Source organism: Streptosporangium sp. NPDC049078 (assembly GCF_040648855.1).
In the GTDB taxonomy this organism is placed as follows: domain Bacteria; phylum Actinomycetota; class Actinomycetes; order Streptosporangiales; family Streptosporangiaceae; genus Streptosporangium.
The window spans coordinates 226,325-283,995 of the sequence record NZ_JBEZEL010000007.1 but is presented as its reverse complement, the minus strand read 5'-3'; the positions used below and the strand labels follow the sequence as shown (position 1 = coordinate 283,995).

49 protein-coding genes (2 of these 49 running past the window's edge) are annotated in these 57,671 nt (G+C 71.0%); 34 read left to right on the top strand and 15 right to left on the bottom strand.

Going from position 1 to position 57,671, the window contains the following annotated elements; translation table 11 throughout:
* The 8 genes from sufB to AB0B90_RS14180 all read left to right on the top strand — a co-directional run.
* Positions 1-1,240: the 3' portion of a Fe-S cluster assembly protein SufB gene (sufB, locus tag AB0B90_RS14215; protein ID WP_344920891.1), read on the top strand. The gene continues 173 nt to the left of window position 1, outside the view; the window shows 1,240 of its 1,413 coding nt (coding positions 174-1,413); its start codon lies beyond the left edge, outside the window; the stop codon is at positions 1,238-1,240.
* Positions 1,240-2,361 (top strand): Fe-S cluster assembly protein SufD, encoded by a 1,122-nt coding sequence (sufD, locus tag AB0B90_RS14210; protein ID WP_350947743.1) that lies wholly within the window; start codon positions 1,240-1,242, stop codon positions 2,359-2,361. The genes sufB and sufD overlap by 1 nt, the downstream gene beginning before the upstream one ends.
* Positions 2,358-2,675, top strand: coding sequence for a non-heme iron oxygenase ferredoxin subunit (locus AB0B90_RS14205; RefSeq protein ID WP_350947742.1), 318 nt, complete (start codon positions 2,358-2,360; stop codon positions 2,673-2,675). The genes sufD and AB0B90_RS14205 overlap by 4 nt, the downstream gene beginning before the upstream one ends.
* Positions 2,676-2,712: 37 nt before the next feature.
* Entirely contained in the window at positions 2,713-3,447 is a 735-nt protein-coding gene (sufC, locus tag AB0B90_RS14200; protein ID WP_350947817.1) for a Fe-S cluster assembly ATPase SufC, read from the top strand.
* Entirely contained in the window at positions 3,447-4,706 is a 1,260-nt protein-coding gene (locus AB0B90_RS14195) for a cysteine desulfurase (RefSeq protein WP_350947741.1), read from the top strand. The genes sufC and AB0B90_RS14195 overlap by 1 nt, the downstream gene beginning before the upstream one ends.
* A 118-nt stretch (positions 4,707-4,824) precedes the next feature.
* A complete protein-coding gene (sufU, locus tag AB0B90_RS14190; protein ID WP_350947740.1) occupies positions 4,825-5,262 on the top strand; it encodes a Fe-S cluster assembly sulfur transfer protein SufU in 438 nt (145 codons plus the stop codon).
* A complete protein-coding gene (locus AB0B90_RS14185; RefSeq protein ID WP_350947739.1) occupies positions 5,259-5,654 on the top strand; it encodes a metal-sulfur cluster assembly factor in 396 nt (131 codons plus the stop codon). Before sufU ends, AB0B90_RS14185 begins: the two co-directional genes overlap by 4 nt.
* A 368-nt stretch (positions 5,655-6,022) precedes the next feature.
* A complete protein-coding gene (locus AB0B90_RS14180; protein ID WP_350947738.1) occupies positions 6,023-7,714 on the top strand; it encodes a DEAD/DEAH box helicase in 1,692 nt (563 codons plus the stop codon).
* A 261-nt stretch (positions 7,715-7,975) separates the two neighbouring features.
* Here the strand turns inward: AB0B90_RS14180 and AB0B90_RS14175 are convergent, their stop codons facing one another.
* Positions 7,976-9,004, bottom strand: coding sequence for a LacI family DNA-binding transcriptional regulator (locus AB0B90_RS14175; protein ID WP_350947737.1), 1,029 nt, complete (start codon positions 9,002-9,004; stop codon positions 7,976-7,978).
* A gap of 163 nt (positions 9,005-9,167) precedes the next feature.
* On the opposite strand from AB0B90_RS14175, the gene AB0B90_RS14170 reads away from it, so the two are divergent.
* The 13 genes from AB0B90_RS14170 to AB0B90_RS14110 all read left to right on the top strand — a co-directional run bounded on the left by AB0B90_RS14170 (position 9,168) and on the right by AB0B90_RS14110 (position 23,673).
* Entirely contained in the window at positions 9,168-10,949 is a 1,782-nt protein-coding gene (locus AB0B90_RS14170; RefSeq protein WP_350947736.1) for an ABC transporter substrate-binding protein, read from the top strand.
* Positions 10,950-11,079: 130 nt separating this feature from the next.
* On the top strand, positions 11,080-12,075 hold the full coding sequence (locus tag AB0B90_RS14165) for an ABC transporter permease (protein WP_350947735.1): 996 nt from the start codon (positions 11,080-11,082) through the stop codon (positions 12,073-12,075).
* An 86-nt stretch (positions 12,076-12,161) separates the two neighbouring features.
* Complete coding sequence (locus AB0B90_RS14160) at positions 12,162-12,977, top strand: ABC transporter permease (protein ID WP_350947816.1); 816 nt, start codon at positions 12,162-12,164, stop codon at positions 12,975-12,977.
* Positions 12,978-13,919: an ABC transporter ATP-binding protein gene (locus tag AB0B90_RS14155; protein ID WP_362922730.1), complete on the top strand. Its 942-nt coding sequence runs from the start codon at positions 12,978-12,980 to the stop codon at positions 13,917-13,919. It abuts the gene before it with no gap.
* 17 nt (positions 13,920-13,936) lie between these two features.
* Positions 13,937-14,824, top strand: a complete 888-nt coding sequence (locus tag AB0B90_RS14150; RefSeq protein ID WP_350947733.1) for an ATP-binding cassette domain-containing protein — start codon at positions 13,937-13,939, stop codon at positions 14,822-14,824.
* A 1-nt stretch (position 14,825) separates the two neighbouring features.
* Positions 14,826-17,198 carry a glycoside hydrolase family 2 protein gene (locus AB0B90_RS14145; RefSeq protein WP_362922727.1) on the top strand — a complete coding sequence of 791 codons (2,373 nt, stop codon included), beginning with the start codon at positions 14,826-14,828 and terminating at the stop codon, positions 17,196-17,198.
* 438 nt (positions 17,199-17,636) lie between these two features.
* On the top strand, positions 17,637-18,992 hold the full coding sequence (iscB, locus tag AB0B90_RS14140) for an RNA-guided endonuclease IscB (RefSeq protein WP_362922725.1): 1,356 nt from the start codon (positions 17,637-17,639) through the stop codon (positions 18,990-18,992).
* A complete protein-coding gene (locus tag AB0B90_RS14135) occupies positions 18,992-19,255 on the top strand; it encodes a phosphoribosyl-ATP diphosphatase (protein WP_350947730.1) in 264 nt (87 codons plus the stop codon). The genes iscB and AB0B90_RS14135 overlap by 1 nt, the downstream gene beginning before the upstream one ends.
* A 61-nt stretch (positions 19,256-19,316) precedes the next feature.
* Complete coding sequence (gene hisG / locus AB0B90_RS14130; RefSeq protein ID WP_350947729.1) at positions 19,317-20,162, top strand: ATP phosphoribosyltransferase; 846 nt, start codon at positions 19,317-19,319, stop codon at positions 20,160-20,162.
* A gap of 133 nt (positions 20,163-20,295) precedes the next feature.
* Positions 20,296-21,180, top strand: coding sequence for an ABC transporter ATP-binding protein (locus AB0B90_RS14125; RefSeq protein WP_350947728.1), 885 nt, complete (start codon positions 20,296-20,298; stop codon positions 21,178-21,180).
* Complete coding sequence (locus tag AB0B90_RS14120) at positions 21,180-21,914, top strand: ABC transporter permease (RefSeq protein WP_350947727.1); 735 nt, start codon at positions 21,180-21,182, stop codon at positions 21,912-21,914. The genes AB0B90_RS14125 and AB0B90_RS14120 overlap by 1 nt, the downstream gene beginning before the upstream one ends.
* A complete protein-coding gene (locus AB0B90_RS14115) occupies positions 21,911-23,071 on the top strand; it encodes a sensor histidine kinase (RefSeq protein WP_362922722.1) in 1,161 nt (386 codons plus the stop codon). The genes AB0B90_RS14120 and AB0B90_RS14115 overlap by 4 nt, the downstream gene beginning before the upstream one ends.
* A complete protein-coding gene (locus AB0B90_RS14110) occupies positions 23,068-23,673 on the top strand; it encodes a response regulator transcription factor (RefSeq protein WP_350947725.1) in 606 nt (201 codons plus the stop codon). The genes AB0B90_RS14115 and AB0B90_RS14110 overlap by 4 nt, the downstream gene beginning before the upstream one ends.
* Positions 23,674-23,680: 7 nt before the next feature.
* Here the strand turns inward: AB0B90_RS14110 and AB0B90_RS14105 are convergent, their stop codons facing one another.
* The 3 genes from AB0B90_RS14105 to AB0B90_RS14095 form a co-directional block, all read right to left on the bottom strand.
* The gene (locus tag AB0B90_RS14105; RefSeq protein WP_350947724.1) at positions 23,681-24,529 is read right to left on the bottom strand and encodes a siderophore-interacting protein; all 849 of its coding nucleotides are present in this window, start codon (positions 24,527-24,529) and stop codon (positions 23,681-23,683) included.
* Between the two features lie 50 nt (positions 24,530-24,579).
* Positions 24,580-25,908: an aminotransferase class V-fold PLP-dependent enzyme gene (locus AB0B90_RS14100; RefSeq protein WP_350947723.1), complete on the bottom strand. Its 1,329-nt coding sequence runs from the start codon at positions 25,906-25,908 to the stop codon at positions 24,580-24,582.
* A 149-nt stretch (positions 25,909-26,057) separates the two neighbouring features.
* Entirely contained in the window at positions 26,058-27,155 is a 1,098-nt protein-coding gene (locus tag AB0B90_RS14095) for an EAL domain-containing protein (protein ID WP_350947722.1), read from the bottom strand.
* A 131-nt stretch (positions 27,156-27,286) separates the two neighbouring features.
* Between AB0B90_RS14095 and AB0B90_RS14090 the strand changes: the two genes are divergently transcribed.
* From AB0B90_RS14090 to AB0B90_RS14065, 6 genes are all read left to right on the top strand, one after another.
* Complete coding sequence (locus AB0B90_RS14090; RefSeq protein ID WP_350947721.1) at positions 27,287-27,943, top strand: acVLRF1 family peptidyl-tRNA hydrolase; 657 nt, start codon at positions 27,287-27,289, stop codon at positions 27,941-27,943.
* Positions 27,944-28,302: 359 nt separating this feature from the next.
* Positions 28,303-29,901, top strand: a complete 1,599-nt coding sequence (locus AB0B90_RS14085) for an ABC-F family ATP-binding cassette domain-containing protein (RefSeq protein ID WP_350947720.1) — start codon at positions 28,303-28,305, stop codon at positions 29,899-29,901.
* 114 nt (positions 29,902-30,015) lie between these two features.
* The gene (locus tag AB0B90_RS14080) at positions 30,016-30,231 is read left to right on the top strand and encodes a helix-turn-helix domain-containing protein (protein ID WP_030904785.1); all 216 of its coding nucleotides are present in this window, start codon (positions 30,016-30,018) and stop codon (positions 30,229-30,231) included.
* A 144-nt stretch (positions 30,232-30,375) separates the two neighbouring features.
* Entirely contained in the window at positions 30,376-31,167 is a 792-nt protein-coding gene (locus AB0B90_RS14075; protein ID WP_362922717.1) for an enoyl-CoA hydratase/isomerase family protein, read from the top strand.
* Positions 31,168-31,477: 310 nt separating this feature from the next.
* Entirely contained in the window at positions 31,478-33,352 is a 1,875-nt protein-coding gene (locus AB0B90_RS14070; RefSeq protein ID WP_362922715.1) for an ABC transporter ATP-binding protein, read from the top strand.
* A gap of 60 nt (positions 33,353-33,412) precedes the next feature.
* Positions 33,413-33,781 carry a transposase gene (locus AB0B90_RS14065; RefSeq protein WP_350947717.1) on the top strand — a complete coding sequence of 123 codons (369 nt, stop codon included), beginning with the start codon at positions 33,413-33,415 and terminating at the stop codon, positions 33,779-33,781.
* 152 nt (positions 33,782-33,933) lie between these two features.
* Here the strand turns inward: AB0B90_RS14065 and AB0B90_RS14060 are convergent, their stop codons facing one another.
* Positions 33,934-34,821, bottom strand: a complete 888-nt coding sequence (locus AB0B90_RS14060) for a sulfotransferase (protein WP_350947716.1) — start codon at positions 34,819-34,821, stop codon at positions 33,934-33,936.
* Positions 34,822-34,851: 30 nt separating this feature from the next.
* Here AB0B90_RS14060 and AB0B90_RS14055 point away from each other — a divergent pair, with 30 nt between their 5' ends.
* From AB0B90_RS14055 to AB0B90_RS14045, 3 genes are all read left to right on the top strand, one after another.
* Positions 34,852-35,778: an LD-carboxypeptidase gene (locus tag AB0B90_RS14055; protein ID WP_350947715.1), complete on the top strand. Its 927-nt coding sequence runs from the start codon at positions 34,852-34,854 to the stop codon at positions 35,776-35,778.
* Between the two features lie 39 nt (positions 35,779-35,817).
* On the top strand, positions 35,818-36,747 hold the full coding sequence (locus AB0B90_RS14050; protein ID WP_350947714.1) for a hypothetical protein: 930 nt from the start codon (positions 35,818-35,820) through the stop codon (positions 36,745-36,747).
* Between the two features lie 374 nt (positions 36,748-37,121).
* Complete coding sequence (locus tag AB0B90_RS14045; RefSeq protein ID WP_362922712.1) at positions 37,122-39,794, top strand: Hsp70 family protein; 2,673 nt, start codon at positions 37,122-37,124, stop codon at positions 39,792-39,794.
* 133 nt (positions 39,795-39,927) lie between these two features.
* On the opposite strand, the gene AB0B90_RS14040 is transcribed toward AB0B90_RS14045, so the two are convergent.
* The 5 genes from AB0B90_RS14040 to AB0B90_RS14020 all read right to left on the bottom strand — a co-directional run bounded on the left by AB0B90_RS14040 (position 39,928) and on the right by AB0B90_RS14020 (position 46,819).
* Positions 39,928-41,853 (bottom strand): dynamin family protein, encoded by a 1,926-nt coding sequence (locus AB0B90_RS14040; RefSeq protein WP_362922710.1) that lies wholly within the window; start codon positions 41,851-41,853, stop codon positions 39,928-39,930.
* Between the two features lie 58 nt (positions 41,854-41,911).
* Positions 41,912-43,798 (bottom strand): dynamin family protein, encoded by a 1,887-nt coding sequence (locus AB0B90_RS14035; protein ID WP_350947711.1) that lies wholly within the window; start codon positions 43,796-43,798, stop codon positions 41,912-41,914.
* A gap of 181 nt (positions 43,799-43,979) precedes the next feature.
* Positions 43,980-44,234 carry a hypothetical protein gene (locus tag AB0B90_RS14030; protein ID WP_350947710.1) on the bottom strand — a complete coding sequence of 85 codons (255 nt, stop codon included), beginning with the start codon at positions 44,232-44,234 and terminating at the stop codon, positions 43,980-43,982.
* Between the two features lie 170 nt (positions 44,235-44,404).
* Positions 44,405-46,165 carry a glycoside hydrolase family 15 protein gene (locus AB0B90_RS14025; protein WP_350947709.1) on the bottom strand — a complete coding sequence of 587 codons (1,761 nt, stop codon included), beginning with the start codon at positions 46,163-46,165 and terminating at the stop codon, positions 44,405-44,407.
* A gap of 9 nt (positions 46,166-46,174) precedes the next feature.
* Positions 46,175-46,819: a hypothetical protein gene (locus AB0B90_RS14020; RefSeq protein ID WP_350947815.1), complete on the bottom strand. Its 645-nt coding sequence runs from the start codon at positions 46,817-46,819 to the stop codon at positions 46,175-46,177.
* A 75-nt stretch (positions 46,820-46,894) separates the two neighbouring features.
* On the opposite strand from AB0B90_RS14020, the gene AB0B90_RS14015 reads away from it, so the two are divergent.
* The gene (locus AB0B90_RS14015) at positions 46,895-48,331 is read left to right on the top strand and encodes a PLP-dependent aminotransferase family protein (protein WP_350947708.1); all 1,437 of its coding nucleotides are present in this window, start codon (positions 46,895-46,897) and stop codon (positions 48,329-48,331) included.
* Between the two features lie 85 nt (positions 48,332-48,416).
* On the opposite strand, the gene AB0B90_RS14010 is transcribed toward AB0B90_RS14015, so the two are convergent.
* Both AB0B90_RS14010 and AB0B90_RS14005 read right to left on the bottom strand, forming a co-directional pair.
* The gene (locus tag AB0B90_RS14010; protein ID WP_350947707.1) at positions 48,417-49,022 is read right to left on the bottom strand and encodes a trimeric intracellular cation channel family protein; all 606 of its coding nucleotides are present in this window, start codon (positions 49,020-49,022) and stop codon (positions 48,417-48,419) included.
* A 61-nt stretch (positions 49,023-49,083) separates the two neighbouring features.
* Positions 49,084-50,583: a peptide MFS transporter gene (locus AB0B90_RS14005; protein ID WP_350947706.1), complete on the bottom strand. Its 1,500-nt coding sequence runs from the start codon at positions 50,581-50,583 to the stop codon at positions 49,084-49,086.
* Positions 50,584-50,762: 179 nt separating this feature from the next.
* Between AB0B90_RS14005 and AB0B90_RS14000 the strand changes: the two genes are divergently transcribed.
* Both AB0B90_RS14000 and AB0B90_RS13995 read left to right on the top strand, forming a co-directional pair.
* Positions 50,763-52,598, top strand: a complete 1,836-nt coding sequence (locus AB0B90_RS14000; RefSeq protein ID WP_362922707.1) for an AMP-dependent synthetase/ligase — start codon at positions 50,763-50,765, stop codon at positions 52,596-52,598.
* A gap of 172 nt (positions 52,599-52,770) precedes the next feature.
* Positions 52,771-53,622 (top strand): hypothetical protein, encoded by an 852-nt coding sequence (locus AB0B90_RS13995; protein ID WP_350947704.1) that lies wholly within the window; start codon positions 52,771-52,773, stop codon positions 53,620-53,622.
* A gap of 33 nt (positions 53,623-53,655) precedes the next feature.
* Here AB0B90_RS13995 and AB0B90_RS13990 read toward each other — a convergent pair whose 3' ends face one another.
* From AB0B90_RS13990 to AB0B90_RS13980, 3 genes are read right to left on the bottom strand one after another with little or no spacing between them, the layout of a single operon-like run.
* On the bottom strand, positions 53,656-54,669 hold the full coding sequence (locus AB0B90_RS13990) for an NAD(P)/FAD-dependent oxidoreductase (protein WP_350947703.1): 1,014 nt from the start codon (positions 54,667-54,669) through the stop codon (positions 53,656-53,658).
* A complete protein-coding gene (locus tag AB0B90_RS13985; RefSeq protein ID WP_350947702.1) occupies positions 54,666-55,334 on the bottom strand; it encodes an isoprenylcysteine carboxyl methyltransferase family protein in 669 nt (222 codons plus the stop codon). Before AB0B90_RS13985 ends, AB0B90_RS13990 begins: the two co-directional genes overlap by 4 nt.
* A 7-nt stretch (positions 55,335-55,341) precedes the next feature.
* Entirely contained in the window at positions 55,342-56,655 is a 1,314-nt protein-coding gene (locus AB0B90_RS13980) for a 3-oxoacyl-[acyl-carrier-protein] synthase III C-terminal domain-containing protein (protein WP_362922704.1), read from the bottom strand.
* Positions 56,656-56,812: 157 nt separating this feature from the next.
* Between AB0B90_RS13980 and AB0B90_RS13975 the strand changes: the two genes are divergently transcribed.
* Positions 56,813-57,671, top strand: partial view of a UbiA family prenyltransferase gene (locus AB0B90_RS13975; protein ID WP_362922702.1) — the 5' portion only. Its footprint extends 11 nt past the window's final position; the window shows 859 of its 870 coding nt (coding positions 1-859); its start codon is at positions 56,813-56,815; its stop codon lies off the right edge, out of view.

Here is a 57,671-nt window from a genome sequence, read left to right as displayed (position 1 = left end):
GCTGCGCCTTTTCGGCAAGAAGCCCATGCCCAACTGGGGTTCCGACCTCAGCGGCATCGACTTCGACAACATCAAGTACTTCGTGCGCTCGACGGAGAAGCAGGCCGCCTCCTGGGAGGACCTGCCGGAGGACATCAAGAGCACCTACGACAAGCTCGGCATCCCCGAGGCGGAGAAGCAGCGCCTGGTCGCCGGCGTCGCCGCCCAGTACGAGTCCGAGGTGGTCTACCACAAGATCCGTGAGGACCTTGAGGAGAAGGGTGTCATCTTCGTCGACACCGACACCGCCCTCAAGGAGCACGAGGAGATCTTCAAGGAGTACTTCGGGACCGTGATCCCCGTCGGCGACAACAAGTTCGCCGCGCTGAACACGGCCACCTGGAGCGGCGGCAGCTTCATCTACGTGCCGCCGAACGTCAACGTGGAGATCCCGCTCCAGGCCTACTTCCGGATCAACACCGAGAACATGGGCCAGTTCGAGCGGACCCTGATCATCGTGGACGAGAACTCCTACGTCCACTACGTCGAGGGCTGCACCGCGCCGATCTACTCCTCCGACTCGCTCCACAGCGCCGTCGTGGAGATCATCGTGAAGAAGGGCGCGCGCTGCCGTTACACGACCATCCAGAACTGGTCGAACAACGTCTACAACCTCGTCACCAAGCGCGCCGTGGCGTACGAGGGCGCGACCATGGAGTGGGTCGACGGCAACATCGGCTCCAAGGTCACCATGAAGTACCCGGCCGTCTACCTCATGGGTGAGCACGCCAAGGGCGAGACCCTCAGCGTCGCCTTCGCCGGTGAGGGCCAGCACCAGGACGCCGGGGCCAAGATGGTGCACCTCGCGCCGAACACCAGCTCCTCGGTGATCTCCAAGTCCGTCGCCCGCGGCGGCGGCCGCACCTCCTACCGCGGCCTGGTCCAGATCGAGGAGGGCGCTCACGGCAGCGCCAGCACCGTCAAGTGCGACGCGCTCCTCGTCGACCAGATCAGCCGCTCCGACACCTACCCCTACGTGGACGTGCGCGAGGACGACGTCTCCATGGGGCACGAGGCCACCGTCTCCAAGGTCTCCGACGACCAGCTCTTCTACCTGATGAGCCGCGGTCTGGGCGAGGACGAGGCGATGGCGATGATCGTCCGGGGCTTCGTGGAGCCGATCGCCCGCGAGCTCCCGATGGAGTACGCCCTGGAGCTGAACCGCCTGATCGAGCTGCAGATGGAAGGGGCCGTCGGCTGATGGGTCTCGACACAGGAAAGCCCCTGTCGACCCTCCACGAGAAGGCCTCGTACGACGTGGCCGACTTCGAGGTACCGACCGGCAGGGAGGAGGAGTGGCGCTTCACCCCGCTCTCCCGGCTCAAGGGTCTGCACGAGGGCGCCGCGGCCTCGGCGAACGTGGTCGTGCACGTCGACGCCGCCCCCGAGGTCACCGTGGAGACCGTCGGCCGCGACGACGAGCGGGTCGGTAAGGCCTACGTGCCCGCCGACCGGGTGAGTGCCCAGGCCTACTCCTCCTTCGAGAAGGCCACCGTGCTCACGGTCTCGCGCGAGGCGGTCGCCTCCAAGCCGACCGTGATCACCTTCCTCGGCTCCGGCGAGGGCACCGCGTACGGCCACACGGTCGTGCGGCTGGAGCCGATGGCCGAGGCCGTGGTCGTGCTCGACCACCAGGGCAGTGCCGTCTACGCCGACAACGTCGAGTTCGTCGTGGGCGAGGGCGCCACGCTCAAGGTCGTCAGCCTGCAGGACTGGGCCGACGACGCCGTGCACGTCTCCCACCACCACGCCCTGCTGGCCAAGGACGCGACCTTCCGCGGCTTCGTGGTCACCCTCGGCGGCGACCTGGTCAGGCTGTCACCGTCGGTCGCCTACTCCGGCCCCGGCGGCGACGCCGAGCTGAACGGCCTCTACTTCGTCGACGCCGGCCAGCACCTGGAGCACCGCCTGCTCGTCGACCACTCCAAGCCCGGCTGCCGCAGCAACGTCGACTACCGCGGCGCGCTGCAGGGCACCGACGCCCACGCGGTCTGGATCGGCGACGTCATCATCCGGGTCGAGGCCGAGGGCACCGACACCTACGAGCTCAACCGCAACCTGCTGCTCACCGACGGCGCCCGCGCCGACTCGGTGCCCAACCTGGAGATCCTCACCGGAGAGGTCGCCGGGGCCGGCCACGCCAGCGCCTCGGGCCGCCTCGACGACGAGCACATCTTCTACCTCCAGGCCCGCGGCATCCCCTACGAGGACGCGCGCCGGCTCGTCATCAGGGGATTCTTCGCGCAGCTGCTGGAGAAGATCGAGGTCCCCGAGCTTCGCGAGCGGGTGCTCGCCCGGGTCGAGGCGGAGCTTGAGAAGTGACGTTCGAAAAGGTCTGCAAGCTCGCGGACATCCCCGACGAGGGTGTCATCGGCCTTGAGGTCGACGGCACCCCCGTCGCCCTGGTCCGCCAGGGCGAGGAGGTCCACGCGCTGCACGACGTGTGCTCCCACGCCGAGGTGAAACTCAGCGAGGGGGAGGTCTACGACGGCACCCTGGAGTGCTGGCTGCACGGCTCGTGCTTCGACCTGCGCTCGGGCAAGCCCACCGGCCCGCCCGCCAACAAGCCCGTTCCCGTATACCGAGTGAAGATCGACGGCGATGACGTCCTCGTCTCGCTCTCGAAGGAGTCATAAAGTGTCTGACACGAGCCGAGTCCCCTCGGGGTCCACCCTGGAGATCCGCGACCTGCACGTCACCGTCGCCGACAAGGAGATCCTGCGCGGCGTGAACCTGACCGTGCGGGCCGGCGAGACCCACGCCATCATGGGTCCCAACGGCTCGGGCAAGTCCACGCTCGCGTACGCGATCGCGGGCCATCCCAAGTACACCATCACGAGCGGCCAGGTCCTGCTCGACGGGGTCGACCTGCTGGAGCTCACGGTCGACGAGCGCGCCCGCGCCGGCCTGTTCCTCGCGATGCAGTATCCGGTCGAGGTCCCCGGCGTCAGCGTTTCCAACTTCCTGCGCACCGCCGTCACGTCCGTCCGCGGCGAGGCTCCCAAGCTCCGCGAGTTCGCCAAGGACCTCAAGTCCGGCATGGACGCCCTGTCCATCGACGCGGCCTTCGCCCAGCGCAACGTGAACGAGGGCTTCTCCGGCGGTGAGAAGAAGCGCCACGAGATCCTTCAGCTGGAGCTGCTCAAGCCGAAGATCGCCGTCCTGGACGAGACCGACTCGGGCCTCGACGTCGACGCGCTGCGCGTGGTCTCCGAAGGCATCAACCGCTTCCGCTCCGGCGAGACCGGTGTGCTGCTCATCACCCACTACACCCGCATCCTGCGCTATGTGAAGCCGGACTTCGTCCACGTCTTCTCCGCCGGGCGGATCGTGGAGCAGGGCGGCCCCGAGCTCGCGGAGAAGCTCGAGGCGGAGGGCTACGAGGCCTACACGAAGGCGTCCGCCTGATGGACACCGGCCTTGACGTGGAGAGGATCAGGAAGGATTTCCCCGTCCTCTCCCGTGAGCTTCCCGGCGGCAGGCCGCTGATCTACCTCGACTCGGGAAACTCCGCGCAGAAGCCGACCCAGGTGGTCGAGGCGATGCGCGAGCACATGGCGATGCACTACAGCAACGTCGGCCGGGCCATGCACGTGCTGGGCGCGGAGTCCACCGAGGCGTACGAGAACGCCCGCGACAAGGTCGCCGCCTTCATCGGCGCGCCCGACCGCGACGAGATCGTCTTCACCAAGAACGCCTCCGAGGCGATCAACCTGGTGGCGTACGCCTTCGGCAACCCCGTCGGCGAGGACCCCCGCTTCCGGCTCGGCCCCGGCGACGAGATCGTCGTCTCGGAGATGGAGCACCACTCCAACATCGTGCCGTGGCAGATGCTCGCGCAGCGCACCGGCGCGACCCTGCGGTGGTTCTCCGTCACCGACTCGGGCCGCCTTGACCTGTCCAACCTCGACGAGCTCGTCACCGAGCGCACGAAGATCGTCTCGATCGTGCACCAGTCGAACGTGCTGGGCACGGTGAACCCGGTCGCCCCGGTGCTCGCCAGGGTCCGCGAGGTCGGCGCGTTGATGATGCTCGACGCCTCCCAGTCGGTGCCCCACCAGCAGGTGGACGTGGCCGCGCTGGGCGTCGACTTCCTCGCCTTCACCGGTCACAAGGTCGTCGGCCCCTCGGGGATCGGCGTGCTGTGGGCCCGTGGCGAGTTGCTCGAGGCGATGCCCCCGTTCATGGGCGGCGGCGAGATGATCGAGGCGGTCTGGATGGACCGCTCGACCTACGCGCCCGCGCCGCACAAGTTCGAGGCGGGCACCCCGCCGATCGTCGAGGCCGTCGGCCTCGGCGCCGCGGTCGACTACCTGTCGGAGATCGGGATGGACGCCGTCGTGCGCCACGAGCGCGAGCTCACCGCGTACGCGCTCGGCGCGCTGGGGGAGATCCCCGGGCTGCGGGTGGTCGGCCCGCTGGACCTCGCCGACCGGGGCGGTACGGTCTCCTTCACCCTGGAGGGGATTCACCCGCACGACGTCGGGCAGATCCTGGATGACAACTTCGGGGTGGCCGTGCGCGTGGGACACCACTGCGCACGCCCGCTCCACCTCAGGTTCGGGATTCCCGCGACCACGCGGGCGTCCTTCTACCTCTACAACACACCGGCCGAGATCGACGCACTGGTCCGCGGCCTCCACCACGTGCGGAAGGTGTTCGCCTAGCCATGCCCGAGCAGTCGAGACGGCGTACGGGCGGACGGCGGGCGGCGGACGCCCGCCGCACGGCGTCCGGCGACGCACGAGCGCACGGCGCAGCGAACGAGAAGGTGAGCACGACCCTATGATCGCCGAGTCCATGTACCAGGAGTTGATCCTGGAGCACTACAAGCACCCGCAGGGGAGGGGGCTCCGCGATCCGTACGACGCCGAGGTCCACCACGTGAACCCGACGTGCGGTGACGAGATCACCATGCGCGTGAAGCTGGGCGACGGCGGCAAGGTCGAGGACGTCTCCTACGACGGGCAGGGCTGTTCCATCAGCCAGGCCGCGGCCTCCGTGCTGCACGAGCTGGCCACCGGCTCGACCGTCGACGAGACCCTCGGTGTCGTGGAGGAGTTCACCCGGCTCATGCAGGGCAGGGGAAAGATCGAGGCGGACGAGGACGTGCTGGGCGACGCCGTCGCCTTCGCCGGGGTCGCCAAGTTCCCCGCCCGGGTGAAGTGCGCGCTACTGGCGTGGATGGCCTACAAGGACGCGGTCGTGAGGAGCACCAAATGAGCAAGGCTGTAGAGACCCCCACCACGGCGTACGACGGTGACGCCACCCATGACGAGGTCATGGAGGCGCTCAAGGACGTCGTGGACCCCGAGCTCGGCATCAACGTCGTCGACCTGGGCCTGATCTACGGGCTCCACCTGGACGCCGCCGAGGGGGCCGGTGAGGGCGCCGAGGGCGGCGAGGGGGCCGCCCTGCCGGTCGCCACCATCGACATGACGCTGACCAGCGCGGCCTGCCCGCTGACCGACGTCATCGAGGACCAGGCGCACTCGGCCCTGGAGGGCATGGTCTCCGACGTCAAGATCAACTGGGTGTGGCTCCCGCCGTGGGGCCCGGACAAGATCAGCGACGAGGGTCGCGAGCAGCTCCGGATGCTGGGTTTCAACGTCTGAGCGGCACTTCGCGGCACGGCTCGCACCCCCTCGGTTCGGGCTGTGGCCAATTGTGTGAGAGGATTTCCAAGGCCGGGAAGAAAAACCCGGCCTCGGAGTGTTGACTCCAACCGACGGACAAGCGGCCGGCCTATGCCGGACGCCCCGACCGAACCCGGCACTGCGAACGCCGGGTATGCTTGATCGTGGTTTGACTGCGTGCGGGTAAGCTAGACCCGCCCCGTGCGGTGCGCCTCGACTTGCACCGCACTACCGCCCTTCATGTGGGTGTTGATCCAGCGCGGCCTCAGGCCGTGCGTTCCAGGCTCGTCCTTTCGCAGAAGTGACGTGCCCCGTTCTTCTATCGAAAGGCACGAGTCTTCGTGACCATGCTTGACGCTGTTCTGCCCGAAATCACCGACATCACCGAGATTTCCCAGGCCCCCGCAGGTCCGTCCGAGTTCACCCTCCTCGGTCTGCCGAAGCCGCTGGTGACCGGTCTCTCCCGTGCGGGCATCGACAGTCCCTTCCCCATCCAGCGGGCCACGATCCCCGACATTCTCGCCGGTCACGACGTTCTCGGCCGTGGCCAGACCGGCTCCGGCAAGACGCTCGCCTTCGGTCTGCCCATGATGTCCCGCATCGCCGGCGCCAAGGCCCGTCCGGGCCACCCCCTCGCCGTCGTCCTGGTGCCGACCCGCGAGCTCGCCATGCAGGTGACCGACGCCCTCGAGCCGCTCGGCCGCGGCCTGTCGCTGCGGATGAAGACCGTTGTCGGCGGCATGTCCATGGGCCGCCAGATCGAGGCACTGCGCCGCGGCGTCGAGGTCGTCGTCGCCACGCCGGGCCGTCTCACCGACCTCATGCAGCAGGGTGAGTGCATGCTGGACGAGGTCCAGGTGACGATCCTCGACGAGGCCGACCACATGTGCGACCTCGGTTTCTTCCCGGTCGTCAGCGCGATCCTGCAGCAGACCCCGGCAGACAGCCAGCGCCTGCTGTTCTCGGCCACCCTCGACGGCGACGTCGACAAGCTGGTCCGCCGCTTCCTCACCAACCCGGTGACCCACTCCATGGCTCCGGCCGCCTCCTCGGTCGACACCATGGAGCACCACGTGCTGGAGGTGCACCGCGACGACAAGTTCCCGGTGACCGCCGAGATTGCGAACCGCGAGGGCCGGACCATCATCTTCGTGCGCACCCAGCACGGGGTCGACCGGCTGTGCAAGCAGCTCGCCCAGGTCGGCATCCGTGCCGGCGGCCTGCACGGCGGCAAGCGCCAGAACCAGCGCACCCGCATCCTGGCCGAGTTCAAGGAAGGCGCGATCAACGTCCTGGTCTGCACGGACGTCGCGGCCCGAGGCATCCACGTCGACAACATCAGCCTCGTGCTGCACGTCGACCCGCCCCAGGACCACAAGAGCTACCTGCACCGCGGTGGCCGTACCGCCCGCGCCGGGGAGAAGGGCACCGTCATGACGCTGGTGCTCCCCAACGAGCGCCGCTCCACCGACGCGATGACCCGCCGCGCGGGCATCAAGCCGTTCCGTCTCAAGGCGACCCCGGGCCACCCGCGCCTGGAGGAGGTCGCCGGCGCGCGGATGCCCAGTGGCGAGCCGATCCCGGTCTGGGAGCCTTCGGCGCCGGCCGCCAAGCAGCGTCAGGGGCGCGGTGGTTTCGGTGGCAACGGTGGTGGGCGTGGCCCGCGCCGCTTCCGCTCCGACCGTCCCGCCCACGGTGGCGAGGGCCAGTCGTCCCGTGAGCGTTCCTTCGGTGACGACAACCGTGGTGCCTCCGGCGGCGGCCAGTACCGTTCCGAGCGCCCCGCCGGTGGCGGCTACCGTTCCGAGCGTCCCTCGGGCGGCGGTTTCCGCTCCGAGCGTCCCGCCGGTGGCTACCGCGGTGGCGAGCGGCGCGAGCCGTTCCGCGCCGACCGTCCGGCTTCGGCCGGCGGTCACCGCTCCGAGCGTCCGGCCGGCGAGCGCGAGTCGTTCCGCGGCGAGCGCCAGGGCGGCTTCCGCGGCGGGGAGTTCCGCGCCGACGGTCGCGGCTCCTCCGCACGCGGCCGCTACGGGCGCTGATCACCAAGTAGCACCTGAGGGTTCCAGCGCGAGCCCCTGAAGGGCCGGTACGACATCCGTCGTACCGGCCCTTTCCCTGTCACCGGGCGGGGGCGGCCGCCGGATCCTGTGCGGGAAGGGGGACGGGCGTGTCTTCGCGGCGAGCACGGGCTTCGAACGCGCCGAGGTATGTCGAGGTATGTCGAGGTATGGAGCATCCGGCGCCGCTCGTCATCCTGACCAGGCGCTGAGAAGAGCTCGCGGCCCCGACGCGGAGGTCGCTCAGCGGACCTCGGAGGGTGGGGGAGCGGTGCTGGCCCTGGGGGTGAGGCGGGCGGTCTCGTCCTCGTACGGGCCCGCCTCCTCCCCGGCCTCCCCGGTGACGAGGGCGAGGAGCCTGCGGGCGGCGTGGGCGCCGTAGGCGGAGATGTCCCGGCTCAGGGCGGTGAGCGGCGGGCGGACGACGCGGGAGAGGGGGGAGTCGTCCCAGGCGACGATGGACAGGTCGTCCGGCACATCCAGGCGCAGGTCCTGGGCGGCCGACAGCCCGGCGACGGCCATGATGTCGTTGTCGTAGACGATCGCGGTGGGCCGGTCGGCGGAGCTGAGCAGTCGCCGGGTGGCGCGGGCCCCCTCCTCGCCGGTGTAGTCGGTGTGCACGGTCACGTGCTCGGCGACGCCTTCGCAGGCCTGGGCGAAGGCACGGTCGCGTAGCACGGTGTGGAGCAGGCGTGGCAGCCCGGCGACCCTCGCGATCCTGCGGTGGCCGAGCGCGACGAGATATCCCACCGTCTCGTGAACGGCGCCGTCGTCGTCGGACCAGACGGAGACCAGCGACCCGGCCCCCGACGGATGACCGACCACCACGGAGGGCAGGTCCAGCGCCTCGAACTCGGGGACGCGCGGGTCGTCCACGTGCAGGTCGACCAGGATGGCGCCGTCGATGCGGCCTTCCGCCCACCAGCGCCGGTAGATCGAGACCTCCTGCCTGTGGTCGGTGACCACCTGCAGCGTGAGCGCGTAGGAACGGGCCGACAGTTCGCTCTCGATGCCGCTGATCAGCTCCATGAAGAAGGGCTCCATGCCGAGGGTGCGGGCCGGGCGGCACAGGGCGAGGCCCACGGTGTGGGCCCGCGCACCGTTCAGGGCGCGGGCCGCGCTGTTGGGACGCCAGCCGATCTCCTCGGCGATCGCCAGGATCCTGGCGCGGGTGCTCTCCGAGACGCCGGGCTGCCCGTTGAGGGCGTACGAGACGGCGCCCTTGGAGACCCCGGCCTGTCTGGCGACATCCGTGATCGTCGGTCTTCTCATGTCACTCTCCCCGATCGGGGTGATTGTAACTGAACCGGTCCAGCCGCCTATTGACAGTGCCGACACATTGACTTTACGGTCACGTTACTTATCCGGTTCACCAGCGCATGCGGTCGCGTCTAGATCGGTTGGGAGCGCTCCCATGCTGGAGAGGAGACTGTCGATGCGGATTCGACGAAGGTTCGCGATCCTCGGATTGGCGGCCTGTATGGTCGCGACCGGGTGCACCGGAGGATCCACGACGCCGTCCGCCCCGAGTGCGGCGCCGCAGGGTTCCGGCGCCGCGGCCCCGTCCGGCGGTGCGGGTGGTGCGGGCGACGCGAACGCCGCGTTCCCCCGCAACGAGACCCTGTACACCAGTGGCACCCAGTGGGGTCCCCCCGCGAACTGGAACCCGTTGCGGACCTGGGACTCGGCGGTCGGCACCAAGGGGCTCATCTACGAGACCCTGTTCCTGTACGACCCCCAGACGGACGAGTTCACCCCCTGGCTGGCCGAGAGCGGCACCTGGACGGACGACAAGACCTACGACCTCAAGATCAGGCAGGGGGTCACCTGGGCCGACGGCAAGCCGTTCACCGCCGACGACGTGGTCTTCACGGTCGAGCTCGGCAAGATGAAGACCATCCCCTACGCCAACCTGTGGGACTGGCTGGAGAAGGTCGAGGCGGTCGACCAGAGCACGGTCAGGTTCACCTTCTCCAAGGCCAACTACCAGCAGTGGGCCAACTGGGTCTACGGCAACGCGATCGTCCCCAAGCACATCTGGGAGGGCCGCTCCGAGGAGGAGGTGCTGAACGGCGTCAACGAGAAGCCGGTCGGCACCGGGCCGTACGCCTACCACAGCCACGACCAGGACCGGATGGCCCTGGTCAAGCGGGACGGCTGGTGGGCCACCGCCGCGCTGGGCAAGGACGTCAAGCCCAAGTACGTCGTCGACATCGTCAACTCCAGCAACGAGGTCGCGATGGGCCTGCTGCTGCAGAAGGGCCTGGACCTCAGCAACAACTTCCTGCCCGGGGTGGCCAACCTGGTCAAGGGCAACTTCGGTATCAAGACCTACTATCCCGAACCGCCCTACATGCTCTCGGCCAACACCGCCTTCCTGGTGCCCAACACCAAGAAGAAGCCGTTGGACGATCCCGCCTTCCGCAAGGCGATCGCCAACTCCGTCGACACCAAGAAGATCGTCGAGGGTGTCTACGGCAACCTGGTCAAGGCGGCCGGCCCCACCGGGCTGCTGCCCCAGTGGGACAAGTACGTCGACCAGGCCGTGGTGAGCGAGAAGGGCTTCTCCTTCGACACCAAGAAGGCGAAGAAGCTGCTGGCCGACGCCGGATACAAGGACGGCGACGGCGACGGGTTCGTGGAGAACAAGGACGGCTCCAAGGTCTCGCTGAAGGTCATCGTCCCGGCGGGGTGGACCGACTGGATGGAGGCGAGCCGGGTGATCGCCGAGGGCGCCAAGGCGGCCGGGATCGACCTCACCCCCGAGTTCCCCGACTACAACGCGCTCGTCGACCAGCGCGCGTCCGGCAAGTTCGACCTGCTGCTCAACAACGAGCGGCAGCTGTCCAACACCCCCTGGATGTACTACGACTACATGTTCCGGCTGCCGATCAACAAGCAGCAGAACACCGTCAACTTCGGCCGCTACGAGAACAAGAAGGTCTGGGACCTGGTCCAGGATCTCGACGGCAAGAAGGCCGACGACCTCGAGGGCATGAAGCAGGTCGCCTCGGAGATCCAGAAGATCCAGCTGGACGATCTGCCGGTGATCCCGCTCTGGTACAACGGCCTGTGGGCGCAGACCAGCAACGCGGTCTGGACCAACTGGCCCTCCTCCGACGCCGCGACGCCCAAGAGCCCGCCGACCATGTGGCGCAACTGGCTTGAGCTGGGCGGGGTGCTCACCCTGACCGAGCTGAAGCCCGCCGGAGGCTGATCCCCGCGATCCTCACCCCCCTTCCCGCGCCGCCCGCCCGGCCCTCGCCCCACCCGGGGCGGGACGACCGGCCGGCCAGGTTCCGTGGCCGCGCGGGGAGGGGCCCATCTCGCCGATTCTGGAGGATCGCGTGCGACGCTATTTCGGCCGGAAGCTGCTCGTGTACGGGCTCACCTTCCTCGTGGCCGTCACGATCAACTGGATGATCCCGCGCTTCATGCCTGGCGACCCGGTCCAGAGCATGCTGGCCAGGGCGAACGTGTCACAGCCCGCCGCCGTGGAGGCGATGCGGGCCCACTACTCGAACCTGTTCGGGCTCGACCTGCCGCTCTGGGAGCAGTACGCCAACTTCTGGGCGGCGCTCTTCCGGGGCGACCTGGGGACCAGCATCTGGCTGTTCCCCACCCCGGTGACCGACGTCATCGTGCGGGCGGTGCCGTACACGCTGGCGTTGCTCATCCCCTCCATCCTGCTCAGCTGGTGGGCGGGCAACAGGTTCGGCGCCTTCGCGGCCAGACGCAAGTGGCTGGACAACACGGCCCTGCCGATCGGGTACGTGCTCACCGCCACGCCCTACATGTGGCTCGCCATCCTGATGGCCTGGGGACTGGGCATCGTGGCCGGGATCTTCCCCGTCTCCGGCGGCTACAGCTTCTCCATGCGGCCCAACTGGTCGTGGGAGTTTCTCGGGAGCCTGGCGCTGCACTGGTTCCTGCCGTTCGTCTCGCTCTTCCTCGTCGCGTTCGGCGGCTGGGCGATCGGGATGCGCAACATGATCATCTATGAGCTGGAGGCCGACTACTCCACCTACCTGTCCTCGCTCGGGGCCTCCCAGCGGCTCATCCGGCGCTACGCGTTCAGGAACGCGGTCCTGCCGCAGATCACCGGCCTGGCGCTGCAACTCGGCGTGCTCGTGGCCGGGGCACTCGTCACCGAGATCGTCTTCTCCTATCCGGGACTGGGGCACCTCATCCTCAAGGCGATCCAGAACCAGGACTTCTTCCTGCTGCAGGGGACCTTCCTGTTCATCGTCGTGGGAGTGCTGATCGCCAACTTCATCATCGACATCGTCTACGTCCTGGTCGACCCGCGTACCAGGACCGGGATGGGAGGGGAGGCCGCGTGACCGCCGTGCCCGCGGACCCGCGCCAGGAGGGGAAGGCCGTCGTGACGGCCGTGCCCGCCAGGCGCCGCGAGGGTCTGTACTTCGCGATGCGCAACGGAAAACTGCTGGCGGGGCTCGCCGTGCTGGTCCCGCTGCTCGTCCTCGCCGTGGCCGCCCCCGTGATCGTCGGGGGCGACCCCAACGCCTACGTCGCCGCCCCCGCCTCGCCGCCCTCGGCCGAGCACTGGTTCGGCACCACCATGTTCGGCCAGGACATCTTCGCCCAGTTCGTCTACGGACTCAGCCTCACCTTCCAGGTGGGGGTGCTCGGCGGCGGGCTGGCCGCGATCATCGGCATGGCGGTCGGTTTCACCGCCGGATACCGGGGCGGGCTGGTCGACGAGGTGCTGAACATGATCACCAACATCGTCCTGGTCCTGCCCGCGCTGGCGGTGCTGCTGATCGTCAACGCCTACCTCGGTGTACGCAGCGTCGGCGTGCAGGCGCTCTTCATCGGGCTCACCTCCTGGCCCTGGGCGGCGAGGGCGATCAGGGCCCAGACCTTCTCGCTGCGCTCGCGCGACTTCGTGGACCTGGCCAGGCTCAGCGGCGTGCGCACCTGGAAGATCATCGCCAGGGAGATCGCCCCCAACATGAGCTCCTACCTCTTCATGACCTTCATCCTGCTGTTCGGCGGGTCGATCCTGATCGCCGCCTCGCTCGACTTCATCGGGCTCGGCCCGAGCGAGGGCGTCTCGCTCGGCCTGATGCTCAACAACGCGGCTCGCTGGAGCGCCCTTCACCTGGGCATGTGGTGGTGGTTCATCCCGCCGGGGGCCGGGATCACCGCCATCGTCGGAGCCCTCTACGTGATGAACGTCGGCCTCGACGAGGTGTTCAACCCGAAACTGCGGGAGCTGTAGATGACTCTGCGTGTGAACGACCTGCGGGTCCACTACAGGACCCTGCGCGGCGAGGTGAAGGCGCTCGACGGCGTCAGCTTCGACGTCGGCGACGGCGAGATCCTCGGCCTGGCGGGCGAGTCCGGCTGCGGCAAGACGACCCTCGGCAAAAGCCTCATCAGGATGGACGGGCGGATGCGGCTGGCCGGGGGCGGGGTCGAGCTGGACGGCGAGGAGCTGCCGATCGGCGACGACCGCCGGATGAACCCCTTCCGCTTCAGCCGGGTCTCCCTCATCCCGCAGTACTCCATGAGCGCGCTGAACCCCACCAGGAAGATCGGCCGGATGGTCACCGAGCTGCTCGCCTCCCGGGGCGAGCGCCTCGACGTCGCCGAGCTGGAGCGACGCCTGGACCTGGTCGAACTGCCCCGCGACGTCCTGGATCGCTACCCGATCGAGCTGTCGGGCGGGATGAAGCAGCGGATGGTGATGGTCGTCTCCACCCTGCTCGACCCGTCCCTGCTCATCGCCGACGAGATCACCTCCGCGCTCGACGTGTCGACCCAGAAGGCCGTGGCCAGGACCCTGGTGGAGTTCAGGGACCGGGGCTTCGTGCGCAGCATGATCTTCATCACCCACGACATCTCGCTCACCTACCAGATCGCCGACACGATCATGGTCATGTACGCGGGAAGGCTGGCCGAGAAGGCGCCGGCGGGCGTGATCGTCGGTGAGCCGCGCCATCCGTACACCCGGATGCTGATCTCCTCGCTGCCCGAGGTCGGCGTCCGCCACGCCGAGCGCAGGCTGTCGGGCATCCCCGGCAGGCCGCCCTCACTGCTCGACCCGCCCTCGGGCTGCCGCTTCAGGGACCGCTGCCCGCTCGCCTTCGAGCGGTGCGCGGAGGACCCACCGCCGGTCGAGGTCACCCCCGGCCATCACGTCGCCTGCTGGAAGGCCTGACCCGAAGGATTCGGACGATGTTGAGCCTCGAAGGGGTCACCAAGACCTACCGGGTGGGTGCCTTCGGCACCGCGACCCTCACCGCCGTGGACGACGTGAGCCTCGACCTGGCACCGGGGGAGGTGGTCTCCCTCATCGGTGAGAGCGGAAGCGGCAAGACGACCCTCGGCAAGACCGTACTCGGGCTGGTCCGCCCCACGAAGGGCCGGATCACCCTCGACGGCGAGCCGGCCAGGCCGGGCAAGGCCTACTACCGGCACGTGCAGGGGGTGTTCCAGGATCCGTTCAGCTGCTACAACCCGGTCTTCAAGGCCGACCGGGTGCTCCAGATGATCAGGAACGAGTACTTCCCCGGCGTCGCCGACTCCGAGTGGGCCGGCAGGATCGACACCTCACTCAAGGACGTCGGCCTCGACCCCGGGCAGATCCTGGGCCGCTACCCGCACCAGCTCAGCGGCGGCCAGCTGCAGCGCCTGCTGATCGCCAGAGCGCTCCTGCTCGACCTCAGATACCTCGTCGCCGACGAGATCACCAGCATGCTCGACGCCTCCACCAGGATCGACGTCCTCAACCTGCTCGCCGACCTGAAGTCGCGCGGCCTCGGGGTGCTGTTCGTCACCCACGACCTGTCGCTGGGCAACTACATCAGCGAACGGGCCGTGGTCCTGTACCGGGGACAGGTGGTCGAGTCCGGTCCCACCGACCTGGTGTTCGGCAACCCCCTCCACCCGTACACGATCAAATTGCTGTCGTCGGTGCCGAGACTCACCGCCCGGTGGGACGGCGAACCCGCCACCGCCCCCGCGGGGGACACAGGAGAGGGACCCTCCACGCTGGTGGAGGCCGAACCCGGTCACCTCGTCCGGCGGGGCGAGGGCACATCCACGGCATCCGCGGGAGCGTGAGTTGAGGGAACTACACGACGGCTGGACCCTTCACCAGGTGGGCGGGGACCTCTCGGGCGTCCCGGCCACGGTGCCGGGGTGCGTGCACACCGATCTGCTGGCGGCCGGGCTCGCCGAGGACCCGTACCTGGACGACAACGAGAACCGGCTGACCTGGATAGGCCGCTCGGCCTGGGACTACGAGACGGTCTTCGCCTGGCACGCAGACCGGCACGACCGCACCGACCTGGTCTGCGAGGGCCTCGACACCATCGCCGCGATCGAGCTGAACGGCGTGGAGGTCGCCCGCGTCGCCAACCAGCACCGCTCCTACCGCTTCGCGGTGCGGGAGCTCCTGCGCGAGGGCGAGAACTCGCTGCGGGTGCGCTTCGACTCGCCGGTGGAGTACGCCGAGGCGCGCAGGGCCGAGCTGGGCGACCGGCCGGGCGCCTACGAGGCGCCCTACCAGTTCATCCGCAAGATGGCCTGCAACTTCGGCTGGGACTGGGGACCGGCCGTCGTCACCTCCGGCATCTGGCGCCCCATCGGCCTGGAGGGCTGGAGCGTGGCCAGGCTCGCGTCGGTGCGCCCGCTGGTGAGCGGGGACGAGCGGGTCGAGGTGCACGTCACGGTCGAGCGCGCCGACCGTGACATGCACCTCACGCTGACCGCGGAGGTGGCCGGGATCCTGGTGGAGACGACGCTGGCCCCCGGCGAGTGCGAGGCCGTGCTGGCGCTGCGGGTGCCCGGCCCCCGGCTGTGGTGGCCGCGCGGTTACGGCGGTCAGGACCGCTACGAGCTGGCCGTACGCCTGTCCGAGCGGACCGGCGAGGCGCTGGGGGAGCCGTGGACGCGGCGGATCGGCTTTCGCGACGTCCGTCTCGACCGCACCGACGAGGCCTTCACCGTGGTCGTGAACGGCGTGCCGGTCTTCGTGCGCGGCGCCAACTGGATCCCCGACGACTGCTTCCCCGCCAGGGTGACCCGTGAGCGGCTGGCCGAGCGCTTCGGCCAGGCCGCCGACGCGAACGTCAACCTGCTGCGCGTCTGGGGCGGCGGCCTGTACGAGAGCGAGGACTTCTACGACCTGGCCGACGAGCTCGGCATGCTGGTGTGGCAGGACTTCCCGTTCGCCTGCGCGGCCTATCCGGAGGAGGAGCCGTTCGCCGCGGAGGTGGAGGCCGAGGCGCGCGAGAACGTCACCCGGCTGTCCTGGCGTCCCTCGCTGGTGCTGTGGTGCGGCAACAACGAGAACATCGAGGGCCACGCCGACTGGGGCTGGCAGGACGGCCTGGAAGGACGCACCTGGGGAGCGGGCTTCTACTACGAGCTGCTGCCCGCCCTGGTGGCCGAGCTGGATCCCACCCGTCCCTACTGGCCGGGCAGCCCCTATTCGGGGAGCCCCGACCTGGCGCCCAACGATCCCTCGCGCGGCACCACGCACATCTGGGACGTGTGGAACCGTGAGGACTACACCCGCTACGGCGCCTACCGCCCCCGTTTCGTCGCCGAGTTCGGCTTCCAGGGCCCGCCCGCCCACAGCACCCTGCGCGACGCCGTCGGCGGCGAACTCACCCCCGACGCGCCCCTGGTCCTGCACCACCAGAAGGCGCACGAGGGCAACGCCAAGCTGCTGCGCGGTCTCGGCGAGCATCTGCCCGCCCCGCGGACCTACGACGACTGGCACTACCTGACCCAGCTCAACCAGGCCAGGGCCATCACCTTCGGCATCGAGCGTTTCCGCTCCCTGGCGCCCTACTGCGCGGGCACGATCGTCTGGCAGCTCAACGACTGCTGGCCGGTCGTCTCCTGGTCGGCCGTCGACGGGCGCGGACGGCGCAAGCCGCTGTGGTACGCGCTGCGCCGCGTCTACGCCGACCGCCTGCTCACCGTCCAGGACGGCGCGGTGGCCGTGGTCAACGACGGTCCGCAGCCCTGGAAGGGTGAGCTGGAGCTTCGGCGACTCGCCCTGGACGGGGAGCCGCTGGCCAAGGAGAGCGTCCAGGTCGAGGTGGCGCCCCGCTCGGTGGCGAGGATCCCCCTCCCGGACCCGGTGGCCGTCCCTCGCGACCCGTCGGCCGAGCTGCTGTCCGTACGGCTGGACGGGCACCGCGCGATCCGCTTCTTCGCCGAGGATCCGCGGGTCGCCTTCCCCGCCGCCGTCTACGACACCGAGGTGACCCCCGCGCGGGGCGGCGGCCTGGACGTCACCGTCACCGCCCGCACCCTCCTGCGCGACCTCGCCCTCTTCCCCGACCGCCTCGATCCGGCCTCCTCGGTCGACGACATGCTGATCACCCTGCTGCCCGGCGAGAGCGTCACCCTGCACGTCACCGGCTCGCCCGACCCCGCCGCCCTCGTCACCCGCCCGGTGCTGCGCTGCGTCAACGACTGAGCGCGGGCGGCGCGTGTCCCAGAGAGTGGACCTGCGCGCGGCGGGGCCGGTGGCCCGTTAGGCTTGACGGGCACATCCGACGATTCCGAGAGAGATCGTCAACGACCTTGGCCTGAGAGCCGGGGCTTGAGGTGCGGTTCCGCGCGCCTGAAGCCCCATGTTGACCAGCCCTAGCCATCACGAACTGGAGGTGTGATCCAGATGGCTACGTTGAACACACGTCAGCAGACCGACTCCGGAGTGCTTCCTCAGCTCCGGACCCTCGAATCCGCGTCAGCAGACACCCCCCGAGGTGGGGACGAAACGGGACGTGGACGCCGTAAGGCAACGGGTGTTCAACCTGGGCGAGGGGAGACCGGTCCGGCCGCACCGCCGCGCCGGCGTCACCCCGAGGACGCTTCGGCGCCCGAGGGAGCCAACCGTGAGGTTGATCCGGCCGTGTTCGTCCTGGACAGGTACGGCCACCCGCTGGATCCCTGCCATCCCGCCCGTGCCCGTCGCCTGCTGGCGGCCGGGCGGGCGGTGGTGGCACGCCACACCCCGTTCGTCATCCGCATCAAGGACCGGTCGATCGCCGACTCCACCGTGGCAGGTGTGCGAGTGGGCATCGACCCCGGCTCCAAGCACACCGGCCTGGCCGTGTTCACCGACCACGACGGCAATCGGACCGGTAGGTATACGATCCAGCTCGACCACCGAGGCGCGGCGATCCGTGACAAGCTCGCCGTCCGCTCGCGGTATCGACGCCGACGCCGCGGTAAAAACCTGCGGTATCGCGCACCCCGTTTCTCCAACCGCACCAAACCGAAGGGGTGGCTCGCACCGTCGCTTCGCCACCGCCTTGACACCACCTTGTCGTGGGTGGCACGGCTCACCCGGTGGACGCCGGTCACCGCCATATACGTGGAGCGGGTCGCGTTCGACACCCATGCCCTTAGCGCGGGCAAACCCCTGAAAGGGGTGGAATACCAGCAAGGCACCCTCGCCGGATACGAGGTCCGCGAATACCTACTGGCCAAATGGGGTCGGGTATGCGCCTACTGCGGCAAGCAGGACGTGTCGCTCAACCTCGACCATATCCACCCGCGCTCCCGGGGCGGCTCGGACCGGATCAGCAACCTCACCCTGGCGTGCATCGACTGTAACCAGGCCAAGAACGCCACCCCGGTGCAGGAGTTCCTGAAAGGCAGGCCCGCCCTCCTGGCGAAGATCCTTAAGCAGGTGAAGGCTCCGCTGTGCGACGCGGCTGCTGTCAACACCACGCGATGGGCGCTATGGCGAGCACTGTTGGCGACCACTTTGCTGGTGGCCGCTTCCTCCGGAGGTCACACGAAGTGGAACCGCTCTCGCACCGGCGCACCGAAGTCGCACACTCTTGACGCGTTGCACGTCGGCCCTCTGGGGGGTGTCACCGCCTGGCCCTCGATGGTCTTGGTGGTCAAGGCGACCGGCCGCGGCACCTACGCCCGTACTCGCACCGACCGTTACGGCTTCCCCCGGCTGAGGCTGCCCCGGACCAAGCAGGTCAAGGGGTTCGCCACCGGCGACCTGGTCCGCGCCGTCGTACCGAGCGGCAAGAAGACCGGTGTCCACCGCGGCCGGGTCGCGGTCCGCAGTACCGGTAGTTTCAACATCACCACCCGGCACGGCATGGTGCAGGGCATTCACCATCGCCACGTCCGGCTGCTCCAACGAGCAGACGGCTATGGCTACACCACCCACCCAGAAGCGCGGCACCGTGCCGCGTTTCCTCCCGGCCCTGAAGGGCCGGGTCTCCACGCTGGAGATAATTGATGAAGACCTTCGAAGAGCTGTACGCCGAGCTGTCCGACAAGGCGCGCACCCGGCCCGAGGGCTCGGGCACCGTGGCCGCGCTGGACGCCGGGGTCCATGCCATCGGAAAGAAGGTCGTGGAGGAGGCCGCCGAGAGCTGGATGGCGGCCGAGCACGAGTCGAACGAGCGGACGGCCGAGGAGATCTCCCAGCTCCTCTACCACGTGCAGGTCCTCATGATCGCCAAGGGGATCGGGCTGGACGAGGTCTACAAGCATCTGTGAGCCGGTGCGCCCGGCTCCCGGTCTCGTAGGCAGTCTCGTCCACACGTAAGGAAATCCCGCCATGCTGCGTCTCGCCGTACCCAACAAGGGCGCCCTCACCGAGGGTGCCCAGACGATCCTCAAGGAAGCCGGATACCGCGTCCGCAAGGACAGCAAGGAGCTCGTGGTCGTCGACCCCGAGAACTCCTGCGAGCTGTTCTTCCTGCGGCCCAAGGACATCGCCGTCTACGTCGGCGAGGGAACCCTGGACGCCGGGATCACCGGCCGCGACATGCTGCACGACTCCGGGGCGCGGGTCGAGGAGATCATCCCGCTCGGCTTCGGCCGTTCCACCTTCCGCTTCGCCGCCAACCCCGGTGAGTTCGACGCCGTCGCCGATCTCAAGGGCAGGCGCATCGCCACCGCCTACGCGGGCCTGCTGGAGGCGTACCTCGCCGAGCAGGGCGTCGAGGCCCGGGTGATCAAGCTGGACGGCGCGGTCGAGACCGCGATCCGGCTGGGCGTGGCCGACGCGGTGGCCGACGTCGTGGAGACGGGCACCACGCTGCGCAACATCGGCCTGGAGGTGTTCGGCGAGCCGATCGCCCGCTCCGAGGGCGTGCTGATCAAGGGGGTCGGCACCGAGGAGAGCGCGGGCCTGCGGCAGCTGATTCGTCGCCTGCAGGGCGTGCTGGTGGCGCGCGACTACGTGATGATGGACTACGACATCCGCGCCGAGCGGATCGAGGAGGCCATCGCCCTCACCCCGGGCATGGAGGGGCCGACGGTCTCCCCGCTGCACCGGGAGGGCTGGGTCGCGGTCCGGGCCATGGTCCCCCGCAAGGGACACCAGCAGATCATGGACCAGCTCTGGGAGATGGGCGCCAAGGCCATCCTGGTGACCGCCATCTTCGCCTGCCGTCTCTGACCCGTCGTCCGTGATCTTCCGCGCCACCGGTACGCCCACCCGGTGGCGGTGCCGGCGTACCTGACAAATGTCATCCCCAAACCAGGAGGAGCGGCACTGAGGGTTCCCGCCGGACGCTCCTAGCGTTGAGGGCATGGACGCCATCGCCCTCACAGACGTGAGCAAGAGCTACGGCGACGTGCTCGCCGTAGCGGGCCTGAACCTCTCCGTCGAGGTGGGCCAGACCGTCGCCCTGCTCGGCCCCAACGGGGCCGGCAAGTCGACCTCGATCAACATGATGCTGGGTCTGACCCGCCCGAGCGGCGGCCGGGTCGAGATCCTGGGAGGCTCCCCCGAGGCGGCCGTCGCCCGGGGGGAGATCGGGGCCATGCCGCAGAGCGGCGAGCTCATCGGTGAGCTCACGGTCAGGGAACTCGTCGACTTCGTCCGGCGGCTCTACCCAGAGCCGCTCGCTCTCGACGAGATCCTGCGGGTGGCCGACCTCACCGAACTGGCGCGCCGGCGCGCAGGCGCGCTGTCCGGCGGGCAGGCCCAGCGGGTCAGGTTCGCCCTGGCCATCGCGGGCGCGCCCAAACTGCTGGTGCTGGACGAGCCCACCGCGGCCATGGACGTGGAGTCACGGCTGCGTTTCTGGAAGAGCATGCGCGACTACGCCGCCGAGGGCCGGACGATCCTGTTCGCCACCCACTACCTGGAGGAGGCCGAGGAGAACTCCGACCGGGTCATCGTGATCACCCGGGGCCGGGTGGTGGCCGACGGCACCGCCGCCCAGATCACGTCGGGGATCGGCGAGCACGTCGTCCGCTTCACCCTGGGCGGGCAGCCGGTCGCGGGGCTGGACGGCCTGCCGGGTGTCCTCGCCGCGGAGATCTCCCAGGGGGTCGCCACGATGCGCACCGCCGACCCCGACGCCACCGTGGCGGCCCTGTACCGGAGCACCTCGCTGGAGATCCGCGACCTCAGGATCATCGGCGCCGACCTCGAAGACGCCTTCCTCGCCCTCACCCGGGAGCCCTGATGCCGAACTACGTCAAGATCGAGGTTCTGCGGATGTTGCGCAACAGGCGTTACATCATCTTCGTGGTGGGATTCCCCACGGTGTTCTACCTGATCTTCTCCGGCATCTGGGGTGCCGAGCCGGATTCCGGCGGGGTGAGCGCCGCGGTCGTCCTCATGGTCTCCATGGCCGCGTACGGGGCGATCGCGGCCAGCCTGATGAGCACCGCCGTGCCGTGGGCGCAGGAGCGGCAGTCCGGCTGGCTCCGCCAGCTTCGGGTCACCCCGCTGCCCGGCTGGGCGATCATCGTCACCAAGCTGGTCGCCGCGCTGCTGCTGGTGTTGCCGTCCATGGCGCTGGTCTGCCTGGCCGCGATCCTCACCCAGGGCGTCCGGCTGCCGGTGGGGGAGTGGCTCACGCTGGTCCCGGCTCTGTGGATCGGTGCCCTGCCGTTCGCCGCGCTCGGCCTGCTCATCGGTTCGCTGCTGCCCGCGGACGCCGCGCAGTCGGCCGCGATGATCAGCGCGTTCGGGCTGGCGATCCTGGGTGGGCTGTGGTTCCCTGTGGAGATCATGCCCGAGGCCATGAGAAGCGTCGTGCACGCGATGCCCTCCTTCTCCTACGTCGACATCGGCCACCACCTCGTCGCCGGCGACGCGGCGCCGCCGTCCGAGATGGTGATCGTCGCGCTCTGGGCCGCGGCGCTCGGCACCGCCGCGGTGCTCGCCTACCGCAGGGCACTCGTCCGGGCATGATCCGCGTCTCCGCGCTCACCTTCGGCGGGACGGGCGAGCGCCCGTCCCGCCTCCGGCGTCTGCTGGGGATCTCCGTCGGCCTGGTCTACCTGTGCTTTCCCGTCCTGGAGATCGTCACCGGCGAGCTGTCGGGAGCCGGTGCCGTCTGGGGCGGCGCCGGTCTGGCCGCCTTCGTCGCCCTCTACATCGCCACGGTGCTGAGCCCGAGGAACTTCGGGGACCCCACTCGCCTGACGTACTGGCTGCTGGGGGTGACCACGCTGCTGGGGGTCGGCCTGGCGGTGGCCTTCGGCGGCGGTTGGCTGACCCTGCCGATCTACATGGCCGTGGTCTACGGCATGGCGCTGCGTCCGAGGCTCTCGGTGATCGGTGTCCTCGCGATGGGCCTCGCCGTCGCGCTGATCGGCCTGCTTGAGGAGAACGACCCCGGTGCGACCCTGGTGCTCGTCTTCCAGGTCATCACACTCGGCGTCCTGTTCATGGGGGTGCGCAACACCCGGATGCTGGTGGTGAGGCTCCGCCAGGCACAGGAGGAGGTGGCGCGGCTCGCCGCGAGCGAGGAGCGGCTGCGCATCGCCAGGGACCTGCACGACCTGCTCGGCCACAGCCTGTCACTGATCGTGCTCAAGAGCGAGCTGGCCGGACGGCTGGCGGAGAGCGGCTCGGAGCGGGCCGTGGCCGAGATCCGCGACATCGAGTCGGTGGCCAGGCAGGCGCTGGTCGAGGTGCGCGACACCGTCACCGGCTACCGCCAGCGCGGCCTCTCCGGCGAGTTGGACGGGGCCCGCGCCGCCCTGGAGGCGGCGGGGACGAGGCTCACGATCCGGCTCGCGGGCCCCCCACTGCCGGAGGAACTGGACGAGCTGCTGGGCTGGGCGGTGCGGGAGGGCGTCACCAACGTCATCCGGCACGCGCGGGCGACCCGGTGCGAGATCGAGGTGACGATGGACGAGAGGGCCGCGACCCTGAAGATCGCGGACGACGGGCGCGGCACGGCCACGGACGGGCAGGGCAGCGGGCTGACCGGGCTCACCGAGAGGGTACGGGCGGCCGGTGGCACGGTGTCCGCCGGGCCGCGGCCGAGCGGTTTCGTCCTTCTGGTCACGGTGCCGCACACCGGCATCCTTCACCCGCCGGCGAAGGAGGGGAGTCGGTGATCAGGGTGCTGCTGGTGGAGGACCAGGCGATGGTGCGGGGCGCCCTGGCCTCGCTCCTCGGCCTGGAGCCCGACATCGAGGTGGTGGGGGAGGCCGCCGACGCCGTCGAGGCGCTCGCCGTGGCCCTGCGGATCCGGCCGGACGTCGCGCTGCTCGACGTCGAGATGCCCGGCGACGACGGCATCGTCGCCGCCGCACGGATCCGCGAGGCGCTGCCCGGCTGCCGGGTCATGATCCTGACGACCTTCGGCCGCCCCGGCTACCTGCGCAGGGCGATGGAGGCCGGCGCGACGGCCTTCCTGGTCAAGGACAGTCCGGCCCGTGAACTCGCCGCCGCCGTCCGGCGGGTGCACGGCGGCGAGCGCGTCATCGACCCGGGCCTGGCCGCCGCCGCGCTCAGCGCAGGCCCCAACCCGCTGTCGCCCCGCGAGCGTGACGTCCTGGTCGCGGCCTCGGGCGGAGCCGGTATCGCCGACATCGCCGCACGGTTGCACCTGTCGGAGGGCACGGTCCGCAACTACCTCTCCTCGGCCATCCGCAAGACGCACGCCCGCAACCGCATCGAGGCGGTCGAGCGGGCCCGCACCCAGGGCTGGCTCTGAGCGGGGTTCACGAGGAGAGCGCCGCGGCCTCCTCGGCCTCGATCCGCTCGTTCCACTCGCGCTTGGAGGAGCGCCACGCCTCGTCGTCACGGCCCAGGCGCCAGTAGCCCGAGATGGAGAGTCTCGCCAGCGGGATACCGCGCTCGGTGCGCAGGTGGCGTCTGAGATCGCGGACGAAGCCCGCCTCTCCGTGGACGAAGGCGTGCACGTCTCCTTCGGGGAAGTCGAGTTCGCGGACGGCCTTGACCAGCCTCTCGCCGTACTGGGCGGGACCCCGGTGCAGCCAGACGATCTTCACGTCACCGGGGGAGTCGATCCTCTGCTCCTCCTCGGGGCCGGCGACCTCGATGAAGGCCCAGGCGCGGGCGCCGGCGGGGAGGTTCTCCAGGGAGACGGCGATGGCGGGCAGCGCGCTCTCGTCCCCCGCGAACAGGTGCCAGTCCGCCTCGGGGTCGGGCGCGTACGCGCCGCCGGGGCCGAAGAAGTGGACCTCCTCACCGGGCCGGACCCGGTCGGCCCACGGTCCGGCCAGGCCGGCGTCGCCGTGGTGGACGAAGTCGAGTGTGAGCTCGCCCGCCTCGGCGTCCCAGCGGCGCACGGTGTAGGTGCGGGTGGTGGGCCACTGCTCGCGGGGCAGGGCGCGCATCGCCTCCATGTCGAACGGCCGGGGGTAGCTCACCCCGGCCGGGGCGAACAACAGCTTGACGTAGTGGTCGGTGTAGCCGTCCGTGCGGAACCCGGAGAGTCCTTCGCCGCCGACCACGACCCGGATCATGTGGGGAGTGAGCCGCTCGACCCGCCGGACCAGGCCGCTCGTCACCTTCCGGTTGCGGCGCTCGGCTTTCTCGTCTGCCATATGTCACTCCGTGAGGGTCTAAGTTAGGTGAACCTAACTCGTACCATATGTCACCGGAGCGTGGCGACGGCCCTCACCGCCTGGTCGACCTGTTCGGGGGTGGTGACGATCCCGGTCCCGAAGCGCAGGTAGACGTCCCGGTACGGGGTGGCGCTGGTGATGATCCGGTGGTCCCTGCGGAGCCTGCCCACCGCGGCGGGGGCGTCCACGCCGTCGATCGCGCAGCAGATCAGGCCGGCCGACAACTCGGGGGAGACCGGGGTGATCAGCCGTACGTTGGGCAGGGCCGCGAGCCCCGCTTTGAGCTGGGTGGCCTGCTCGGCGATCCTGGCCGCCACCCGTTCCTTGCCGATGGCCCGATGGAAGGCGAACGCCTCGTTCAGCGCCCAGCGGTGCTCGAAGCTGTGGTAGCCGCCGGGGGTGTGCAGGAGCCCGCCCGGGCCGTACGGTTCGTCGCCCGTCCCCGGGTCGACGGTCACGTTGGAGAAGCTCGCGACCACCGGCAGCAGCGCGCCCCAGGCCTGCCCCTTTCCCCACAGGACGCCGGTGCCCCGGGGGCCGAACAGCCACTTGTGGGTGCCGCCGGCCAAGAAGTCGCAGCCCAGCTCCTCCACCCCGTCGGCCGTCGCGCCCAGGCCGTGCACCCCGTCCACGCACAACAGCGCCCGGTCCTCGACGTCCCTGGGGCGGTTGGCCTCGGCGACCATGTCGGCGATCGCCCTGACCGGCATCCGCACCCCGGTGCCCGAGTGCACCCAGGTGATCGCCACCACCCGGGTCCTCGGTGTGAGCGCGGCCTTCAGCCGGGAGACGATCTCGTCGGCGGAGGCCTTGGCCGGGTCGTCGTACAGGCGGACCCTGCCGACCTTGGCGCCGGTCCTCGCGGCGAGCAGCCGCAGGCTCTCGTGGGTGGCGAAGAAGTCGTGTTCGGTGGTGAGCACGTCCTGGCCGGGGAGCAGGCGCATGCCGCTGTAGAGCAGGCCCAGGCCCATCGTGGTGCTGTCGGTGAGGGCGACGTCGGGTGCGTCGGCGCCCAGGTAGGCCGCGGCGGCCTCGCGCACCACCCGCTCCCTGTTCTCACCGTGCAGGTAGGCGTCGGTGTCGGTGTCGAGGCCGCGCCGGTGCTCCTCGATCGCCCGCCGCACCTGGGCGGGGTGGGCGGCGAGGACGTAGGCGGCGAACTGGGCGTAGGAGGGGTCGAGCGGGAACTGGGCCCGCACCGACTCCCAGCTGGCGGGGTCGAACGACGGAGGCCGTGACGCGGTGGGGGCGGCGGGTTCTTCGCCCGGGGTGCAGCCGGACAGCGCGGCCCCGGCTCCGGCCAGGAGTCCCGCGCCGAGCAGCCCTCGCCGCCCGACCCGAGGTCCGCGCTCGCCCATCTGGCACCCCTCGCCGTCGTCCCGCCCTGTGCCCCTTCCTATCGTGATCATGCCCGCCTGCCAAGAGGGCGCGACGGATATTAAGATCTACAATGTAAAGGCGTCGGGCCGGGTCGAGAGGGATCGCACCGCCCGCGGACGCGACCTCCTCAGCTCTGCATGGCCGCGACCTGGCGGATCAGGTCGGAGACCCGGACGACGCCCATGCAGCGCCCCACCTCGTCGGTGACGACCAGGTCGTCGTAGACGCGCTCGGCGTCGCGGCCGGCGACCTGCATGGCCGCTATGGCGGGGGTGGTCCTGGGGACCGTGCGGGCGGGGTCGGCCAGTCGTCCGGCGGCCTTCCTGCCGTGCAGGGCGTGGCCGAAGCGCCCGGCGATCGACAGCAGGAAGCGACTGCGGTCGAGGCTGCCCTTCGGGCGCTGGTACTCGTCGACGAGGATCACGCTGGTGATGGACGGCTCGCTGCCGAAGGCGTCGATCACGGCCTCGGCGGTGGCGTCGTAGGGGAGGGTCACCGCGGGCAGCAGGAACTCGTGGACCCGGGGCCCGAGGACCAGCCGGGAGGACTCCTGCTCGACGACCGGGAGCGGTACGTGCACCCGCCCCGACGGGCCGGGGACCAGCAGAGGGCCCTGGGCCAGCCGCACCCCCCAGCCGCGGATCGCGGAGAGCTGCGCCTCGTCCCTCACCCCCGGGGCCAGCACGTGCGCCCCCGTCCCCCGCGCGAGCCTCGCCAGGCCTTCGCCGATCGCTGCGCGACGCGGGTCGTGGGGAACCTGGGCGATCAGGTCCGGTGAGATCACCGCCAGGTAGGGCGCCGCGTCGGCGACCAGGTCCAGCGGGACGTGCCCGGTGCCCAGGTCGCCGACCGCGATGAGGTAGCCGATGGCGCGCAGGCCGTCCAGCCCGGTGAGCAGGGAGCGGCGCTCGAACTGGGCGAAGTCGCCTCGTACGGTGAGGATCACCTCGCGGGGCCGCCGGCCTGAGGCGCGCAGGGCCTCGTGGAGCGGCGCGAGCGCGGCCGAGCCGCCGATCACCGCGGCCGCCGGCAGGGTGAGCACCAGGGGGAGCAGGATCTCGCTCGCGGCGACCTCGCGCACCGTCTGGACGGTCGAGGAGATGTTTCCGCGGCTTCCGCCGTCGGCCTGGAAGGCGATGACGCCTCCGGTGTCGAGATCGACGACAGGCGTGACACCCGTGCCTGCCGCGGAGGACTGCGGGACGGCTCGCGCTCTGGTGGTCACGTTCCGAGCATGGGGCATCCTTTGACGGTGCATAAGTAACGCACTGTGATGTTCACCGACTTTTCGCCGTTCGTTGGACTTGACCGGGGGGATCGTGTGTCCGGCGAGGTCGGCCGGTAGTGTCGCGTTCCATGACGTCGCGACCGGCCAAGGGGGGAGGCCGCTGGGTCTCCGTGGCGCCCGAACGCCTGAACCGCTGGATCGACGGCTTCGTCGACCGGCACGGTCCGCCGAGCGTGACGGCCTCGGCCTCCGTCGTACGCCTCGACGGCGCGGACGGCGCGGTCGCCGAGTGCCAGGTGCCGTTCCCTCCGCTCACCGGTGCCGGGGGTGGTCCGATCGCGCGCCTGGTCACCCACGTGCGCACCGAGCGCAGGATCGGTGTGTTGCTCGTACGGCTGGGCGGCCACGCGGCGGGCATCTTCCAGGGCGAGGAGCTGCTCTCCTCCAAGGTCGGCTCACGGCAGGTCCACGGGCGCAGCGCGGCGGGCGGCTGGTCACAGCGGCGCTTCGCCCGGCGCAGGGAGAAGCAGGTGGACCAGGCGCACGAGGCGGCGGCGGAGGTGGCGCTGCGCGTCCTCGGCCCGCACGTGGGTGAGCTGGAGGCCGTCGTGCTGGGCGGGGACCGGCGCGCGATGGACGCGTTGCGGCCCGACCGCAGGCTCGCCCCGGTCTTCGCGCTGGAGACCGAGCCCTTTCTGACGGTCCCCGATCCTCGGCTGGTGATCCTCAAGGACACCCCCGCCCAGTTCCGCGCGGTACGCATCAGGGTGAGCGACCCCCTCTGACCGGGCGGATGTGGCCGGGCGTGCCGCGAGGCGGGTGCGGTGAGCGGATCCCGCGTGAGCGGGCGTCGCGTGAGGGGACACCACGGGGGCCCGTGAGGCGGGTGTGGTGACAGGGAGCAGGCGTGAGTGAGGGCGGGACCGGCTCTCGCGCGAGCCGGTCCCGCTTGAGCTGGGCTCACATAATCGTGGAGAAGCCGGCCGGTGCCGCGCCGTACACTGATCGGTATGCGCACTCCCGATTGACCGTCGTCCCCATGAAGGCGAGACGGCCGAGCCGAGAGCCGGGAGACACAGGGCGCGGCGGGTTCGGCCACAGTGATGTGAGCCTGTGTATTTCCTGCTGGGAGTGTTCTCCAACCATGATCGTAGCTTCTGACATCGAACTGCGGGCCGGGGCCCGGTTGCTCATCGAGGGCGCGTCCTTCCGGGTGAACCCCGGTGACAAGATCGGGCTCGTCGGCCGGAACGGGGCGGGGAAGACCACGCTGACCCGGGTCCTCGCCGGAGAGGGGTCGCCCGCCTCGGGCACGGTCGCCATCAGCGGCGAGGTCGGCTACCTGCCGCAGGACCCTCGTACGGGTGATCTGCACATCCTCGCCCGCGACCGCATCCTGTCGGCGCGGGGGCTCGATCAGGTGCTGCGTGAGCTGCGTGAGGCCGAGCTCGGCATGTCCTCGGCCGACGACCGCACGCGGGACCGCGCGGTCCGCGCCTACGGGCGCCTGGAGGACCGGCTGCACGTCCTGGGTGGATACGCCGCGGAGTCGGAGGCCGCCTCCATCGCCTCCAGCCTGGGATTGCCCGACCGGGTGCTCGGCCAGCCGCTGGAGACCCTCTCCGGGGGGCAGCGCAGGCGGGTGGAACTGGCCAGGATCCTCTTCAGCGGGGCGGAGACTCTCCTGCTTGACGAGCCGACAAACCACCTAGATGCGGACTCAATCGGGTGGCTTCGTGATTTTTTACGATCTCACCAGGGCGGCTTGATCATTATCAGCCACGACGTCTCGCTTCTTGAAGCGACGGTAAACCGCGTCCTGCACCTCGACGCCAACCGCGCGGTGATCGACACCTACAACGTCGGCTGGAAGGCCTATCTGGCCCAGCGCGAGACCGACGAGAAGCGCAGGAGGCGTGAGCGGGCCAACGCCGAGAAGCAGGCCTCGGCCCTGATGTCGCAGGCCGACAAGATGCGGGCCAAGGCCACCAAGGCGAAGGCCGCGCAGGACATGCAGCGCCGTGCCGAGCGGCTGTTGTCGGGCCTGGAGGTGGAGCGGCGCGGCGACAAGGTCGCCAAGCTGCGCTTCCCCCAGCCGGCCCCGTGCGGGCGCACCCCGATCATGGCGGAGGGGCTGTCGAAGTCGTACGGCTCCCTGGAGGTCTTCACCGACGTCGACGCGGCCGTCGACAGGGGGAGCAGGGTCGTCATCCTGGGCCTGAACGGTGCGGGCAAGACCACTCTCCTGCGGATTCTCGGCGGCATCGAGGAGCCCGACACCGGTGCGGTCAAGCCGGGACACGGGCTCAAGCTGGGTTACTACGCGCAGGAGCACGAGACGATCGACCCCGAGCGCACCGTGCTGGAGAACATGCGCTCGGCCGGGGGAGAGCTTCCCGACGTGGAACTGCGCAAGGTTCTGGGCTCGTTCCTGTTCACCGGGGACGACGTGGACAAGCCCGCGAGGGTGCTGTCGGGCGGGGAGAAGACGCGGCTGGCGCTGGCCACGCTGGTGTTGTCCGCGGCGAACGTCCTCCTCCTCGACGAGCCCACGAACAACCTCGATCCGGCGAGCAGAGAGCAGGTTCTTTCGGCGCTAACGTCCTATTCTGGGGCAATTGTGCTTGTCACGCATGATGAGGGTGCTGTAGAGGCTCTACGACCCGATAGGGTGATCTTGCTGCCTGACGGAGTTGAAGACGCGTGGAGCGACGAATTTTCCGATCTTGTGGCACTTGCCTGATCTTAATTTGAGCGGGTACGGATCTTTTCCCGTGGAGTAGGTAGCCGATCTCGCTGAAATGACTGATCATGGCGTGTGTAACGCTGCGGAAGTCTGGCACTACAGGAGGTACTCGTGGCCGAGACTCTCAAGAAGGGCACCCGGGTTACCGGGGCCGACCGTGAAAAACTGGCCTCCGATCTCAAGAAGCGCTACAGCGCGGGTGAGAGCATCCGCGCCCTGGCCGCTTCGACCGGTAGGTCGTACGGGTTCATCCACCGCATCCTGAGCGAGTCCGGTGTGACTCTGCGCGGGCGCGGTGGCGCCACCCGAGGCAAGTCCAAGCGCTGACCCCGCCTCGGAACGCGCGACCGCAGCCGCCGTCCCCCACGCTGACGCCGCCCCCGCCCGATCCTGTAGAACCTCATTCTGGGGAATCGATAGGCTCGGGCGAGGCGGATACCGAAGGTGGGAGAACAGGCGATGGTGGAAGCGATGTTCGGGGGGAGTGCGGAGGAGATCTCTCTCGAGGAGGTCGGTCTGCGCTGCGAGGTGGACGGCGAGATCGCGACGATCACGCTGGACCGTCCTGAGAAGCGAAACGCTCAGACGTTCGCTACCTGGTCGGCTCTGGCTCATATCGGTGACGGCCTGCCGCAGCAGGTGAGGGTCGTCGTGATCAGAGGTGAGGGGCCGTCCTTCTCCGCGGGGATCGATCTGAGGATGTTCACACCGGAGGGAGTTCCTGGGCAGGGGTCGTTCGCGTCCTCCGCGACACTCGACGAGGCTTCTTTCGCCGAGCGGGTGGCGTTGGCCCAACGGGGTTTCCTCTGGCTGAGGCGTCCCGACATCGTCTCCGTGGCGGCTGTTCACGGCCACGCGATCGGTGCGGGATTCCAGCTCGCGCTCGCCTGTGACCTGCGGGTCCTGGCGGACGACGCCAAACTGTGCATGAAGGAGCCCGCCCTCGGGCTGGTTCCCGACCTGACCGGCACCAAGCCGCTGGTCGACCTGGTGGGCCTGTCCAGGGCCATCGAGATCTGTCTGACCGCCCGCGTCGTGGGGGCGCGGGAGGCGGCCAGGATCGGCTTGGCGGAGCTGGTCGTCGCGCCCGACGAGCTGACACAGGCCGTGCGCGACCTGACCGACGCGCTGCTGGCGACCGACCGCGACGCCGCGACGGCGACCAAGCGGCTGCTTCAGGGGGCTTCGGGGCGCACGCTGGCCGAACAGAGCGCGGCCGAGGCGCGCGAGCAGGCCAAGCGCGTCAAGGCGCTCTTCGGGTAGGCCGTCCCGCCCAGGGGGGGCCGCGGGCGTCCATCCCACGACGGTTCCCCGTCAGACCGGCGGTGCCCGTCTCGGGCCGAGGGCGCCCACCTCGGACTGTCGGTGCCCGTACCAAGCCGACGGTGCTCGTCCTGGGGGCCGCGACGCCTGTCCCGAACCCGTGGCACCCGTCTTCGACTCGCCGCGCCCGTTCCACGCCGGAGCGCCCGTTCCACGTCGGGGCGCCCGCCGAAGGACGACGGTGTTCGCCCCGAGCTGACAGGGGAATGATCGCGCTTCTCCCGGTGCTCGCATCGGCAGAGGAGGCCGTATGGCGATGATGGGTGGGGGACTCGGTCCCCAGGCGATGTTCTCGTTCCGGCGTGACAGGTCGGTGACCAAGCAGCGTCTGGCACCGGGCACGGTCAGACGCATCGCCCGCTACGCGCGCCCCTTCTCGCGGCACATCTCCGCCTTCCTCGCGCTGGTCGTGGTCGGCTCGGTGATCGTGATCGCCAACCCGCTGCTGATGAAGGCGATCATCGACGACGGCATCATCCCCAAGCGCGAGGGGGTGGTGATCGCCCTCGCAGTGGTCATCGCGGGCCTGGCGGTCGCCGACGGCGCGCTCACCCTGGCCCAGCGCTGGTTCTCCGCGCGAATCGGCGAGGGCCTCATCTACAACCTGCGCACCGAGGTCTTCGACCACGTCCAGCGCATGCCCGTGGCCTTCTTCACCCGCACCCAGACCGGTGCCCTCGTCTCCCGGCTCAACACCGACGTCATCGGCGCCCAGCGCGCGCTGACCAGCACCCTGTCGTCGGTGGTGTCCAACGTGGTCATGCTGGTGCTGGTCCTCGGCGCGATGCTGGTGCTCTCCTGGCAGATCACCCTCGTCGCCCTCGTGCTGTTACCGATCTTCATCTTTCCCGCGAAGTGGGTCGGCAGGAAGATGTCCGGGCTCACCCGCGAGCAGATGGAGCTCGACGCGGAGATGAGCACCATGATGACCGAACGGTTCAACGTCGCCGGGGCCATGGTCGCCAAGCTGTACGGCCGCCCGGCCGACGAGGCCGCCGCCTTCGCGGGCAGGGCGGGGCGGGTGCGTGACGTCGGCGTCACCGTCGGCATGTACGGGACGGTCTTCCGCGTCGCGCTCGGCTTGGTCGCGGCGCTGGCCACCGCCCTGGTCTACGGCGTGGGAGGCGTGCTGGCCGTCTCCGACGTCTTCGAGATCGGCACCCTGGTGGCGCTCGCCGCCCTCCTGATGCGCCTGTACGGCCCCCTGACGAGCCTGTCGAACGTGCACGTGGACGTGATGACCGCGCTGGTGAGCTTCGACCGGGTCTTCGAGGTCCTCGACCTGAAGCCGATGATCGCCGAGAGCCCCGACGCCCGGCCCGTTCCCGCCGGCCCGGCCTCCGTGGAGTTCGACGGCGTCCGGTTCGGATACCCGTCGGCCTCGGAGGTGTCGCTCGCCTCGCTGGAGGCGGTGGCCCGCCCCGACACCGGGCCGGGCCAGGAGGTGCTGCGCGGAGTCACCTTCACCGCCCACCCCGGCGAGATGGTCGCCCTGGTCGGCCCCTCGGGCGCGGGAAAGACCACCATCACGGGTCTGGTCTCGCGCCTCTACGACGTCGGCGAGGGCGCGGTCCGCGTCAACGGCCTGGACGTGCGCGACGCCACCCTGGCCTCTCTGCACGACACCGTGGGGGTCGTCACGCAGGACGCCCACCTGTTCCACGACACCATCGGGGCCAATCTCCGCTACGCCAGGCCGGAGGCGACCGACGAGGAGATCTGGGACGCCCTGCGCGCCGCCCAGATCTCCGACCTGGTCCTCGACCTCCCCGACGGCCTGGAGACCGTGGTCGGCGACCGTGGTCATCGGCTGTCCGGCGGCGAGAAGCAGCGGCTGGCCCTGGCGAGGCTGCTGCTCAAGGCGCCCAGCGTGGTCGTCCTCGACGAGGCCACCGCGCACCTCGACTCCGAGTCCGAGGCCGCGGTCCAGCAGGCGTTGAAGATCGCGCTGGCCGGGCGCACCTCGCTGGTCATCGCCCACCGCCTGTCCACGATCCGCGAGGCGGACCAGATCCTGGTGGTCCAGGACGGTCAGGTGGTCGAGCGGGGCCGCCATGAGGAGCTTCTGGCCATGGGGGCGGTCTACGCCGAGCTCTACCGGACCCAGTTCAGCCACACCTCCTGATGCCCGGCGCCGCGTCGCCGAGTGGATCTTCCGGTACGGATGGTGTTAGATCATAAGAACGTGGACGACCGGTTGAAACGCGATGACCTGACCGACGACGAGTGGGCACGGCTGGCGCCGTTGCTGCCCGCTCACGCCCGGCGGGGAAACCGGTGGGCCGATCACCGCACGATCATCGACGGGGTGTTCTTCCGTAGCAGGACCGGCTGCCCCTGGCGCAAGCTGCCGGAGGCCTACGGCAACTGGAAGACCGTCTACAACCGGCACCGCCGGTGGTCGGTGGACGGCACCTGGGAGACGATCCTGGACACGCTGCGGACCGGCGAGGGTGCCCCGACCTCCGGCACCTGTTCCACGGCCGTCGCGGTCCCCGTACGCCGGCCGGGGGACATCCGGCCCGGCGCGACGTTCGAGATCCCGAACTGGTGACCGCGCCCCGAGGCCCGTGGTAACCGGCCGGACGGCGGCGACGGCAGGGTGCGGCCGTGCCCGGCCGGCGGCGGGAGATGTTCGCCGCCGGAGCGCGCACGACGGCTCCGGCTCGCCCGGCGAGCCGGAGGCGTCCTCGGCCGGCGCCGACGTCAGGATGACGCGTAGCCCAGGCGGGTGAGCTCCTCGCGGGCGACCTTGGACACCAGTTCGGCGTCCTGGCCGCGCAGGCGGGTGCGCCAGACACCGACCTTCGGCACGCTCCTGCCCAGCAGGGCGATCTTCGGGACCCGCGTCTCCAGGAAGTGGCAGAGCCCGTCGAGGGACTCGGCGGGGGAGGAGACCAGATCCTCGTAGCGCAGGGTGAGGATCTGCTCCCGGGGCAGCTCCTGGTGGAGCGAGGCCGACAGCCGCACCGCGCTGCGCCAGCGCAGCGCGCACTTGCCCGCCGTGGGCATCGCCTTCCAGCGCTCGCGGTGCTCGCCGGAGTTGACGCCGAGGAAGGGGTTGGGAAACTCCGTCTCGTCGCTGAGCAGAGCCGGCTTGAACCACCTCAGGGACTCGGGGTCGGCCAGCATGTCGGCGGCCACGTCGCGGCCGTCCCTGATGAGCTGGACGAAGCGGGCGTCGGGGAAGGCCTGCAACAGCACCGAGGCACTGTAGAGCAGGTCGGGGCTCGCGTCTCCGAAGCGGACCACGGAACCCGGGGCCGCGCAGGGGCCCGCCCCGGTCACGCCGCCCGCCTCCCGGCAGGTGGGCGGGCACTCCCCGCAGGCGCCGGGGACGATCTGCCAGGACTCGGCCAGGGCGTCGCGGAGCACGCGGGTCGCGCCCATGCCCCGTCCCGCGATCGAGGGCCGCCGGGCGAAGGCGTAGACGACGTGCGCCACCGCCGCCCGCCCCATGGTGACGTGGAACCCGGGGGAGCGTTTCAGGGCGCGGGCCAGCAGATCCGCGCCGGAGTGCGGGGCGGCGAGCACGAATACCGGCCTGCGGACCTTGATGCCGTTGACCACCAGGATGTGGGGCGGAGGTCGCATATGAAAGCCCAGTGTGGCACCGTTTGCGGAGTGAACGAACCGGCCGCCGGGATACCGGTCCCGCCTCCGCCTCGTCCCGGCGACACGGTGGCGGTGGTGGCCCCGTCCGGACCTCCCGATTCCGAGCGGCTGGCGCGCGGCGTTCGCGTCCTGGAAGGGCTCGGGCTGAAGGTCGTCATCGGCGCCCACACCCTCGACAGGGACCGCTACCTGGCGGGCTCCGACGCCGCCCGCGCCTCCGATCTGCTGGACGCCTGGTGCGATCCCGCGGTGAGCGCGGTGTTCTGCGCCCGCGGCGGTTACGGCGCGACCCGTCTCCTCGGTCACCTCGACTGGGACGCCATGCGGGCCGCCGGTCCCAAGGCGCTCGTCGGCTCCAGCGACATCACCGCCCTGCACAGCGCGTTCGCCGTGGAACTGGGCCTCGCCTCCTGGTTCGGGCCGATGCCGGCCTGCTCCACGATCAGCGACCCCGAGGGGCCCGAGCCGCGCACCTTCGAGAACTTCACGGCCGCGCTCGCCGGAGCCCCGCCGACGATCACCGGCGACCGGGTGATCGTTCCCGGCGACGTCACGGCGCCGGTCACCGGCGGCAACCTCAGCCTGCTGGCCGCGCTCTGCGGCACTCCGTACGCGCTGTCGGCGCGAGGCCGGATCGTCCTGCTGGAGGATGTCGCCGAGGCGCCGTACCGGATCGACAGGATGCTCGTCCAGCTGCTGCAGACCGGGGCACTCGACGGGGCCGCCGGGTTCGTCCTGGGGTCCTGGGTCGGCTGCGGCGACCCCTACCCGGTGCTGGAGGAGCTGCTCGCACCGCTCGGGGTGCCCGTTGTCGCAGGGCTTCCGATAGGGCATGGGGAGCCACAGTTCTCTGTATTGCTCGGGGCACTTGGTGCTATTGATGCAAAATCGTGCTCTCTGGCCTACTCAACAGGGGGCGTCGGCAAGGCACTCTAGGTGCGAACCTAGGAGGAAACCGGCAGAGGGGGCGCACGCGTGAGATTGTTCCGGCGGCACCGTGACCGGCGGACCGAGACGCCGAGGCGTCCGGTCGAAGAGGTCGATCTCGACTCCCTGCTCGCCCTGGTCGCGGACAATCTCGGCTACGCCTGCTCCTTCGACCCCGGCGGCGGGACCCTCACGCTCACCGGCCCGCGCCGGGTCGTGGTGCGCCTGGCCGGGCTGCGCGCCGAGGCTCTCAGGCGCTCCCGCGAGGACTGGCCGGTGATCGTCTCCGCGTACCTGTCGCACACCCTGGCCACGGTGGACGAGCCGTTCGACGCCTGCGACCTGGAGCAGGTACGCCCGCTGCTGCGCACCCGCATCCAGCTCGACGACGACCTGGATCCGGCCCGCGTGGTCGGGCGCCACCTCACCGCCGACCTGGTCGAGGTGCTCACCGTCGGTGACGGCGACGCCGGGCGCCCGGTCCGCCCCGAGGAGGTCGGCTGCTGGCCGATCACCGCGGCCCAGGCCCTCGACCTGGCCCTGGAGAACGCGCGCGGGGACGAGCGGCTCTCGGTCACCGAGGGTGATCTCGGCGGGGTGGCCGTGCGCAGGCTCACCGGTCCCACCGAGGGCGCCGCCGCCCACCTTCGCAGGCTGGGCGACTACCTGCCGGTTCCCTCCGACGGGGTCCTCGTCGCCCTGCCCGACCCGGCGACGCTCATCGTCCACCCGGTCGAGGGCATCGGCGTGGTCCGCGCGATCGAGCGGCTTCGGCTGTTCGCCCAGCGGGAGTTCGACATGCGCGCCGGGGCGCTCAGCCCTCAGGTCTACTGGTGGCACGCCGGCCGTCTCTCCCTGATCAGAGCCGACCTGGTCAGTCAGGACGGGCAGACCCGGCTGGTGGTCGCGCCCCCGCCGGACTTCGCCCGCGTCATCGCCGCCCTGGCCGTCCGCCCCGACGGCGGCATCGGCGGCTGATCCCCGCGAAGACGGTCACCCGCGCCCGGCCCTTCGCGTTCCGGGGCCCTCTCGCGCCGCGGCGAACCGTGCGGGAGACTCGCGCCGCGGCGAACCGTGCGGGAGACGGAACCGGCGCGGTCGCGAGAGGATGGGGACGCGACCGCCCCGCCTTTCCGGTCCCCGAACGTTTCCTTTCGTGCTCCGACCGTCGTCGCCGGATGCGGAATGATGGGTTCTGGATCTACGAACGCCGTCGGAACGCCGGTGTCGGGACGCGGAGACCCCGGGGTTGTCCGGTCCGCGCGGCGTGAACCCCCTCGCGCCGCTTGACCGCGACGTGAGGGGAGAGTCTCCGGTCGATCCGGCCGGGGAGGAGTTCAAAAGGAGTGGACATGGCGCAGTGGTGCCTCGGTGTCGATCTGGGGACGAGTTTCTCCGCCGGGGTGATAGCGGCGGAAGGACGCTTCGACGTCCTGGAAGTCGAGGGAGAGCGGCGCATTCCCTCCGCGGTCATGCTGGACGAGCGGGGGACGCTCGTGGCGGGCAGGGTCGCCCAGCGGGGCATCGCGACCAATCCCGAGCGTGTCGAGCGCAACCCGAAGCGCTATGTCGGCCGGAAGCGGATGTTGCTCGGAGGCGTCCCGGTGGACGTGGCCGACGCCCTCGCGGCGCTGCTCGAACCGTTCGTCAGTGAGGGGCGTCGGCGGTTCGACGGCGCCGACCCCGACTGCATCGCGCTCACCCACCCGGTGGCCTGGGGCGCCGACCGCAAGGCGGTGCTGCTGGCGGCGGCGAGGAAGGTCGTGAGCGGGGTGCGGATCGCGCTCATCGACGAGCCCGTGGCCTCGGCCCGATACTTCGCGTCCGCGGGGCGGGCGGTCGGCGGGTCGCGGCTCGCCGTCTACGACCTGGGCGGCGGCACGTTCGACGCGGCCGTCCTCACTGTGGACGGCGGTGACTTCGCGGTCGTCGGCGAGCCGGGGGGCAGTGACGAGATCGGCGGCGAGGGTTTCGACGAGCAGGTCTTCGCGTTCCTCGGCGCCCAGATCGAGCGGATCGACGCCGACTGGTGGCAGCAGGTGACGACCAACCCCGAGCGTCGCTACGTCAGCTACGCCGCCGACCTGCTCAAGATGGCGAGGGAGGCGAAGGAGACGCTGTCGAAGTTCGACACCTCCTCCCACTACGTGGTGGGCATCAACGAGGACGTGCACATCACCAGGGCCGACCTGGAGGATCTCATCGGCGAGGACATCCGCAGGACGGTGGACGTCCTCGACGAGACGATCCGCGGCGCCGGGGTCGAGATGGACGAGCTGGCCGCGGTGTTCATGACCGGCGGGCCCAGCAGGATGCCGCTGGTCCAGAAGGCCGTGCGTGAGCGCTTCGGCGAGCGGGTCAGGACCTACGACGACCCGAAGATCGTGGTCGCGTACGGCGCCGCGCAGCTGGCCTGGAAGCTCAAGGTCGAACACCGCGAGCCGGGCAAGGGCTCCGCTCCCGCCACCGGCGGTCATCCGGTCTCGCCCGCCACCGGCGGTCATCCGGTCCCTCCCGGTGCCGGGCGGCTCTCCGGCGCGGGGCAGCGGTCCTTCCCCGGCCAGGTGGCGGATTCCCCGGTCCTCGCGGGTGGCGCCGCCCTCGGGGCCGGGGGCGATCTGCCTGGGACGTCGGTCGCCGCCCCGGCCGCGGCGCAGCGGGCCTTCACCGGCCCGGCGAGCGGTGCCACCGGGGACCACCGGGTGCTCGCCGGCCCCGGGGGCAGCGCCACCGGCGGCCACCGGGCCGTCACCGGCTCGGCCGCGGGCACGGGGGGCACGCTGGGCGGGCCCACCGTCCAGGGGATCGAGAAGGTCATGGACGCCGTGCTCGAGGCGCGGGCGGAGGCGGGCCGGGTCTTCGTCCACCAGGCGTTCGAGAGCGGCCACCTGCTGCGCAGGCTCGACGGTGCCGGGGGCCGCCACGACAGGGAGTTCCGCTTCGGCAGGCTCGTGGAGTGGGCCGCGTCCGGTGAAGGTGTCGTGGCCGTGGAACAGGTGGGGCCCGCGCAGGTGCTGGTCCGCACCCTCACCCCCGACCTGGCCGTTCGCGCCACCCACCCGGCACAGATGTGGGACGACCCGACCGTGATCGTTCACGGCCGTACGGCGTGGGTCTTCTTCAACTCCCGGCAGCCCGTCCCGGTCGACGCCACGATGGGTCTGCCCTGGGGGGAGACCGGCAGCCTGGCCGTGATCGAGCTCGACCTGGGCGGGACCTTCGCGTTCCAGGCCCCCCAGCCGCGCGAGCTGGGCCCGTACGCCCAGTGGTTCCTCAACGAGGACAACAGGCTGCGCCGGCTGCTCGACCAGGAGGCACCCAGCGGCAGCGAGCCGTCGCCCTCGGTGGGCGCGCCGGGCTGCACCGTGGTGCTCGGGCAGTTCAGCAGCAACAAGCCGATGTTCCAGAACAGGCACCAGGACTTCAGGCCGTGGCAGGTGCTGTGCCTGGTCGACCCCGGCGGTGTCGTGCGCCCGACGGTGCGCGAGCCGGGGCGGAGCTGGCTGCATCAAGTGGTCCTGCACCGGGGCAGGTGGTTCACCTCCGGCTCGGCGGGGCTGGAGGCCGACACCGCCGACGGCAGGACCAGGCTGATCATGCCGCGGCCCCGGGGTGGCGCGCTGCGCTGGTTCCCGGCGGGCGATCAGATCTACGCGGTCGGCACCGACCAGGTGAGCCCCGCGAGGGGATGGTCGGTCGGGATCTTCGACCAGCGCTCCCAGACGCTGGAGTTCCTGATGGGCAAGCAGTCGGCGACCCTGGCCGGCCACCTCACCTCGCGGCATCGCTGGGAGCGCCCCAGGTTCGTCGCCGACGGCGACTCGATGTGGATGACCATGCTGGACGCGGGGCGCAGCAGGCTGCTGCACATCACCCCGGCGGGGGCGCGGGAGGTGCACCGCACGCCGGGGGTGTTCGAGCCGGTCGCCCGGGTTCCCACCGGCCTGCTCTGCCTGCACCGCCCCGCCGACGCGACCGGCGCCACCCGCGACCAGCCCGCCACCCTGGTGCACCTGCCGCTCTGATCGTTCGCGGCCCCCGGCCGGACGGGACGAAGACCGCCGCGGCGGCGTCGCCCGTCGTTCCGGCGGCCACCGGAACGACGGACGGACGGCGGGACGATCCCCGGCCGCGATCACGCGACCGGGAGATGCCCGGTCAGGTCGCGGCGGGCACCGGCCGTTCCGCGCCCAGGGCGGCCACCGCGGTGGCCAGTTCCTTGCGGAGCTCCTCGCCACGCTTGGTGAGGGTGCCGATCGCGGCGATGCGATCCTCGCCCGACTTGCGAGCCTTGAGGCGCTCGGCGGCCGAGCGGGCGGAGGCGGACTTCAGCTCGGCCCGCCTGGTCTCCAGCTCCCTGCGGCGCCGTGCCAGGCTCTCGTCCGCGGTCTGCTCGACGCCCACCCGCCAGGTCGCCACCATCCGCTCCAGGTCGAGCGTCATCTCCCTGGCGACCACCGAGAACTGGTCGCGCAGCGCTCCCCTGATCGCCGCCTGGCTGCGCTGCACCTTCTCCATCGAGCGCCGCCCCATGAAGATGGCAGCCCCGATGGCCGGGGCGACGAGGATGAAGCCCACCGGGCCGAGCAGGGCCGTGGCGAATCCGCCCAGGGACAACCCGATCGAGGCCGAGGGCAGCACGTCGCGGACCAGATCCACGCTGCCGGGGTCGTCCGCGGCGAGATCGCCCCTGACCTGGACCTGCGACAGGCTGGGCATCGCGCGCCCGTCGGTGGCCAGGTCGACCGGGTCGAGGCCGAGATCGCGGGCGAAGGCGTCCAGCGTGGTCCTGGACAGCTTCTCCACGTCGTAGACGATCTGCGACCACGCCGCCTCCAGCGAGCGCTGCACGCTTTCCGGTAGTTCCGCCATGTACTGGTCGATCTGGGCCTGCTTTTTCAGCGTGGCGATCGTGTTCTCGTACGGCTGGCGGATCTCGGACACCCGCGCCGCCACGATGCCCGCCACCTCGCGCCCGAGGAAGGTGTTGGCCACCGCGCCCGCCCTGCGGCGCCCCGCCAGTTCGGCGAGCTCCGCCAGGCCGGCGTCCACCTCGGCGAGCCGGGCCGTGACGTCGCCCTCGTCGTCGGAGCCCGCGGCGACGTCGTCCTTCGCGCCGGTCGCGAGCGAGGCCAGCACCGACAGCGCGGCGGCGACCACCGTGGCGCCCCGCGCGGAGTCCCTGCCCTCGGCGAAGCCGCGCAGGTACCGCTCCAGCACGTCCATGCCACTGCGCGCCCGCAGCGTGTCGGCGCGCTCGGTGCGTCCCTCACGCCGCTTGGCCTCCGCGGCCTCGGCGAGCTTGGCGCTCACCGGGATCCACGGCGCCTCCAGGAGCGGGGCGAGCGTCGCCGCCCTGCGGGGGTCCGCCGCGATCGCCTCGGTGACGAAGGTCGCGAGGCGGGTCTTGTTCTCCTCCTGCAGAGCGCGCCAGTTGGCCGAGTCCTCCACCTTCGTCAGGACGAACGCGATCGCCTGGACCCGTTCGGCGGCCTCGGCGAGGAACTCCAGCTCGTGCCTGAGCACCGGCTGGTCCTGCGCGCTGAGCGTGAACAACAGCGCGTCGGCCCGTTGCAGCATGGCCACCGTCACCTGCCGGTGGCCCACCGTCAGGCTGTCCACGCCGGGGGTGTCGAGCAGCCGCAGACCGTCGAGCAGCGGGTTGTCGAGGGTGATGTCGACACTGACGACGTCGCGACGCTTGCCCGCGTCGCCGCGCATCGAGGCGTAGTCGGGGATCGACTCGATGGTGATCGGCATCTCGACCGGCCCCGCGTCGGTGCCGCGGTGCACGACGGCGGCGAGCCGGGGGCCACGCCGCAGCGACAGGAAGCAGTTGGTGGCGACGTCGGCGTCGACGGGCAGCAGGTCGGGGTGGGACACCAGCGTGTTGAGCAGCCGGCTCTTGCCGCGCTTCTGTGCCCCGGCGACCACGATGTCGGTGCACTCGTCCTTCCATCGGCCCGCGCACGCGGCCAGCACCTCCGCGAGGTCCTTCCTGCCGCACTGCCCGGCCAGCGCGTGGACCTCGTTGGCGTAGCGCAGCAACCTGGCCACGGGGCCTGCCGGGTCGGGGGTCGTCATGGTCGTGCTCTCCTGTCGGGGATGGTCGGGTGTCGCGGGGGATGGGCCGGGGCCGTACTCAGGAACCGTCGCCGTAGTGCGACCAGATGGTCTCGTACGCCTCGCACAGCGTCTCGGCCGCCCGCCGCTGCCGCAGGGAGAGCGGCCGGTGGGTGAGGGTGCGGAACCGGGCACTGAGGGCGGCGGCGTACCCCGCGACCTCGGCGCGCGGTGCCCCGGGCGGCGCCCCGAGCTGGGTGGCCAGCTCGGATCCGGAAAGGAGGAGTTCCAGGGCCCGCCGGTCGTCGGCGGGGACCATCGGGGAGGCCCGCAGCGCCTCGATCGCGGCGGGGTCCACCCGGACCACCGGGAGCGGTTCGCCGCCCCCGGCACTCGCGGAGGACGCCCGCCCGTCCCGCGCGGCCCCGTTCGACGCCTCCTCCAGAGCCGCCTCCTGTAGAGCCACCTCGTCCAGCGCCGCCGAGACGAGATCCTCCAGGACGGTCAGCACGTCCCTGGCCCGGTGCCCGCCGGTCCTGCCCTCGCTCATCATGGCGAGGGTGCGCCAGCGCATCGCCGCCGCCGTGGCCGCGGCGGCGATCTCCGCGGCCGGGGCTCCCGCGGGCAGGCCCAGCTGTTCGGCGGGGTCGTCGTGGCGGGCGAGGCGCAGGAGCTCGGCGGTCATCTCCTCGTTCAGCACGAGCGCGCCGCGGCCGAGCGCCTCGGCGGCGGTGAAGATCCGCAGGCCGCCCAGGGAGGTCGCGATCGGCCGGTTCTCGTCGAGCTGGGCCGCCAGCGCGTCCAGGGTGGCGCGGTCGGCCCCCATCGCGGGTGTGCGGGCGATCGCGCGAAGCCGGGTGAGCGCGTCGAGTGCCTTCAGCTGGTCGGCGCGGCGGGCGAAGTGGGCGATGCCCGCGGCCACCGAGCCGGTCGCGGCCCGGCCGGCGGAGGAGTAGCCCGAGCGCTCCAGCAGGTGGGCGGAGAGCGCCTCGGGGGCGGCGGACCCGGTCGCGCGCACCGCGTCCACCGCGCTGGTGATGCCGTAGCGGTGCAGCCGCTCCACCAGCCGGTGCCGCACCTCGGCCGGTACGGGCAGTTCGGGCGCCGAGCGGAAGTCGTCCAGGTCCAGGAGGTAGTCCTCCAGGTCGTCCTCGTCGAGCCCGGCCAGCGCCGTGAGGGCCTCGGTCTCCTCGGCACCGAGCGGGCGGGCCCGCGCGGTCTCGGCGAGCAGGCCGATCACCGGGACCACGTCGAAGACGGAGGTGCGCAGGTCCGCGTACCCCTTGGCGGCCAGCCGCCTCGCGGTCGGCCACGGGTCGTCCTCGTCGCCGCGCCGGTCGATCTGGCCGAGCACGGCGAGGGTGTTGACACAACTCATTCCGCAGGCGTCGGTGAGCCCGCGGAACTCGGCGAGGGTGGTGTCGTCGAACTTCTGGACGTAACGCAGCACGTAGATCATCGCCTGCGCGCGGTCGTCCTCGTCTCCCGAGCCGAACAGCATGCTTCTGGCCGCCCGTTCGTTGGCGGCCGTCACCGTGTTCATACCGGGGGTGTCGACGATGGTGATCGTGCGCAGCGACGGCAGGTTCAGGGTGACCCGCAGGCGTCGGATCCCGGCCACGTCGACGCCGAACTCGGAGGGGAGCCGGTGCCCCGGCAGCAGCCGGGAGTGGGCCACTCCGCCGTCGGTGAGTTCGATCGTGATGTGCCCGTCGTCCTCGCCGTACTCGTACTGGGTGACCACGAAGGTGCACTCACCGGCGTCCACCGGGGCGACGGGCAGCCCGAGCAGCGCGTTCACCAGCGTCGACTTGCCGCTGCTCACCGCGCCCGCCACCGCGACCCGCAGCGGCGCGTCGAGGCCGGCGCGCACCTGCCCCACCCGCTCGCGCAGCTCGGCGCCGGAAAGCCTGGCCGAGGTGGTGTCGCACAGGCGGCGCAGCAGGTCCGCCGGTCCGGTGTTCACACCTCACCGTCCCGGCCGCCCGGCGTGTTCCCGCTCTCGGCGGGTGTCGCCCGGACCGGGAACGGGGGAGGGAACGCGGGTCGCGTCCTCATCGCAAGCCTTCCTCGTCGGCCCGCCCGTGTGACCCGGATCCGGGTCCCCTCTCGGTGAGATCACACGGGCTCGTGCCGTTCTCTTTCGGTCAGACGGTCGGGAAGGGGCCCACGGTCTCGGTGTAGTCGGCGACCCCGTCGCCGTCCAGGTCGACGCGGGTCTCGTCGATGTAGCCGTCACCGTCGTGGTCGAGGTAGACGACATCGGTGACGCCGTCACCGTCGATGTCGTAGCGCTCCTCGTCGGCGAGACCGTCACCGTCGACGTCGATCAGCTGGGCGTCGGTGCTCCCGTCGCCGTCGTAGTCGACCAGATCGGTGGTGGTCACGTCGAAATCGCTCATTGGTTCGTTCCTTTCCGGTGGTGTTACATCGGGTGAGAGTCACGATCGCACCGGATTGTTGCAGCCCGATCCCAGATTTCTTAGCAAATTTCCGAAAAGTCGGCTGTCCGTCACGACTTATTCGGAACAAAAGGGATGAATTGGGATGAAAGGGCTTGAGGGGTGTCGGCTCAGCTGAGCGCGCGGGCCGCGTGGATCAGCGGAACATGGCTGAACGCCTGCGGGAAGTTGCCGACCATCCGGCCGTATCGGGGGTCGTACTCCTCGGCGAGCAGGCCGACGTCGTTGCGCAGTGCCAGCAGGCGTTCGAACAACTCGACGGCCTCGTCCTTGCGGCCGATCATCGCCAGGGCCTCGGCCAGCCAGAAGCTGCACGCCAGGAACGCGCCCTCACCGCCGGGCAGGCCGTCCACGTCGTTGTCGGGGGAGACCGGGTAGCGCAGCACGAAGCCGTCGACCATCAGCTCGCGCTGGATCGCCTCCACCGTCCCGACCACGCGGGGGTCCTCAGGGGGCAGGAAGCCGACGATCGGGATGAGCAGCAGGGCCGCGTCCAGCTCCTGCGAGCCGTACGACTGGGTGAAGGTGCGGCGCACCGGATCGAAGCCCTTGTCGCAGATCTCGGCGTGGATGCGGTCGCGCAGTTCCTTCCAGCGCGCCAGCGGGGCGGACTTGCCGAAGGACTCCACCTGCTTGATCGCCCTGTCGACGGCGACCCAGCACATGACCTTGGAGTGGACGAAGTGCCTGCGCGGGCCGCGGACCTCCCACAGCCCCTCGTCCGCGTCCTCCCAGTGCTTCTCGACGTAGGCGATCAGCTCGTACTGGAGGGTCCACGCCCGATGATCCGCCTCAAGGCCCGAGATGCGGGACAGGTGCAGGGAGTTCATCACCTCGCCGTAGACGTCCAGCTGGAGCTGGTCGACCGCGCCGTTGCCGATCCTGACCGGCCGGGAGTTCTCGTAGCCGGGCAGCCAGTCGAGCTCCTGCTCCGTCAGCCTGCGCTCCCCCGCGACGCCGTACATGATCTGCAGGTCCTGGGCGCGGCCCGCGATGGCCCGCAGCAACCAGGACCGCCACGCGCCCGCCTCCTCCAGGTATCCGGCGCCGATCAGGGCGTCCAGGGTCATGGTGGCGTCGCGCAGCCAGCAGTAGCGGTAGTCCCAGTTGCGTACGCCGCCGAGGTCCTCGGGCAGCGAGGTGGTCGGGGCGGCGACGATGCCGCCGGTGGGGGCGTACGTGAGCGCCTTGAGCGTGATGAGCGAGCGGACCACGGCCTCGCGCCACGGCCCCTGGTAGGTGCACCCCTCGACCCACTCGGCCCACAGCGAATCGGTCTCGGCCAGTTGCTCGTACGGGTCGATCTCGACGGGCCTGGGCTCGTGCGAGGGGTGCCAGGTGAAGACGAACGCCATGCTGTCGCCCTCGGAGACCTCGAACTTCGCCCGGTGGGCGTAGTCGCCGCCCTCCAGCGGGACGGGGGAGTGCAGCCACACGGAGTCGGGTCCGCCGATGGCCTGCAGGAGGCCGTCGCTGCGGCGCACCCAGGGCACGATGCGGCCGTAGTCGAAGCGGACGCGGATCTCGGTGGCCATCCGCACCGTCCCGGACACGCCCTCCACGATCCTCACCAGGTCGGGGTTGGTGTGCCGGGTGGGCATGAAATCGGTCACCCTGACCGTGCCGTCCGGGGTGTCCCACTCGCTCTCCAGGATGAGGGACTCGCCCCGGTAGCGGCGCCGGGTCGCGCGCGGCCGCTCGGCGTGCGCGGGACCGATCCACCACTGGCCGTTCTCCCTGTCGCCGAGCAGCGCCCCGAAGCAGGAGGGCGAGTCGAAGCGCGGCAGGCACAGCCAGTCGATGGAGCCGTTCCGGCCGACCAGGGCCGCCGACTGCATGTCGCCGATGAGAGCGTAGTCCTCAATCCACATGCCTCGACGCTAATGCCTCCGCGCGGTCCGTGGCGGCCTCCGGAGAAACCGGGCGCCAGGCCGCGTCCTGGGCATGAAGAACTGGGTCAGCGGCCCGATGGCGAGGGCGAAGACCAGCGTGCCCACCCCCACGGTCCCGCCGAGCAGCCAGCCCGCCACCAGCACGGTGACCTCGATGACGGTGCGCGCCAGGCGGATGGACAGGCCGAGGCGGTTCAGTCCGGTCATCAGGCCGTCGCGTGGCCCGGGGCCGAGCCCGGCGCCGATGTAGAGGCCGGTCGCCGCGCCGGTGGCCACGACGGCGAGCAGGAGGTAGGTCCAGCGCACGGCGAGCGCGTCCGGGGTCGGTAGCAGCCACATGGCCGCGTCGGCGAACAGCCCGAGGAAGACGACGTTGCTGAGGGTGCCCACGCCCGGTCTCTGCCGCAGCGGGATCCACAGCAGCATGACCAGGGCGCCCACGATGATGATCCAGGTGCCGATCGAGAAGCCCATGTGGATGGAGAGCCCCTGGTGGAAGACGTCCCAGGGGCTGCCGCCCAGCCGCGACTCGATCTGCAGGCCGACACCGACGCCGTAGAGGGCGAGGCCCGTGTACAGGCGGGTGAGCCGGTTGGGAAGGGAGGCGACGGTGGACAGGGAGAGTTCGCTCATGATGGCGTTAATCGTCCAGTCCACGTGGCTGGATTGAAAGGGCCAATTTCGAGAAGTGGTTTTATGATGGCCGCCATGGACCGGTATCTCAGCGGTACCCAGCTCGCCCGCCTCCTCGCGATCGACCCCGCGGCCAGGCCGTACTACCGGGTCCTGGCCAGGACCGTGCGGTCGCTGGTCCTCGACGGGCGACTGCCCGTGCGGGTGCGCATGCCCGCCGAGCGGCACCTCGCCGAGGCCCTGGGCGTCAGCCGCACCACCGTGACCTCGGCCTACGACCTGCTCCGCGAGCAGGGATACCTGGAGAGCAGGCAGGGGGCGGGGAGCTGGACCGCGCTGCCCGACGCGGGTTCGCTGGGCGCCGACAACCCGTGGATCGCCGCCGTGGACGACGGGCTGCTGCCGCTGCACGCCGCGGCCCCGAGCGCGATCTCGTCGCTGCCCGACGCGATCGCCGCCGCCGCCGGCCAGTATCCCCGCTACACGCTCGGCATGGGCTACGACCCGGTCGGGATCGCTCCGCTGCGCCAGGCGATCGCGGCCCGCTACACCGCGCGGGGGGTGGCCACCCGGCCCGAGCAGATCCTCGTCACCACCGGCGCCCAGCAGGCCATCCACCTGGTGACCGCGATGCTGCTCTCGCCGGGAGACCCGGTGTTGCTGGAGTCGCCCACCTACCCGCACGTCATCGGCCTGGCCAGGATGCGCGGCGCCAGGATCGTCCCGGTCGGCGTGCCGGACGAGGGCTGGCGTGACCTGGACCTGCTGACCTGCGCGATGCGCCAGTCGGCCGCCCGCCTCGTGTACGTCATCCCCGACTTCCAGAACCCGACCGGGCATCTGATGGACGACACCGCGCGGGCGGCCCTGGCCGCCGCGGCGAGGCGGTACGGCACCACCCTGGTGGTCGACGAGAGCTGGGGCGAGCTCGCGATCGACGAGGGGCCCAAGGTCACGCCGCTGGCCGCTTTCGACACCGACGGCAGAGTGATCACCATCGGCTCGGCGTCCAAGCTGTGGTGGGGCGGGTTGCGCATCGGCTGGATCCGCACCACCGCCGCCACGGTCCGTCACCTGGCGATGCTCCGCGCCTCCGTGGACATCGCGAGCCCTCTCTTCGAGCAACTGGTGGTGGCCGGATTGTTCGAGGACATCGAGGAGGCCAGGACCGAGCGGGCCCGTCTCCTCGGCGCCTCCAGGGACGTCCTGGCGGCGGAGCTGGCGGCGCACATGCCCGACTGGAGCTTCACGTTGCCCGCGGGTGGCGGCTCCATCTGGGTGCGGCTCTCCGGCCCCACGGCCACCGCGCTCGCCGACGCGGCCGCCTGCCAGGGGGTTCGTCTCGCCCCCGGCCGGTGGTTCGGCGTGGACGGCACCCTGGAGGGGAGACTCCGCCTCCCCTTCACCCACCCACCTCAGGTCCTCGTCGAGGCGGTGCGGCGCATCGCCGAGGCCAGGATCAGGGGCGCGTACGGCACCCGGCCCGCCGAGCCTCTCACTCCCGCTCTGTGAACGGGCCCTGTGAACGGCCCTGTGAATCCCCGCGAGGCGGCGAGTGGGCCGGCGGGGCACTCTGCGGCAGGGCGGGGCGCGCGGCTCACTCCGAGGTGACGCCCCTGGCCAGCGGGGCCCGCAGTTTCAGCCGCATGGCCGCGATCCGCAGCCCGAAGGCGAGGAGCGCGGCGGACAGCGTGGCCGGCCAGCCGTGCAGGGCGAGGGTGTAGAGCGACGCCATCAGTGCCGACCCGAGCATGGCGGGCACCGCGTACAACTGGCGGTCGTACAGCAGGGTGGGGATCTGCCCGGCGAGAATGTCGCGCAGGATGCCGCCGCCGACCGCGGTGGTGACCCCGAGCAGGACGGCGTGCAGCGGGGTGAGGCCGAAGTACATCGCCTTCTCGGTGCCGACCGCGCAGAACAGGCCGAGTCCCGCGGCGTCGAAGACGTTCACCGCGGGCATCACCCGCTCGACGTGCGGATGCCAGAAGAACACGATCACCGTGGCCACCAGGGGGACGACCACGTAGCCGACACTGGAGAAGGCCGCGGGCCGTACGTTCAGGATCAGGTCGCGCAGGATCCCGCCGCCCAGCGCGGTGATCTCGGCCAGCACGGCCATGCCCACCACGTCGAGCCGCCTGCGTACACCGACGAGGGCGCCCGAGAGGGCGAAGACGAAGATCCCGACGAGATCGAGCACCATATTCACAGATAAATCATCCCATGACCGGACATATGGGCTTTCCGTGGGATCGAAGGGGCCATCAGCGTGGCGGAGCCGTGCTCGGCGTCCGATGCTCGCGCATCATCGCATGCAGCCTGCCGGCGAACGCGAACAGCGCCAGCGACGCCACGATGGAGATCGTGGCGAGGGTGAGGAAGTACGCGGGCTCCGACATGTGGTTCCTCAGCCGCCCCGTCTGCCCGCCCACCGCGTCGCCCACCGAGAAGGAGAGGAACCACAGCCCGAGCATCTGGCTCTTGAACGCCTCGGGGGCGAGCTTGGTGGTGACCGAGAGCCCGACCGGGCTCAGCGCCAGTTCCCCGAAGACCTGGACGAGGTAGACCAGCACCAGCCACCACACCGAGATCCTCCCGGTCTGGGCCAGCATGGCGGCGAGAGCCATGATCATGAAGCTGAGGCCGTTGATGAGAAGTCCCAGGGAGAACTTGTGGGGAGCGGTCACCCGGTCTCCCAGCCGGACCCAGAGCGCCGCGAAGACCGGCACGAAGATCATGATGAACAACGGGTTGAACGCCTGGGTGGTCGCCGGGGTGATCGACAGGCCGAAGAGCGACAGGTCCGTGTTGTTCTGGGCGAAGAACAGCAGCACGGACGGGGCCAGATCGTAGATCATCCAGAAGACGGCGGCGGCGGCGAAGAGCCAGACGTAGGCCTTCATCCGGGAGCGCTCGTCGTCGGTCAGGTTGTGGCTGCCCAGCAGGATGTAGCCGAAGTAGAGGACCGGCACGGCCACGATGAGCAGCGTCATCACCAGGGCGAAGGTGTCGAGGCTGAAGGTGCCCGAGGCCACCCACGCGGCCAGGGCGCCCCCTGCCACGAGGGCGGCCACGACGAGGGCGAGGGCGAAGTGCCGGCGCTCGCGCGAGGTCAGCCGGTGGCCGGGCCGCTCGCCCACGCCCATGAGGTGGCGCGCGCCCAGCACGTACTGGGTCAGGCCCAGGGCCATCCCGACCGCCGCCGCGCCGAAACCCAGATGCCAGCGGTCGCCCGTGGCGAGCCGGCCGACGACGATGGGGGCGACGAAGGCGCCGATGTTGATGCCGAGGTAGAAGATCGAGAAGCCCGCGTCCCTGCGCGCGTCGTCGTTCGGGGGGTAGAGCTTGCCGACCATCGTGGAGATGTTGGGCTTCAGCAACCCCGTCCCGGCGATGATGAGGAGCAGGCCGAGCGCGACGAAGACGCCACCGCTGACCGGGACGGCCATGCTGATGTGGCCGAACATGATGACGACGCCGCCCCACAGCACCGCCCTGCGGGCGCCGAGTATCCGGTCGGCGATCCACCCCCCGGGCAGGGCGACGAGATAGATGAGGGCGCCGTAGATGCCGATGATCGCCTGGGCGGTCTGCTGGGTCAGCCCGAGGCCGCCCGTGGCGGGGGAGGCGGCCATGAAGGTGGCGAGGATGGCCCGCAGGCCGTACCAGCTGAAGCGCTCCCACATCTCGGTGCCGAACAGCGTGGCGAGGCCGCGCGGGTGCCCGAAGAAGGTCTTCTCGCGAACTCGTCTCCCCGATGGCATGCGTCCCCCCGAACGTCATCGCGTGATCAGAGGCTAACTCTACGTACATCCCCTGTCCGTGCGGGAAAGACGGCGGTGCGACGGGGCGTTTCTTCTTTCTCGCAGGGGTTGTCCGAGGGGAACGGCGTGTGGTGCGATGCATGCCACTCGTGCAAGTGAACACTTTCAGGAGGCACGTCATGGCCGGTGTCCTTGAGGAGCGTGCGGCGATCGAGCGGGAGATCGCGGGCCGTACGGTCTGCGATCAGTTGAAGGAGGCGGCCGAGAGCAACCCCGACGCGCCGGCGTACTCCGACCCGGTGGAGGGGGGCTGGTCCACCCTGACATACTCCCAGGCCAGGCAGCGGGTCCTGGAGATCGCGGCCGGTTTCGCCGCCCTCGGGCTGGAGCCCGGCGAGGCGGTCGCGCTCATGATGGTCAACCGCAGCGAGCACGTGCTGGCGGACCTGGGCGCGGTGCACGCCGGTGGGGTGTCCTGCTCGGTCTACTCGACCTTCGCCCCGGAGCAGGTGGCCTTCGTGGCCGGTGACGTCGGGGCGAGGATCGCGGTGCTCGGCGGACCGGCCGACCTGGCCAGGTGGGAGCCGGTCCTGGACGAACTCCCCGGGCTGCGCAGGGTCATCGTGCTGGAGGGCGCCCCGGCCGGCGACCGCTTCCTCTCCTGGGACGACTTCCTCGCCCTCGGCCGCGAGACGCTCGCCGCCGACCCCGAGGCCGTCGACGCCCGCTGGCGGGCGGTGACCGCCGACGACGTTCTCACCGTCCTGTACACCTCGGGCACCACCGGCAACCCCAAGGGCGTGCCGCTCACCCACTCCAACGTGTTCTTCGAGGTCGTGGCCACCACCCGGATGGCCGACCTGCCCAACAACGGCACCCAGATCTCCTACCTCACCTACGCGCACATCGCCGAGCGGGTGCTCAGCCTCTACCTGCCGCTCTTCAAGTTCTCCCACACCCACTTCTGCACCGACCTCACCCAGCTCGGTGCCACCCTCGGCCAGGTCAAGCCGGTGCTGTTCTTCGGCGTGCCACGCGTGTGGGAGAAGATGATGGCCCGCCTGCAGGCACTGCTGGCGACCCAGCCGGAGGAGCAGCAGGAGGGCGTGCGCGGGGCGATGGCCGCCGGGCTCGCCTACGTCGAGGCCAACCAGTACGGGCGCACCCCCTCGCCCGAGGTCCTGGCCGCCTACGAGCAGGCCGACGCCGCCCTGCTCTCGATCATCCGGTCGATGATCGGTTTCGACAACGCGGGCTGGCTCGCCACCGCGGCCGCGCCCATGCCGCTGGAGGTCCAGCGCTTCTTCGCCGGTCTCGGCCTGCGGATACTGGACGTGTACGGCATGACCGAGACGACCGGCGCGTTCACCGCGAACGCCCCCGAGCGCTTCAAGCTCGGCACGGTCGGGCAGGCGGGTCCCGGCGTCGAGGTCAGGATCGCCGAGGACGGTGAGATCATCACCCGCAGCCCGGCCAACACCCGCGGCTACCTCGGGCGCCCCGAGGCCACCGCCGAACTCCTCGACGAGGACGGCTGGCTGCACACCGGAGACGTGGGCTCCATCGACGAGGACGGCTTCGTCAGCATCGTCGACCGCAAGAAGGAGCTCATCATCACCTCCGGGGGTGAGAACATCTCCCCGGCCAACATCGAGAACCACCTCAAGGAGCACCCGCTCATCGGCCAGGCCCTCGCCTACGGCGACGGCAGGCCGTACCCGGTGGCGATCCTCACCCTCGACGGCGAGGTGGCCCCGGGCTGGGCGCAGGCCAACGGCATCTCGTTCACCACCCTGGCCGACCTCGCCGAGCACCCCGACGTCCTCAAGGCCGTCGAGGGCGCGATCGCCGCAGCCAACGAGAAGCTGGCCCGCGTCCAGCAGGTCAAGCGCTGGCGCCTGCTGCCGGTGGAGTGGACGGCCGAGAGCGCGGAGCTCACCCCGAGCCTGAAGCTCAAGCGCCGCGTCATCCACTCCAGGTACGCGGAGATCATCGACGGCATGTACGAGAGCTGATCGCGGGTCGTCCACGAGCCGCCCGGCGCCCGCCGTCGCCGGGCGCCGGGCACCCTCCCTCCCGGGCGCGGGGCTCTGCAGGAAAACGGTCACGGCGGCCGGTCCCCGCTTTGCCCAACGGGGCGTGTGTCCTCTACCTGTTTGTTACCGGCGGCCTCCTAGCGTCCTGATCATGACGATGAGAGTTCTTCTCGCCTCCCTGGCGGCCGGAGCAGCGACCCTGCCGGTACCGGCAGGAGCCCCGGCCGTCGAGGACCTGACGATCCGCTCGGTGACCCTGCGCCCCGCGACCCCGGTGGTCGGGCCCGCCGACTCCGTGCGCATGGTGATAGAGGTGGTGGCCCGGGGGGTCACCGGCCCCGAGGGGGTGAGGATCAAGGTCGAGCCCGGCGCGCCTCCCGCCTCGGCGCACACCTCCTTCCCCGTCACCGCGTCCCGCCCGGGGACGCCCGCGCGGCCGGGGCCCGGCCGGGGCCCTGCCCTCGCGCCCGGTCCGGTGCCCGGCCCGGCCTCCTCCGCCCGCCTCGCCCCCGGCGCGGCCGGGGCGACGAGCCAAGAGGGCGGCTCCCGCCCGGGAACGGGCTGGGAGACCTGGCGGTTCGCCCCGGAGAGGAGCCTGAACCGCTGGTACCCGGCGGGACCCTGGACGGTCTCGGTGACCGCCAAAGGCGCGGACGGCGCCGAGGTGACCGGGCACACGGGCTTCCTGCTGAAACGCCTGACCAGGTTCGGCGGGGTCGAGGCCGTCAGAGAGGGTTCGGGCGTACGGGTGACGGGCGTGCTGAACAGGGTCGATCCCCAGGGGGACCTCGACTACGCGCCCTTCCCCGGCCAGCCCGTGGAGATCCTGCACCGGCCGGGGGAGAAGGCCCAATGGAAGAAGGTGGCCGGTGCCACGACCGACTCCCGGGGACATTTCACCAGGGCCGTGGGCGATCGCACGGGTGGTGAATGGCGGATCCGCTTCCAGGGCACGAACCACTACGCCCCGAGGCTGGGCATCGTCCACCAGGTCTCGCGCTAGGGGTGTCTCCCGTAGGCGCCGCACCGGTGAGGGTCAGGCCAGGGCGTGCACCGCCGCACCGAACAGGGAGGGCATCCGCCGGGCGGCCGGGACGATGAGCCGTCCCGCCGTCCGGTACCTGCGGGTGCCCACCAGCGCCCCGGTGAGCAGCCGGTGGCGCCGGGACAGCCGCAACCAGGCGGCCTCGTACGATCCGGGGGTGCCGGCCCGCAGGCAGTCCACCAGCAACCGCGCGGACGTCAGCGCGAGCGACACCCCCTCCCCGGTGAGCGCGTCGACGTAGCCGGCCGCGTCGCCGACGAGCAGCACCCGCCCGGCCACCCGGGCGCGTACCCGCTGGCGGAGCGGCCCGGCCCCGCGCACCGGGGTCGCCGCCGGTCCCCGCAGTCGTTCCAGAAGTGCGGGGAAGTCCGCCAGGTGCTCCGGGTAGCCGCGCCGCCGCGAGCTCAGCACGGCGACGCCCACCAGGTTCTCGCCCACCGGCGTCACGTACGCCTCGCCGTCCGCCGCCCAGTGGACCTCGACGAAGTCCGTCCACGGCGCGACCGGGTAGTGCCGCCGCAGCCCGTACCTGCGCGGCCCGCGTCCCGGCAGCTCCAGCCCGAGCAGGGCGCGCAACGGGGAGTGCAGGCCGTCCGCGGCCACCAGCCATCGGGCACGCAGGCCCGCGGCCTCGACCCCGTCGCCGTCCTGCCGTACGCCGTCCACCTTGCCGGGCACGACCTGCACGCCCAGCTCCCGCGCACGCAGGGCCAGAGCGGCGTGCAGCGCGGTCCGCCGCACGCCCAGGCCGGACCCGTCGCGGAACGCCGCCTCCACCTCGTGCCGCCGGTCCAGGTAGCGGATGCCGCGCAGCGGCCTGCCCTCGACCCGAACTCCCAGCGACCCCAGGGCGGCGGTCCCGCTGGGCATCAGCCCCTCACCGCACGCCTTGTCCACCGGGACGGCGCGGGGCTCGACGACGACCGCCTCCATCCCCGCCATGGCGGCGTGGATGGCGGTGGCGAGACCGGCCGGGCCTCCGCCCGCGATCAGGACGTCGATCACGTCGGTGTCCCGCCGGCGCCCGGCGGAGCGTCGGTGACCGGCGCGTCCTTCGACGGCCGGGTCACCGCCCCGGTGGACGGCGCGGTGGACAGCGCGGTGGCCGGTGCGGTGGACGACGTCGTGACGGGTGGCGCCGCGGCGAGTGAGGCCAGGGCGTCGTTCTCGCAGCGGATCCGCACCACCATCAGCGCGGCGTTGAGCACGGTGAACACCAGCGCGGTGACCCACGCGCTGTGCACCAGTGGCAGCGCGGCGCCCTCGACGGCGACCGCGACGTAGTTGGGATGGCGCAGCCACCGCAGCCGGTAGGGGCCGCGCTCCACGAGCGTCAGGCCGGGCACGACGATGACCTGGGTGTTCCACTGCGGGCCCAGGGAGGTGATGCACCACCAGCGCAGGCCCTGCGCCGCGACCACCAGGACGACCATCGGCCAGCCGAGAGCGGGCACGAAGGGCCGGTCGGCGAGGCCCGCCTCCAACAGGCATCCGGCGAGCAGGCCGGTGTGCAGGACGACCATCCACGGGTAGTGTCCCTGCCCGGACATCACCCCGCCGCGCGCCATGCTCCAGCGCGCGTTGCGGCGGGCGACGACCAGCTCGGCGACGCGCTCCAGGCCGACGAGCAGCACGAGCAGTGGATACCAGGACGACAGATGCCAGGACATCGGGCTCCTACCAGCGCAGCAGTACGAGTTCTGAGCAGAAGCCGGGCCCCATCGCGAGGAGGAGCCCCGGCGTGCCCGGCGGCGGTGGCCGCAGGGCGAGCGTATCCCGCAGGACGTGCAGGACGGAGGACGAGGACAGGTTCCCGATCGCGGCGAGCGAGCGCCAGGTGAGGTCCAGCGCGTCCTCGGGAAGCCGCAGCGTCTCCGCCACCGCCTCCAGGACCTTCGGGCCGCCCGGGTGGCAGACCCACGCCGTCACGTCCTCGACCCGCAGGCCGTGGTCGCGCAGGAAGCCGTGCACGTCGTCCGCCAGATAGGTGCGCACCACGTCGGGGACGCTCGCGTCGAGCACCACCCGAAAGCCGGTGTCGCCGACGTGCCAGCCCATCACGTGCTCGGAATCGGGATACAGGTGGCTGCGCGAGGCCACCACCGTCGGTCCCGCCATCGCGACCGGCGCCTCGGGAACTCCGTACGAACCGGCAGGCTCGGGGAGCAGCCGGTGCGTCACGGGGGAGGACCTCACGAATCCCGAGACGGATCCCGAGGACGCCGACGGGATGGAAGGGCTGGACAGGGGGAGCCTGTGGTGCGGGGCGGGTGCGCTGTTCGGCGGAGATGACCCGGCGGGCCCGGCGGGCCGCGTCGTCGCGGACGCGCCGCCCGCCCCGGTGGCGCGGGAGGTCGCGGACGGCCCGGAACGCCGTGGCCGCCACCCGTCTCCGCAGGCCACCACGGCCGTCGCCCCGTCGCCGAACAGGGCGCTCGCGACCATGTTGGCGATGGAGTCGTCACCGCGCTGCAGGGTGAGGGAGCACAGCTCGACCGAGAGCAGCACCGCCAGGTGGTCCGGCCAGCCGCGCAGGTAGTCGTGGAGGCGGGCGACACCCGCGGCTCCCGCGACACAGCCCAGGCCGAAGACCGGCATCCGCTTGACGTCCGGGCGCAGCCCGAGCCGTCCGGCCAGCCGGGCGTCCACCGAGGGCGCCGCGACACCGGTCACCGAGGTGAAGAGAATCATGTCCACGTCCTCGGGGGCGGCCCCCGCGTCCTCCAGCGCCCCGCCCACCGCCTCGGCGCCCAGTTCCACGGCCGTCTCCACGAACGCGTCGTTGGCCGCACCGAAGCCGTCCAGCTTGGCGTACCGTTCGAGCGGCAGCGTCAGGTGCCGTGACTCCACCCGCGCGGAGGCGTGCAGCCTGTCGAGCAGCCGTCGGCTGGCCCCCTCGGGAAGGCACGCTCGCGCGAACGCGTCGGTGATCTCTGACTGGGAGTGGCGGTTCGGCGGGAGCGCACCGCGGACAGCGATGATTCGCGTCATTTATTGACCCCCGGCTCGCGAACAGCGGACACCTCCCTCTTGCCCACCTGCTGTGTACTGCATGCGTCACGAAGTCCTCTGTGCCCGTTTTCAAAGCGCTCAGGTACGGCAGGGAGTCGCGTTCGGGCTTCGTGAGGTTCCCGCCTACGATCGACGGGTGACGACGAGCGGTCCATCGCGCCTGGGTACCCGGCCGTTGCTCCGGGCCGTACGGGGGTTGTCGCTGGCCTGTCACCCGGGGCCGACCGTCGCGGTCACCGTCCTGGTGACCGCGCTGGCCGTCGCGAGCGGGCGCGACGCGGCCGGGTGCGTCCTGGTGGCGGCGGCCGTGTCGACGGGGCAACTCTCGATCGGCTGGTGCAACGACGCGGTCGACGCGGCGCGGGACGCCGCCGCTCACCGCACCGGCAAGCCGGTCGCCTCCGGCGCGGTGAGCGTCCGTACCGTGTGGGTCGCCGCCATCGCGGCGCTGGTGCTCTGCGTGCCGCTCTCCCTCGCCTCGGGGCCCGCCGCCGGCGCCGTCCACCTGGTCGGCGTCGCCGCGGCGTGGGCCTACGATCTCGGGCTCAAGGCGACCGCGCTGTCCTGGTTGCCGTACGCGGTGGGGTTCGGCTCGCTGCCGGGATTCGTGACCCTGGGCCTGCCGGGACATCCGTGGCCCGCCTGGTGGGCGGTGACGGCCGCCGCGCTGCTCGGCTGCGGAGCGCACCTGGCCAACGTGTTGCCCGACATCCCCGCGGACCTCGCCGCCGGGGTGAGGGGCTGGCCGCAGAGACTCGGCGTCGCTCGCGTCCGCGTCCTGATCCCGGTGCCCCTGCTGGCCGCGACGGTCCTGCTCGTGCTGGGGCCCCCGGGCCCTCCGGGCGCGGGCGGCTGGGCCGCCCTGGCCGTGGCGGGGGCCCTCACCGCCGGAGGGCTGGCACTGGGCCGGGGCTCTTCACGCGTTCCCTTCGCCGCGGCGATCGCCGTCGCCGCGGTCGACGTCGTCCTGCTGCTCGCGCGCGGCACCGCCATCA

Coding starts and splice junctions, on each gene's coding strand:
- sufD (WP_350947743.1), top strand. CDS start 1,240: ATGGGTCTCGACACAGGAAAGCCCCTGTCGACCCTCCACGAGAAGGCC.
- AB0B90_RS14195 (WP_350947741.1), top strand. CDS start 3,447: ATGGACACCGGCCTTGACGTGGAGAGGATCAGGAAGGATTTCCCCGTC.
- sufU (WP_350947740.1), top strand. CDS start 4,825: ATGATCGCCGAGTCCATGTACCAGGAGTTGATCCTGGAGCACTACAAG.
- AB0B90_RS14185 (WP_350947739.1), top strand. CDS start 5,259: ATGAGCAAGGCTGTAGAGACCCCCACCACGGCGTACGACGGTGACGCC.
- AB0B90_RS14180 (WP_350947738.1), top strand. CDS start 6,023: ATGCTTGACGCTGTTCTGCCCGAAATCACCGACATCACCGAGATTTCC.
- AB0B90_RS14175 (WP_350947737.1), bottom strand. CDS start 9,004: ATGAGAAGACCGACGATCACGGATGTCGCCAGACAGGCCGGGGTCTCC.
- AB0B90_RS14170 (WP_350947736.1), top strand. CDS start 9,168: ATGCGGATTCGACGAAGGTTCGCGATCCTCGGATTGGCGGCCTGTATG.
- AB0B90_RS14160 (WP_350947816.1), top strand. CDS start 12,162: ATGCGCAACGGAAAACTGCTGGCGGGGCTCGCCGTGCTGGTCCCGCTG.
- AB0B90_RS14155 (WP_362922730.1), top strand. CDS start 12,978: ATGACTCTGCGTGTGAACGACCTGCGGGTCCACTACAGGACCCTGCGC.
- AB0B90_RS14150 (WP_350947733.1), top strand. CDS start 13,937: ATGTTGAGCCTCGAAGGGGTCACCAAGACCTACCGGGTGGGTGCCTTC.
- AB0B90_RS14135 (WP_350947730.1), top strand. CDS start 18,992: ATGAAGACCTTCGAAGAGCTGTACGCCGAGCTGTCCGACAAGGCGCGC.
- hisG (WP_350947729.1), top strand. CDS start 19,317: ATGCTGCGTCTCGCCGTACCCAACAAGGGCGCCCTCACCGAGGGTGCC.
- AB0B90_RS14125 (WP_350947728.1), top strand. CDS start 20,296: ATGGACGCCATCGCCCTCACAGACGTGAGCAAGAGCTACGGCGACGTG.
- AB0B90_RS14120 (WP_350947727.1), top strand. CDS start 21,180: ATGCCGAACTACGTCAAGATCGAGGTTCTGCGGATGTTGCGCAACAGG.
- AB0B90_RS14115 (WP_362922722.1), top strand. CDS start 21,911: ATGATCCGCGTCTCCGCGCTCACCTTCGGCGGGACGGGCGAGCGCCCG.
- AB0B90_RS14105 (WP_350947724.1), bottom strand. CDS start 24,529: ATGGCAGACGAGAAAGCCGAGCGCCGCAACCGGAAGGTGACGAGCGGC.
- AB0B90_RS14100 (WP_350947723.1), bottom strand. CDS start 25,908: ATGGGCGAGCGCGGACCTCGGGTCGGGCGGCGAGGGCTGCTCGGCGCG.
- AB0B90_RS14090 (WP_350947721.1), top strand. CDS start 27,287: ATGACGTCGCGACCGGCCAAGGGGGGAGGCCGCTGGGTCTCCGTGGCG.
- AB0B90_RS14085 (WP_350947720.1), top strand. CDS start 28,303: ATGATCGTAGCTTCTGACATCGAACTGCGGGCCGGGGCCCGGTTGCTC.
- AB0B90_RS14075 (WP_362922717.1), top strand. CDS start 30,376: ATGTTCGGGGGGAGTGCGGAGGAGATCTCTCTCGAGGAGGTCGGTCTG.
- AB0B90_RS14070 (WP_362922715.1), top strand. CDS start 31,478: ATGGCGATGATGGGTGGGGGACTCGGTCCCCAGGCGATGTTCTCGTTC.
- AB0B90_RS14060 (WP_350947716.1), bottom strand. CDS start 34,821: ATGCGACCTCCGCCCCACATCCTGGTGGTCAACGGCATCAAGGTCCGC.
- AB0B90_RS14045 (WP_362922712.1), top strand. CDS start 37,122: ATGGCGCAGTGGTGCCTCGGTGTCGATCTGGGGACGAGTTTCTCCGCC.
- AB0B90_RS14040 (WP_362922710.1), bottom strand. CDS start 41,853: ATGACGACCCCCGACCCGGCAGGCCCCGTGGCCAGGTTGCTGCGCTAC.
- AB0B90_RS14030 (WP_350947710.1), bottom strand. CDS start 44,234: ATGAGCGATTTCGACGTGACCACCACCGATCTGGTCGACTACGACGGC.
- AB0B90_RS14025 (WP_350947709.1), bottom strand. CDS start 46,165: ATGTGGATTGAGGACTACGCTCTCATCGGCGACATGCAGTCGGCGGCC.
- AB0B90_RS14020 (WP_350947815.1), bottom strand. CDS start 46,819: ATGAGCGAACTCTCCCTGTCCACCGTCGCCTCCCTTCCCAACCGGCTC.
- AB0B90_RS14015 (WP_350947708.1), top strand. CDS start 46,895: ATGGACCGGTATCTCAGCGGTACCCAGCTCGCCCGCCTCCTCGCGATC.
- AB0B90_RS14010 (WP_350947707.1), bottom strand. CDS start 49,022: ATGGTGCTCGATCTCGTCGGGATCTTCGTCTTCGCCCTCTCGGGCGCC.
- AB0B90_RS14005 (WP_350947706.1), bottom strand. CDS start 50,583: ATGCCATCGGGGAGACGAGTTCGCGAGAAGACCTTCTTCGGGCACCCG.
- AB0B90_RS14000 (WP_362922707.1), top strand. CDS start 50,763: ATGGCCGGTGTCCTTGAGGAGCGTGCGGCGATCGAGCGGGAGATCGCG.
- AB0B90_RS13995 (WP_350947704.1), top strand. CDS start 52,771: ATGACGATGAGAGTTCTTCTCGCCTCCCTGGCGGCCGGAGCAGCGACC.
- AB0B90_RS13985 (WP_350947702.1), bottom strand. CDS start 55,334: ATGTCCTGGCATCTGTCGTCCTGGTATCCACTGCTCGTGCTGCTCGTC.
- AB0B90_RS13980 (WP_362922704.1), bottom strand. CDS start 56,655: ATGACGCGAATCATCGCTGTCCGCGGTGCGCTCCCGCCGAACCGCCAC.